Origin of the sequence: Roseateles asaccharophilus, from assembly GCF_031458115.1 — a bacterium.
Taxonomy (GTDB): Bacteria; Pseudomonadota; Gammaproteobacteria; order Burkholderiales; family Burkholderiaceae_C; genus Pelomonas; species Pelomonas asaccharophilus_A.
Map to the genome: position 1 here is coordinate 115343 of NZ_JAVDXV010000007.1, position 55981 is coordinate 171323.

Sequence of the window (55981 nt, forward strand, 5' to 3'; positions counted from 1 at the left end):
GACGACCGTAGGCGGGCACCGGCGGCACGAACACGCGGTAGCGGCGGCCGGAAAAGGCCCAGTCGATGGTCTTGGCGTAGAAGTCGTGCAGGCGATCCATGCCCCAGTCGGTCGCGCGGATCAGATGGCCGATGACGGGCCAATGCTTGATGCGCGCGTTCGGCGGGTCTTGCCAGACGGAGGACAGCATGGGGTCCAGCGTGAAGCTGACGAACAGGCTGACCAGCACGGCCACCGCCACGGTGATGCCGAAGGGGTAGAAGAACTTGCCGATGATGCCGCCCATGAAGGCGACGGGCACAAACACCGCGCAGATGGCGAAGGTCGTCGCCATGACGGCCAGGCCGATCTCGTTGGTGCCGTCGAACGACGCCTGGCGGTGGTCCTTGCCCATGCCCACATGGCGCACGATGTTCTCGCGCACGACGATGGCATCGTCGATCAGCAGGCCGATGCACAGGGAGAGCGCCATCATCGTCATGAAGTTCAGCGTGAAGCCGAAGGCATGCACGGCGATGAAGCTGGAGATGACGGCGATGGGCAGCGTCAGGCCCGTGATGATGGTCGAGCGCCAGCTGTGCAGGAACAGGAACACGATGGCCACGGTCAGCAGCGCGCCTTCGATCAGCGTGTGCTGCAGGCCGGTCAGCGAGCCTTTCACGAAGTCGCTGGCGGCATAGATCAGGCGCAGCTCGACGTCCTTGGGCAGCGTCTTGCGCAGTTCGTCCATCGTCTCCTTGATGGCGTCGCCGGTCTTGACGATGTTGGCGTCCTGCTGCTTGAAGACGTTGAAGCTCACGGCCGGCTGGCCGTTGATGCGGGCGATGCTGTCCTGCTCGCGCTCACGCTCGACCAGCGTGCCGACGTCGTTCAGCGTCAGCGCCAGGTTGCCGCGGCGGGCGATCACCATGTTGCCGAAGGCCTTGGGGTCCTTCACGCGGCCTTCCACGCGCAGGATGGCGTCGGAGGTCTGGTCGGACAGCAGGCCCACCGGCTGGTCGGCATTGGCATCGGCCAGCGCCTTGGCGATCTCGGCCGGCGTCACGCCGTAGGCGCGCAGCCGCATCGGGTCGAGGTCGATGCGCACCTCGCGGGTGGTCATGCCGCCAACATCCACCTTGGCCACGCCTTCCACGCGCCCCAGGCGCTTGGAGACGATGAGGTCGGCCATCATGGACAGCTCGCGCGAGCCGCGCGTGGCGCTCAGCAACGCCATGACGACGACCGGCTGGGCGTTGTCGTTCTGGAAGCGCTGCACCGTGGGCGGCTTGGCATCGCGCGGGAACATGGACTGCGCGGCAGCCACGCGGTCGCGCAGGTCCTGCATGGCGCGATTCATGTCGGCGTTCAGCGAGAACTCGACGCTGGCCTGCACGCGGCCTTCGAAACTGCGCGACTGGATGCGCTCGATGCCGGCAATGGTGTTCAGCGCCTCTTCCAGCGGCTTGGCGATCTCTCGCTCGACCGCCTCAGGCGACGCGCCGGGGTAGCGCACGTCCACCATCGCGCCGGGGAAGGAGATGTCGGGCATCTGCTCGACGCCCAGGCGCGAGTAGGCAAACAGGCCCAGCACGCACAGGGCCACCATCACCATGGTCGCGAAGACCGGGTTCTGGATGGAAACGCGGGTCATCCACATGACGCGGCCCTCACTGTTGCGCCGGCGCCGAGGCGGCGCTCGCGACCTTGGCCGACTTGGTCGCCACGATGGCGGCGGGGTCGCCTTCACGCAGGTTGTCGAAGCGCGCGGCCAGCACCTGGGCGCCGGGCTTGAGACCGGTCAGGATCTCGACGCGACCCTCACGGGCATCGCTGCGGCCGGTGGTGACGATACGGCGTGCCAGCGTGCCGTTCTCGATCATCCAGACCTGTTCCTGGCCCGAGTTGCGGCTGATGGCGGCAATGGGCACGGTCAGGCGCTGCGTGTCGTCGGCCAGCACCACCTTGGCGGCGGCGTACTGGCCGGCGCGGTACAACTCCTTGGGGTTGTCCAGCACCAGCGTCACGCCGATGGAGCGCGTGCCCGGCTCGGCGGCGGGCGCGATGCGTGCGATCTTGGCCTCCACCGGCTGCTCCACGCCCTCGACCTTGACCTGCACCGCCATGCCCGGCTGCAGGCGGCTGACCTCGTGCGTGCCCACCAGGCCGGCCAGTTCCAGCTTGGCCAGGTCCACGATGGTCAGGATCTGCTGCTCGGCGGCCAGCTTCTCGCCCGGCAGCGCGTGGCGCTTGGAGACGATGCCGTTGATGGGCGACACCAGCGCCGCCTGGCGCATGGTCACCTGGCTGGTGTCCAGCTGCGCCTTGGCGGCCTGCCAATTGGCGCGGGCGGATTCATAGGCGGCCTTGGAGTTGTCCAGCGCCGTCTGCGCGATGAAGTTCTTGGAGGCCAAGCCCTCGTTGGCCTTGTAGCTGCGCTCGGCCTGGTCCATCTGGGCCCGCATGGCCTCCACGCTGGCGCCGCGCTCGGCGATGCGGTAGCGCAGCTCCTCCAGGTCCACCTGGCCCAGCCCCTGGCCGGCCTTGACGCGGCTGCCCTCGCCCACAGCCAGGTTCAGCAGCGTGCCGTTGGACTTGGCCCGCACGACCACCGTGCCCGGCGCCACCAGGGGCCCGCTGAACTCGATCTGTGCCGGCATGGCGGTGACCACCGGCTTGACGACCTCGCTGGCCACGAACTCCAGCGTCGTCTTGGGCTTGGCCTCGCCGGGCTTTTTGGGCCCGTCACCCTTGCTGGCCATGACGGCCACACCGGCCCCACCCACTACCAGCACCACGGCGGCGATAGCCCCCAACTTGTACGACTTGCGCATGACTCCCCCAAACACTTCTAGACAGACCTTTGCAGTCTAGAAATGCAAGACGAGTGGCGCAGCGGACTTGTGACGAAACGCGGATTGCGGGGGCTGAGCTGCATCGGCGGCCGATCGGGCCCGCCGCCTCAGCGCGACGAACTGCAGATCAGGCGGGCCGGCTGGCCGCGATGGGGTCGACCGGCAGCACCACGTCGCCGCACTGGGCGCGGTGGCGCAGCGCATGGTCCATCAGCACCAGCGCCAGCATCGCCTCGGCGATGGGCGTGGCGCGAATGCCCACGCAGGGGTCGTGGCGACCAAAGGTTTCCACCGTGGTCGGGTTGCCTGCACGGTCGATGCTGGCCTTGGGGCTGCGGATGGAGCTGGTGGGCTTGATCGCGATGCTGGCCACGATGTCCTGGCCGGTGGAGATGCCGCCCAGCACGCCGCCCGAGTTGTTGCTGGCAAAGCCCTCGCGGCTCAGCTCGTCGCCATGCTGCGTGCCGCGCTGCGACACGACGCCGAAGCCCTCGCCGATCTCCACGCCCTTGACGGCGTTGATGCCCATCAGCGCGTAGGCGATGTCGGCGTCCAGCTTGTCGAACAGCGGCTCGCCCAGGCCCACCGGCACGCCGGTGGCTTCCACGCGGATGCGAGCGCCGACCGAGTCACCGGCCTTGCGCAAGGCGTCCATGTAGGCCTCCAGCTCCTCGATCTTGCTGGCATTGGCCGCGAAGAACGGGTTCTGGCCCACGTGCTGCCAGCCCTCGAACGGGATCTGGATGTCGCCCAGTTGCGTCATGCAGCCGCGGAACTCGGTGCCGAACTTCTCGCGCAGCCATTTGCGGGCCACGGCGCCGGCGCCCACCATGGGCGCGGTCAGCCGCGCCGACGAGCGGCCGCCGCCGCGCGGGTCGCGCACGCCGTACTTGCGCCAGTAGGTGTAGTCGGCGTGGCCGGGGCGGAAGGTGTCGAGGATGTTGCCGTAGTCCTTGCTGCGCTGATCGGTGTTCTCGATCAGCAGGCAGATGGGCGTGCCGGTGGTGACGCCCTCGTAGACGCCGGACAGGATCTTGACCGCATCGGGCTCGTTGCGCTGCGTGACGTGCCGGCTGGTGCCGGGGCGGCGCCGGTCCAGCTCGGGCTGGATGTCGGCCTCGCTGAGCGCAAGGCCGGGCGGGCAGCCGTCGATGACGCAGCCGATGGCCGGGCCATGGCTTTCGCCGAAGTTGGTGACGCGGAAGAGTTCGCCGAAGGTGCTGCCTGACATATGCCCGAAATTTTAGATGCCGCGCACAAGCAAAAGCGGCCTGAAAAGGCCGCCTTGTCGGGAACCGGAGGGTCGCTCAGAGTTTGGGCTCGACTTCCGCGGGGTTCTCCTCCACGGGCCAGTCGCGGATGTAGGCCTTCAGCATGCGGTTTTCGAAGTCTTGACTGTCCACCACGGCCTTGGCCACGTCGTACAGCGAGATCACGCCCATCAGCGTCTTGCCGTTCATGACCGGCATGTAGCGCGCGTGGCGGCCCAGCATCATGCGGCGCACCTCGTCGATCTCGGTCTCGGGCGTGCAGGTCAGCGGCGCGTCGTCCATGACCGTGCGCACGATGGTCGAGCCCACCGCGCCGCCGTTCTTCACGACGGCCTGGATGACCTCGCGGAAGGTCAGCATGCCCACCAGCTCGCCGTGGTCCATGACCACCAGCGAGCCGATGTCGCGCTCGGCCATCACGGCCAGCGAATCTTTCAGCGCCTCATCGGGCGTGACGGTGAAAAGGGTGCCGCCTTTGACACGCAGGATATCGACGACTTTCATAGGGGCCTCCGTGAGAGATACGCGGTCAACATAGCACAGTCTGCCCGCCCAACCACACCCAGACAAGCACCAGCCGACGCCTGCGTGACAGGGATAGCTCCCTTGCCGCAACAGGGGCGGAGCGCTTGAATCGCTGCATGAGCGACCAACGCTTCTCCCGCTTCGCGGACTTCTACCCCTTCTACCTGCGCGAGCACAGCGACCGCCGCAACCGGCGGCTGCACTTCATCGGCTCGACGCTGGTGCTGGTGTGCCTCTGGCAGCTGCTGGCCACCGGCCGACCGGTGTGGTTCCTGAACATGCTGCTGTGCGGCTACGGCTTCGCGTGGGTGGGGCATTTCTTCTTCGAGAAGAACCGGCCGGCCACGTTCAAGTACCCGTTCTACAGCCTGATGGGCGACTGGGTCATGTACGCCGATATCTGGCGTGGACGAGTCAAGCTCTAGCCCGAAGCTAGTTCCGCCAGGCCACGCCGATCTGCGCCGAGGCGCCGCCCGGCTTCTGCACCAGCGGGCTGTCCGCTGCCGGCCCCAGCAGGCGGCTGGCGCCGGCCGAGCCGAACACGAACCAGTGCTTGGCGAACATGTGCTTGAAGTTGATGCCGGCATGCACGTCGCGCAGCCCGGCGCCGGGCTCATAGGCCGGCTTGCCGCTGGCGGTCACGGCCGAAACGGGAACGCCGAAGTAGCTGCGCATATTGCGCGAATCGGCCGCCGACACGCCGATGCCGGTGGTCCACTCCGTTGAGTCGCTGCGGTAGAGGCGCCAGCCAGTGTCCACGCTGAGCGTCAGGCCGCCGCCGCGGCCCAGCACGTCCTGCGAGGCCGAGGCGCCGACGTTCCAGTCGCGCGTGAGGCTGTAGTTCGCGTAGACCCGCGCGCGCAGCGTGCGCCGTACATCCGGCAGGCCTTGCGTGGTGCTGGCATCGCCGCTGTCGCGGCCGCCGTCGATGCTGGCCGAGATGCCCAGCCGCCATTGGTCGGTCTCCACCAGCTGCGTGCTGGCGCCCGCGCCAGCGCCTTCGCGGCCAAAGCCCAGCAGCGCGCTGCCGCCGGCGGTCGTGATGCGGATGCGGCCGATCTTGGCGGCCCACACGGGCTTGAGTTTGGTGTCGCGCGTGCGGGCGCCTTCGTACTCGGGGCCGGTCGCCATCGCCACGCCCAGCAGATAGCGCGCGGGCGGGCTTTCGGCGCGCTCTTCGCGCGGCGGCGTTGACTGCGCCTGCACCGGCAGGACCGCCGCGGCAGCGATGGCAAGGACGACGGACCTGGCACTCATGCGGGCCAGACTACTCGCGGCGTCGCCCGCCGTGTGTCAGCCAACGCAGCGCAGATGTGTCAGTTCCGGTCCTTTGTCATGACCGAGATGACCTGTCGCGCCTCGGACGTGTCAGTCGCGTCGACCTTGGCGCCACGGGACAGCGACTGCGCATAGGTGTAGACCATCGCGCCGCGCGAGCGCACGCCCAGCTTGCAGTAGATGGTCTTCAGGTAGGAGCGCACCGTGAACTCGCTGATGTGCAACCTTGCGCTGACCTGCTTGGTCAGCAGGCCGTTGCAGATGAGCTGCACGATCTGCAGCTCGCGGTTGGTGAGCAGTGTGTGCAGCTCGGCAGCGGCGCGCGGCGACGGCGCAGCCACGCTGTCGGGCACCACCGCGTAGCGATGGCCGGCCCATTCGAAATGCACGATCTCGTCGGGCAAATAGCACTGCCGCAGCCGCGAGCTGCCTGGTGTGGCGGCGTGGTCCGGCAGGCGCTCATCCACGCAGACGATGCGCAGGCTGTGGCCACCCAGCTCCAGGCTCGCCGCGGCGGCTTCGGCATCGGGAATGTCGCGAGGCATGTTCATGTCAGACCTCGGCGCATCGCTGTCGTCGTGCATGCAAGCTGGCCATAACGCTTCTCCCTGAAGTGGACGAGGTCCCGCTCTCGGATTGCCAGGGCGCAGGCATTGTTGCCAAGACCGCCGCCGCCGGCACCGGGCAAGCTTGGGGTCTGGCGACGTGAATAAGTGCTGGACGCCGGCTACCGAGTGGCTGCGCATCATGCGTCCGCGGGCGTCTCTCGCGCGTCACCCCCATCGATGCCCTCAAACGAGGGCGTGCCGATGCGTTGGTGCGTCAGCGCTGCTCACTCCTCGCCACCCCGCATGCGGCCAGCACAAAACACGTTTTGTCGCGCCGCACGCCGCTGCCTAGAGTGACCTCACGGTAGCGATGCCGCCTTGGCTTGGAGGCCCCGAATGGATCAGAACCCCTTTGACAACGAGCTGATGGACGAGGCTGACGCCCTCGATGCCGCCGACGTGAGCGACGGCGCCGACGAGGGTTTCGACGAAGCCGACAGCAGCGACGGCATGGACCTGATGGAAGACCTCGGCGATGACGACGGGGGCGACCTCGGCGACGGTGCCGATGGCTTCGAGGCCGACGCCTACGATGGTGCGGACTTCGCCGACGACGGCGCCGAGGGCGGCGACGCGATGGCGCTGTGGGACGCGTTCGAGGACGAAGTCGCCGACGGCCTGGACGCCGCCGACGAGGACGAGTTCCTCGGCCGCATCCTCGGTGGCCTGGGTCGCGCCGGCGGCATGCTGCGGCGTGGCCTGGGCGGCGCGGCCGGCATGGCGGGCCGCGTGCGCGGCATCGCCCGCCAGGCCCAGCGCGTGGCCGGCGGCGTGGGCCGCGTGGCCGGCCAGGTGTCGCCCGCCGCGATGGCGGCGTCGCGGCTGGCGCAGATGCTGGGTGCCCGCGGCATTGCCGGCGGCCTGCGCAACGTGGCCGGTGGCGCGCGCCGCGTTCAAGGTTGGGCCGGCACCGCCGGGCGCCTGGCCGGCGGCGTGGCCAACACGGCCGGCAGCGCGCAAGGCGTGCTGGGCCAGTTGAGCCAGCTGATCGGCAGCGGCGGCGACGAGATGGACGATTTCGATGCGCTGGCCGATGCGTTCGAGGACGGCGTGGACGAGGCGCTGCCCGCCGTCGTGGCCCTTGCGGCCCGTGCCGCGGCGCGCGGCCTGGGCTTCCGCAACGTGAACCACCTGACGCAAGCCGGCCGTCGCGCCATCGTGCGCGGCACGGCGTCGGCCGCCCGCGAGCTGGTGCGCCAGCGCGGCCGCGGCGCCGTGCGCGCCCTGCCCCGGCTGGCCCAGTCGGCCGCCCGCGTGGCCACGCGCAGCACGCCCACGCCGCAGCGCGCGGCGCAGGCGGTGCGGCGCGCGCTGCCGGCCACCGCGCGCCGCGTGGCCCAGCAACCGCAGACGTTGCGCCGCCTGGTCCAGCCCAGCGCGGGCGGCAGTGCCGCCAGCCGCCCGCGGCCGGCCGCCGCACCGCTGGCGCGCGACAACCGCGTGGGCCGCGGCCAGCGCAGCAACCGCATCACCGGCACCCGCACTTTCAACATCGACGGCCCCGTCTCGCTGACGGTCACGCCGCGCTAACCGCCAGTTCAACGCAAGGAGATCACCATGGACCGATTCGAAGCCGACGTGATGGACGACCTGATGTCCGACGCCGCAGATGGCCCGGCACGCCAGATCAGTGCCTACGACGAGTTCGACGAATTCGACGAGGGCGATGAGTTCGACGGCGCCGACGAGGGCGACGACGAATTCCTTGGTCGCCTGCTGGGCGGCATCGGCCGCGTGGCCGGCGGCCTGATGGGCGGCGGTGGTGGCGAGGGCTTCGACGAGTTCGATGAGTTCGACGAAGGCGACGACTACGACGAGTTCGACGCCGCCGATGACGATGGTGACGACGCCTTCGAAGCGGCCGTGGCCGACGCGATGGACGCTGGCGACGGCGACGAGTTCTTCCGCCGCCTGGGCCGCATCGCCCGCGGCGTGGGCCGCGGCATCGGCCGCGTGGCGCGCACGGTGGCTCCCATCGCCAGCATGATTCCGCTGCCGCAGGCGCAGATGATCGGCCGCATCGCCAACGTGGCCGGCCGCCTGCTGGCCGACGGCGCCGACGAGTTCGAGGCCTTCGACGAACTGGTGGACGGGCTGGACGAGGACGGCATCGACGCCGCCGCCCCGGTGCTGGCCGGCATGGTCATCCGCCGTGCGCTGCCGGGCGTGGCGCGGGCCGCCGCCCCGGTGCGCCGCGCCGCGGTGCGTGCCGTCAGCCAGGCCGTGCGCGGTGCCGTGCGCCGCCAGGGCCCGCCGGCCGCGCGTGCGGTGGCGCGTGCCGTCACGGCCACGCGTCGCGTCGTGCAGCGCCGCCGGCTGCCGGCCCGCCAGGCGGTGCGCGCGGTGCAACGCGTCACGCGTCAGGTAGCCGCCCGCCCGCAGACCGTGCAACGCCTGTCGCGCCCGCTGGTGGCTCCGGCCCGCCGCGTGACGCCACCCGGCCGCGCCGCGCAGGTGGTGGCACGCGCCGTGGCGCCCATCGCCCGCCAGGTGGCGGTGACGACCGGCCGCATCACCCGCGTGGGCGGCGGCTGCCCGCATTGCGCCCGCGGCCGCCGCGTGCTGGCGCGTGGCCCGGTGGTCATCAACCTGCGCTGCCGCTGAGCGCAATCACCACACAGAACAAGAAGGGGCGGATCATGAGCGTGCGGCGCTTTCTGCAGGCCAAGATCACCGGGCTGTCGGCCCGGCTCTCGCGGCTCGCGCGCGTGGACAACGCCTTCGTGGGCCTGCGCCCGCAGGACATGCCCTACGCACCGTCCGCCGAGCATTTCCGCGTGGCCAACGCGCGGCTGGCGGCGGTGGAGCAGCGCATCCGCCAGCGCTTCGAGGACCTGCAGACCGATGTGAACCAACGCGCGCCGCAGCGCGTGCTGGTGGACATCGCGCTGGTGGAGCGCGAGCTGGACCGCGCGCGACGCCTGTTCGGCATGTTCTACGAGGTGTTCGCGCAGCGCGGCACGGCCTTCGGGCCGTCGCTGGCGGCGCACGACAACATCGCGGCCGACTGCTACCGCGCCATCCGCCAGACCGCGCCGCGGCTGTTTGATGCGCCGCTGCTGAAGCCGGTGTCGTACATGGAGCACGGCTACTCGCCGGCGACGATGCGGCGCGACGTGTCGCTGTCGCGGCTGCTGGGCGAGGCCAACCCCTTTCCGCTGATCCGCATCCCCTGGGACCGCGACCAGCCGTGGCAGAGCGTGTTCCTGCACGAGGTGGCGCACAACCTCCAGGCCGATGCCGGCATCTGGCAGGAGAACCGCCAGGCGGTGCTGCGCCGCGTGATGGGCCGCTCCGGCCCCATGCTGGCTTCGGTCTACGGGCGCTGGCACAAGGAGATCTTTGCGGATCTCGCCGCCATCCTGCTCGGCGGGCCGGCGGCGGCCTGGGGCATGGCCGATTTCCTGGCCCATCCGCAGCCGCGCACGATGACCTTCCGCCCCGGCGGCGCGCATCCAACGGCCTACCTGCGCGTCTACCTGCTGGCCGAGATGATGCGCCGCATGGGCTTCGGCGACGACGCGACCAAGCTGCTGCGCGTCTGGCAAGGCCTGTACCGTGCGCAGAACGGCCACCGCATCCCGGCCGGGCTGATGAGCAGCGCGCCGCGGCTCATCCCCGAGGTGGTGGACGAGATCGCCTTCCAGACCCGGCGCAACCTGGCCCAGCGCGCGCTGGCCGACGTGATCCGCTTCGACCGCGCCGACCAGGACGCCATCCAGGAAGGCGCGCGCCGGCTGCAGGCCGGCCAGGTGGCCGAGCTGCCGCCGCGCCACGTCGTCAGCGCGGCGCACTACGCGCTGGAGAGCGGCCGCATCGCGCCGGCGCGGCTGGCCCAGAACGTCATCGAACAACTGAGCGGCAACGGCAAGCGCCCCACGGCGCTGCGGCTGGCCGCCTGACCCCGACTTTCACAGCAAGGACAACCCATGGCCTCCTCCAACACCCTGTCCACCGCCACCGTGCACACCGGGCAAGACCGTCTGGTGCTGGACAACCTGATCCGCCGCGAACTGAAGGTGGGCGATCCCAGCGACCCGCAACAGGTGGCGCAGGCGCTGCTGCAGCGCTACAGCGCCGACCCGCGCGCCCAGGCCATAGGCCAGGAGTCGCGCGGCCTGCCCTTCCTGCAGGCGGCCAGCGCCGCGCCGCCGGTCGTGCAGATGCTGACCGCCGCCGGCGGCTCGGAATGGCAGCAGGCGCTGGACGACATCAACGTGGACCTGGAACACCTGTCGCGCAGCGCGCTGCTGAAGGACGTGGCGCCAGAGCTGCGCGGCTGGGGCCAGGCGATACGCGCGGCGCTCAGCGAGGGCTACAACGCGGCCCGTTTCGCGCTGGACCCGCGCAACCGCGACAAGGGCTTCGCGATGCGCCGCCAGCTCAACGACTACGCGCGGCTGGCCCGGCTCGTGGGCGCGCACACGCCCGCCATGCTGACCGACTATCGCAAGCTCGCGCAAAGCCTGGACGAGGCGGCCAACCTGCTGCTGGTCATCATGGGCGAGGCGCTGGCCAACGTGGGCTTCGGCGGCGGCCGCTACGTGCCGCAGGTGGCCTACTCCGACCTGCAGACGCGCCGCGATGCGGTCATCTACGCGCTGCGCAACCTGGTGGGCAGCACGCAGCAGGCCTATGGCCCCGAAGACTGGCCGCGCGGGCTGGATGCCTACCGCCAGCTCAACCAGCTGCTGGACTCGCAGGGTCAGAGCGACCTGCGCTCGCTGCTGGTGGAGACCGAGCTGGCGCGCACGATGGACGAGCTGGTGCAGCGCAGCGGCGACACCACGTCCGAGGGCCTGCGCGCAGTGGGCTCCACGGCCACGCTGGCGCTGGAGCGCTTCCGCCGCATGGTGGTGGTGGCGCGCCGCGGCGTCAGCCCCGAGTCGCCGGCGCTGTATGCCTTCCTGGAGGCGCTGCAGCTGTTCGCGTCGGCCTTCGACTCGGCCGGTGGCTTCCGGCTGATGAAGATCGCCCGGCCGCCCATCCTGTTCTACGGCCTGTACGGCAGCACGGGGCTGGACCCGGCCGACCGCCGGCTGGTGGATCTGGTGACCCAGCGCGGCCTGATCGCCGACGGCATCGACTGCTCGGCCGAGAGCTGCTGCCAGACGGACCGGCGCTGCCTGGTGCTGCTGGACAAGGTGCTGTACGACCTCGACCGCGCCATCGACCTGTACTCGCTGGGCTTCGTCAACTTCGGCGCCGCCGAGCGCCGGGCCTCGGCCTACGGCTTCATCATCGAGCAGGTGTTGAACGTCGAACTGGAGCCCAACGACGCCTCCTGCATCCCGGCCGACTCCGACCTGCGCCCCAACCTGGAACAGGTGCGCGACACGCTGTGGCCTGATGTGAGGACCGTCAACGACGAAGCCATGCGCAGCGCCGTCTTCCGCATCGGCGACGTGGTGGCCGACACGCAGCGCCAGCTCGCCGGCCTCAACGGGCTGAACGCGCAGGCCACGGCGGCGCGCCAGCAGTTGGTGCAGTCGCTGGGCGACCAGCTGGCGACCGTGCAACTGGCGCGCGTCAGCATCGACGACCTGACGCTGCTCTACCGCACGCTCAGTCAGGCCGACAGCTTCCTGCTCGGCCACAACCGCTCCGTCACGGGCGACGCGGAGCTGGACGCCTACCTGGGCGTTGTCGAACAGGAGCTGTGCCTGCAGCAGGCGATGGAGTCCAACTGGGACAACCTGGTGCACTCGCTGGTGGCCAACTGCTCGCAGATCGACCAGTCGCTGAGCCTGGTGCAGGCGCTGGTGCGCGAGGCCGTCATCCGTGTCAGCGGCCGCCCGTGCACGGAAGGCGACATCGACCTGCCGCCCACGCTGGAGACGACGTTCGACACCTTCGTCGAGCGCGTGGACCGGCTCGGCAACGGCCGCCCCAGCAACGCCCCGTTGCGCCGCCGCCGCTAGCCCCCTCCAGACCCATCACCGCCGCATGCGCAGGAGCTCGACATGAACAGACACTTTCCCGAGATCTACCGGATCGCCGCCCAGCCGCTCCACCTCAACCTCGGCGCCACGGCCGACACGGTGGACGAGATCGACAAGGCGGTGCGGCAGCTGGTGCAGGACGGCAAGGCCCTGACCGCGGTGCCGGCCACGCTGACCAGCGTGGAGCGGATCACGACGACCACCCAGCAAAGCGTGCTCGGTACGCAAGCGGATCTCAACAGGTTCGCCGGCGAGACCAAGGCTCAGCTGGGCCGGCTCGAAGTGCTGATCAAGGCCGGCCCGTCGTCGGTGGGCGGCCGGCTCAACGCCGACTCGGTCCCGCTGGTCCGCAAGCTGACGCAGGCCCAGGCCGTCGCGCTGGACGAGACGCCGGACGACAAGCACACCAGCCCCCCGCACAAGGGCCGGCTGAAGAACGACGTGGCGCTGGAGGAGCTGCTGGCCGCCTCGACGACCGCGCAGGCGGTGCTGGCCCAGAAGGCGCCGGAGCTGCACAAGCGCTTCATCGACGCCTTCGGCCCGTTCCGCGGCAACGACCTGGCCGAGCGCGGCCGGCGCTACGCCGAGATGGACCGACTGGCCCACGACATCGTGGACTTCCTGAAGTGATGACGGCCGGAGCAACACCATGAGCTTCCAGACCACCGAGACCATCCAGCGGCTGTGGGAGACCTTCCTGCGCGACCAGCTGGCGGCCATGCCCGCCGCCGAACGGCAGAAGTTCGAGCAGCCCTTCGAGCAGCGCTTCAGCGAACTGCTGAAGGGTGCCGCCAACGGCGCCGAGGGCCGCGACGGCTTCCTCGACCTCGTCGGCTTCGGCGAGAACGGGCCGCCGGACTTCGACAAGATCTCCTACCCGCACATCACGCCGGACTTCGACGACGCCGTCGTGCCCAGCCAGCTGCATGCGGCGGCCGAGCTGTACTACATCTACCAGCACGAACGCATGAAGATCTTCGAGGTGGTGGACACGCTGCTGCGGCTGTTCCGCCTGGGCAAGATGCGCATCCAGCGCGGCCCTGGCGCGCGTGGCCTCTACCTGCTGGAGAAGTGGCAGCCGCTGCGCTACAAGCGCGCCGACCGCATGGTGGCCTACCGCCGCGCGTTCAACTACGGCACGGCGCAGGCGCCGGCCGGCGCCGTCACCAACCGCAACTTCCACCGGCAGATGGTGGGCTTCATGGTGGCGCTGGGTCAGTACTTCCGCGACCTGCTGATCGGCGAGGTCATACGCGGCGGCCAGGTCATCGAGCAGCGGCCGTTCGGCAGCGTGGCCACCGTGCAGCGCATCGGCCTGGACCTGCGCTATGCGCTGGACCGCTCCACCTACGGCAACATCTTCTCGCTGGCCATGGAGACCGGCCACCACCTGAAGACCGTGCTGCAGTTGCTGGACGCGCCTGACATCAAGAAGGCCTTCGACGCCAACACCAAGTGGGACGTCGTCGAGATCGTGTCCAACCGCTACCTCGGCGGCGTGGCCGAGCCCAGCCAGCGCGCCAAGATGGCCGAGAGCGGCCGGCGCATCCTGCAGTTCGTCGCCGACAACGACTTCAAGACCGCCATCGACCCCATCCTGTTCCAGAGCGTCGTGCGGCCCATGGGTGCGCATGCCGAGGCTTGGGTGGCAGCGTACCGCATGACGCCTGAGGGCCGTGGCTTCCCGGGCGTGACGCCGGCCCTGCAGTCCGTGTTGGGCGTCCGTCAGGCGGCATGACATGAAGCCCCTCACCCAAGGAGTACCTTGGTCGGTCCCCCGAGGGGACGGCGATGCTTGCCGGATCGACCGGCAAGCACATCGCCAGTGCGGGCCGGCTTGGGAGTGGCCCGGCGCTCGGCCCGCAAAACGCAACACGTTGATGGACCACTGACATGGGTGCGAGCGATTTGCGCGTGACGGTCGACGGCGTCAAGCTGCGCTGCGTGCTGGACCCGGCGCTGGTGCTGGGCCAGGCCTGCGGGCTGAAGCTGGCGCTGGGCCTGACGCGCGTGTTCGAGACCTGGTTGCCGCGCTCGTTCTGGCAGGTGCTGGACGCCAGCGAGCTGCTGGCCGCCGAGTCGCAGTCGGGCCTGCACCCGTTGGCGCTGAACGACTGGACCGCGCTGCGCGACGGCACCGACGCGGGCTCGTGGACGCTGCGCTGGGTGGGCGACAACCTGGCCGAGTCGCAGCTGCGCGGCAGTGGCGGCGGCGACGAGTCGCTGGTGGAACGCTTCGAGTGGCATGCCGAGGCCTTGCAGGCGCATCAGGCCCAGCGAGCGGAGCACTGGTGCCGGGGCTTCGACCCGGTGGCCGGCGCGCACGATGCGCTGGCGCTGTCGGCCGCGCTGGACGGTGCGCTGATCCTGTGCCGCGCGCCGGACGAGCACTCACCGCCCGGCCCCATCCAGGCGCTGGGGCGGCTGGACTCGCCACCACGGCTGCTGGCCGAGAGCGATGGCGGCAGCCTGCTGGCGGCCGAACGGCTGTTCGTGCGCCAGGCCATTGCCGCGGCAGGCCTCGCGGCGCTGCTGCAGTCGGTGCAGCACGCCTGCGTGGTGCATGCGCTGACGCTGCCGCCCGACGCCGACGCGTCCAACGACGACAGCCAGGACCCGTGGCGATGCAGCCAGGCCTGGTGGTATCGGCTCTGACCGCAGAGGAAGCCATGTACGCAGAGCCAGCAGCTCAAACCACCGGCCCACGCTACAACCGCGACGAACTCGTCGCCGTGACGGTGCAAGGCCAGATCGCACATCCGGTCGCCCGCGCGATGCCCTACCGCGTAGGCCACGACGGTGTGCCGCGCGTGCTGCCGGGCACCGGCGGCATCGTGCTGAACCAGCGCATCGGCGACCTCTGCGTGGGCCTGGCGGGCGACCACATCGAGCCGGGCGTCTCGCTGCACAACAACAGCCGCGAGGTCATAGGCCCGCGCGACGGGCCCAACAACGCGCTCATCACCTACGCCTGCGTGGGCAACCGCGCGCTGGTGCTCAACGGCGCGGCGCGCGGGCGCCAGGGCTGGGTGACGGGCAAGCATGGCGGCGTCAACCATGTGATGGTGGACTTCCCGCCCGAGGTGCTGCGACGCCTGGCCATCGGCGACCGCATCGCGATCACGTCCATAGGCCAGGGGCTGCGGCTGCCGCAGCACCCGCGCATCGAGCTGATGAACTGCGCGCCCCTGCTGCTGGGGTGCTGGGGCTGGGTGGAGCGCGACGGGCAGCTGCATGTCCCGGTCACGCACCTGATCCCCGCGCGGTTGATGGGCTCGGGCCTCGGCAAGAACAACGCCTGGCGTGGCGACTACGACATCCAGCTGGCCGACCGCGCCGCGCGCGCGCGCTACCGGCTGGGCAGCCTGCGCTTCGGTGACTTTGTCGCCATCACCGATGCCGACACGCGCCATGGGCCCAGCCTGCGCGAGGGGCGCGTGACGATAGGCGTCATCGTGCATGGCGACAGCACGGTCAGCGGCCATGGGCCGGGCGTCACGCCGCTGCTGACCGGCCCGGCCGAGCTGCTGCGCCCGCGCCGCGAGGCCGATGCCAACCTGGCTGCCGCCTTGGGCGTGCGCCAGCCGGTGCCAGCGCGCGAGCGGCTGACGCTGGCGGAGCGGGACCGGCGCCAGCGCTGCCAGGCGCGGGAAGTGCCCCCCAAGCTGGCGTTCAGGACTTGAGCTGGGGCCCCAGATTGGCCAGCATGTCGTCGACCATCGCATCGAGGTCGTACTGCAGCTGCCAGCCCCAGTCGGCCTGCGCGGCCGAGTCGTCGATGCGCTGCGGCCAGCTGGCCGCGATGGCCTGACGGAAGTCGGGCACGCAGTCCATCGTGAAGCCGGGGATGCGGCGGCGGATGCTGGCGGCGATCTGCTCCGGCGTGAAGCTGACGCCGGCGAGGTTGTAGCTGCCGCGCTGCTTGACCCGGTCGGCCGGCGCATTCATCAGCTCGATGGTGGCGCGCAGCGCATCGGGCATGTACATCATGGGCAGCGCCTGGTTCTGCTCCAGGAAGCAGGTGTAGCGGCCTTCCTTCAGCGCCGAATGGAAGATCTCCACCGCGTAGTCGGTCGTGCCGCCGCCGGGCGGCGTCTTCCAGCTGATGAGGCCGGGGTAGCGCAGGCTGCGCACGTCCACGCCGTGCTTGGCGTGGTACCAATCGCACCAGCGTTCGCCGGCCAGCTTGCTGATACCGTAGACCGTCGTGGGGTCCATCACCGTCGTCTGCGGCGTGTCCACTGCCGGCGTGTTGGGGCCGAAGGCGGCGATGGAGCTGGGCCAGAAGACCTTGTCCAGCTTCTCGTGGCGGGCCAGCTCCAGCACGTTGAGCAGGCCTTTCATGTTCAGGTCCCAGGCCCACATCGGGTGCTTCTCGCCATTGGCCGACAGCGCGGCGGCGAGGTGGTAGATCTGCGTGATCTTGTGGCGCTTGACTATTGTCGTGAGCGCACCCGCGTCGGTCACGTCCAGCATCTCGTGCTTCAGCGTGGGCACGCGGCCCTGCGGGCTGAGGTCGCTGGTGATGACGGCCTCGTTGCCGTGCAGCTTGGCCAGTTCGGTGGCCAGCTCGGTGCCGATCTGGCCGTTGGCGCCGATGATGAGGATCTTCATTTGACGATCCCCAGCTCACGGCCGGCCTGCGCGAACGCGGCGACGGCCTTCTCCAGGTGCTCGCGCTCGTGCACGGCCGAGATCTGCACGCGGATGCGCGCCTGGCCCTTGGGCACGACGGGGAAGAAGAAGCCCACGGCGTAGATGCCCAGCTCCAGGATGCGCTTGGACAGCTCCTGCGCCTTCACCGCGTCGTAGACCATGATGGGCACGATGGGATGGGTGCCGGGCTTGATCTCGAAGCCGGCGGCCTGGATGGCCTCGCGGAAGTAGGCGGTGTTGGCTTCCAGCTTGTCGCGCAGCGCGGTCGAGCCTTCCAGCAGGTCCAGCACGGCCAGCGACGCGCCGGCGATGCTGGGCGCCAGCGTGTTGCTGAACAGATAGGGGCGCGAGCGTTGGCGCAGCAGCTCGACGACTTCCTTGCGTGCCGCGGTGAAACCGCCCGACGCGCCGCCCAGCGCCTTGCCGAAGGTGCCGGTGATGATGTCGATCTTGCCGTGCACGCCGCGGTACTCGGGGGTGCCGCGGCCGGTGGTGCCCATGAAGCCGCTGGCATGGCACTCGTCCACGCCCAGCAGCGCGTCATAGCGGTCACACAGCGCACGGATCTTGTCGAGCTGGGCAATGGTGCCGTCCATCGAGAACACACCGTCGGTGAAGACCAGCGTGTGGCGGGCGCCCTTCTCTTTCGCTTCCTTCAGGCAGCGCCCCAGGTCGTCGAGGTTGTTGTGCTCGTAGCGGTAGCGCTGCGCCTTGCACAGGCGGATGCCGTCGATGATGGACGCGTGGTTCAGCGCGTCGCTGATGATGGCGTCCTGCTCGCCCAGCAGCGGCTCGAACAGGCCGCCGTTGGCGTCGAACGCAGCGGCATAGAGGATGGCGTCCTCGCAGCCGACGAAGCGGGCGATGCGTTGCTCCAGTTCCTTGTGCAGGTCCTGCGTGCCGCAGATGAAGCGCACCGACGACAGGCCAAAGCCGTGCGTGCGCAGCGCTTCGTGCGCGGCCTCGATGACCTGCGGGTGCGACGACAGCCCCAGGTAGTTGTTCGCGCACAGGTTGATGACCTCGCGGCCCTCGGTGGTCTTCACGACGGCACCCTGGGGCGTCGTGATGATGCGCTCGGCCTTGTAGAGGCCGGCGACGCGGATGCCGTCCAGTTCGGTCTGCAGATGTTGATAGAAGGCTTGGCTCATGGCGCCGCTCCTGATGCACAATTCGGTAAATTGAACTTGTTCGATATATCGAACATTTGTGCAGTATCTGAAAAACCCAAGTTCAAGTCAACTCACGTCAAGCATGAACATGGACACCGAACCGCCCCGCGTCGGCGCTGCCCTGCAGGCGCTGCGCAGCAGCCGTGGCCTGTCGCTGGATGATCTCTCCAAGCGCGCCGGCGTGAGCAAGTCGATGTTGTCGCAGATCGAGCGCAACCAGGCCAACCCCACGGTCGCCGTGGTCTGGCGGCTGGCCAATGCGCTGGGCGTGGACATGGGCGAGCTGCTCGGCACCGAGCGCGTGGCCGCGCCGGCCATCGAGACCGTACCGGCCCATGCGACGCCGGGGCTGACCAGCCCCGACGGGCTTTGCAAGCTGCGCATCCTGGGTCCCATCGAACTGGCGGGTCAGTTCGAGTGGTACGAGCTGAGCGTGCAGCCCGGCGGCGTGCTGGACTCGCAGGCCCACGAACCCGGTTCCCGCGAGCACCTCAGCGTGCTGACCGGCAGCCTGGAGGTCACGGCGCAAGGCGTGACGAGCAAGCTCAAGGCCGGCGAGACGGCGCGCTATGCGGTGGATGGGCCCCACGCAATACGCAACTCGGCCAAGTCGGCGGCGACGGCGCTGCTGGTGGTGCTGCACCCGTAGACTTCCGCGGGTCCAACATGGGAGCCCGCCGATGATCCAACGTCGTTCCGCCCTGGCCGTGCTGGCCGCCCTGCCCTTGGCAGCCGGCGCTCAGGATTCCAAGCCCATCAAGCTGCTGGTGGGCTTCCCCGCTGGCGGCGGCACCGATGCCATCGCACGGCTGCTGGCCGAGGCGCTGCAGGCGTCGCTGGGCACGCCGGTCATCGTCGAGAACAAGCCCGGCGCCGGCGGGCAACTTGCGGCACAGGCACTGAAGGCCGCGCCGGCCGATGGCACGACCTTCTTTGTCAGCCACGACCACACCATCTCCATCCTGCCGCTGGTGCTGAAGAATCCGGGCTTCGACCCCGCCAAGGACTTCGTGCCGGTCGCGGGCTTCGCGACCTTTGCCAACGCCATCGCGCTGTCCGGCGGCACGCCCGCCAGCAGCCTGCCCGAGTACCTGGCCTGGGTGAAGAAGCAAGGCGGCCAGGGCAACGTGGGCATTCCGGCGCCGGCCTCGGTGCCGGAGTTCCTCGTCAAGCTGCTGGGCGAGAAGAACGGGCTCAACCTGCTCAGCGTGCCCTACCGCGGCAGCGCCCCGATGATCGCGGAGATGCTGGGCAACCAGATCAGCGCGGGCGTGGGCTCGGTGCCCGACCTCATCACGCATCACCAGCAGAAGAAGCTGAAGATCGTGGCGGTCATGGGCCTGCAGCGCCAGGCGGTGCTGCCGGACGTGCCGACCTTCGCCGAGCTGGGCATCACGGGTTTCGAGGACCTGCCCTACTACGGCCTGTTCGCGCCCGCCGGCACGGCGCCGGCCGTCGTCGAGCGCTTCTCCAATGCGTTGGCCGGCGTCATCGCGCAGCCTGGCGTGAAGGCGAAGCTGGCCGAGCTGGGTTTGTCGGTGGGCCACATGAGCCCCGCCCAGTTGGCCACGCGCGAGCGCGCCTATGCGGCGGCGTGGGCCAAGATCATCAGGACGGGCGGTTTCCAGCCTCAGTGACCAGCAACTGCTGGAGCGTCAGGCCCGCCCAATCACCCTGGCGCCACAGATTCGCCAGCAATCCCTGGCGCCCCGCAAGAAAGACAGAGATCAGCGGCTCTGCCGGCGTGGTCTCGGGTGCGCACAGCAGCACCAGGCGTTGGGCGCCGTCCTCTTCGAGCAGACCGATCCAATCCATCGCCTGCAATTGGTCCAGCACGGGGCTGAGCTGCAAGGGGTCAACGCGCAGCGCGCGCGCCAGCCGCAGATGCGACAGCCCACGCTGCCCACCGTCGCGCGCGCGTTGCAGTTCGCGCAGCGTTTCCAGCGCCAGCGCCATGGGCTGCCCCGGCGTGCCGGGCCGCAGATGCAGCCGCCCGGTCAGGCTGGGCGTGTTGGCCGCCAGGATGGCGCCCAGCAGCACGATCACCCAGCCCAGGTACACCCACACCAGGAACACCGGCACGGTGGCGAACGCGCCGTACAGCGTCGAGTAGGTCGGCACCTTCTTCACATACCAGGCCAACAGCGACTTCGCGAGCGCGAAACCTATGGACACAAACACGCCGCCCAGCAGCGCATGCCGCCAGCGCACGTGCGTGTTGGGCACGTAGTGGAACAGCCCGGCCATGGCGAGGCCCAGCAGCACGATGTCGGCACCGCCCAGCAGCGTGGAGACGCTGGCGGGCATCTTGCCGATGAAGCCCTGGCCAGCGCTGACGGCGTAGCTGGTCAGCGTGAGGCTGCCGCCCAGCAGCAGCGGGCCCAGCGTCAGCGCGGCCCAGTAGACCAGCACGCGCTGCGCCATGGGCCGCGGGCGCTGCACGCGCCAGATCGCATTCAGCGTGCGGTCGATGGTCAGCATCAGCGCCAGCGCGGTGATGCCCAGCACCACCAGGCCCACGACGCCCAACCGGTTGGCCTTGGCGGCGAACTGCGTCAGCGATGCCAGCACCGGCTTGGCGATGTTGGGCGGGATCAGGCTCTTCAGAAAGTACTGTTCCAGCGCGGCCTGGAAGCTGGAGAACATCGGGAAGGCCGTGAAGACGGCCAGCATCACCGTCAGCAGCGGGACGAGTGAAATGAGCGTCGTGAACGTGAGGCTGCCGGCCGTCAGGCCCAGCTTCTCTTCGCGGAAACGCTGGCGGAAGGTGTGCAGCGTCTGCAACCAGGGCCAGGCCAGCAGATCGTGGATGAAGTTCTGCGCGAACGCGATGGGGTTGCGCGCCAGCGGCGCGTCGGGGTTGTCGGCAGCAGGCGTGGGCGGGAGCGAAGACGGGGGTGTCGTGGACATGGCTTCTATGATGCCGCAGCTATGTCCCCTGCCCTCGAAAGAACCGAACCGACCGCGGCCGAGCGGCTGTCGCGCCAGCTGGCCTTTTTCAGCACGGCGCTGCTGTGCGTGCTGTGCGCGGCCTGGGAGCTGTGGCTGGCGCCCACCGGCCGCGGCACGTTGGCCATCAAGGCGCTGCCGCTGCTGTTGCCGCTGCCGGGGCTGTGGCGCTATCGCATGTACACCTACCGCGCGCTGGCCTTGTTCATCTGGCTTTATGTGCTGGAAGGCCTGGTGCGCTCCACCAGCGAGAGCGGCGCAGGCCAATGGCTGGCGCTGACCGAGGTGGTGCTCAGCGTCGTCATCTTCACCGCGTGTACCGCGCAGATCCGCCAGCGGCTGGCGGCGGCCAAGGTAGCGGAGTCGGCATGAGCGGCTTCCTCGGCGCCCTGCGTGAACGGCTGGGCGAGCCGGGGCTGCTGGTGGGCGGCGACCTGGCCGCCTACGAGAACGACTGGCGCAAGCGCTACGTGGGCCGCGCGTTGGCCGTCGCTCGGCCGGCGTCGACCGGCGAGGTCGCGACCGTCATGCGGCTGTGCCACGAGCACCGCGTGGCCGTCGTGCCCCAGGGCGGCAACACCGGGCTGGTGGGCGGCTCCACGCCGGACGACAGCGGCCGGCAGCTGGTGCTGAGCCTCACGCGCATGAAGCGCATCCGTGAGATTGACGTGGCCAACGCCAGCCTGACCGCCGAGGCCGGCTGCGTGCTGGCCGACGTGCAGGCCGCGGCGGCCGGCGCCGGGATGCTGTTCCCGCTGAGCCTGGCGGCCGAGGGTTCGTGCACGCTGGGCGGCAACCTGGCGACCAACGCCGGCGGCACGCAGGTGCTGCGCTACGGCAATGCGCGCGAGCTGTGCCTGGGGCTGGAGGTGGTCACCGCGACCGGCGAGGTCTGGCAAGGCCTGTCGGGACTGCGCAAGGACAACACCGGCTACGACCTGCGTGACCTGTTCATCGGCAGCGAGGGCACGCTGGGCATCATCACGGCGGCGACCATGAAGCTGTATCCGGTTCCGAAGGAAAAGCTGACCGCGCTGGCCGCGTGCGGCAAGCTGCACGACACGGTCGCGCTGCTGGGCCTGGCGCGCGAGCGCGCGGGCGATGCGCTGACCGGCTTCGAGGTGATGAACCGCGCGTCGCTGGCCTTGGTGGCCCGCGAGTTGCCGCAACTGGTGCAGCCGCTGGCGCCGGCCGAATGGACGGTGCTGCTGGAACTGTCCGACGCCGAAAGCGCGGAGCATGCGCGGGGCGTGTTCGAGGGGCTCCTCGAAGCCGCCTTCGAGCGCGGCGCCGTGACGGACGCGGCCATCGCGCAGAACCTGGAGCAGGCCAAGGCCTTCTGGCATCTGCGTGAGTCCATACCGCTGGCGCAGGCGCAGGCGGGCTTGAACATCAAGCACGACATCTCGCTACCGGTGTCCGCCATCCCCGGCTTCGTCGCCGAGATGGACACGGCGCTTTCAACGTACATGCCGGGTATCGAGGTCATCGATTTCGGCCATCTGGGCGACGGCAATCTGCACTACAACGTGCAGGCCCCGCGCGGCGTGGCGCCGGCGGAGTTCCTGGCCGCGCACGAGGCGGCCATCAACGAGCGCGTCTACGACGCCGTGCAGCGCCGCGGTGGCTCGATCTCAGCCGAGCACGGCATCGGCCGGCTCAAGCGCGAAGAGCTGCAGCAGCGCAAGGACCCGACGGCCCTGGCGCTGATGCGGTCCATCAAGCGGGCGCTGGACCCGCTCGACCTCCTCAACCCTGGGCGGCTGGTGTAACGCCGCCGCGGCGGCCGGTCGCGAACCGGCCCAACTTCACGAGCATGCGGAAGACGAAGCGAATCATCAGCAGCGTCAGCACGGCTTCGATCAACGTCAGCACAAAGGCGCCAACCGCCGTAAACCGCGGCACCCGGCGGTGGAACTTGGCCACAGCCTTGTCGCGTGCAATCTCGATGCTGTCGTAGAAGCTGGGCACCACCAGCAGCGTCAGGATGGTGGACGTGATCGTGCCGCCGATGATGGCCACGGCCATCGGGCGGTAGAACTCGCCACCCTCGCCAATGCCGATGGCCACCGGCAGCATGCCGGCGATCAGCGCCAGCGTCGTCATCAGGATGGGCCGGAAGCGCTTGCGGCCCGCGTGCATCAGCGCCTCTTCGCGCGGGATGCCGGCCTTCTCCTCCTGGCGCGTCGCATCCAGCAGCAGGATGGCGTTCTTGGCCACCAGGCCCATCAGCATGATGACGCCGATCAGGCTCATCAGGTTCAGCGTGCCGCGCGTGAGGATCAGCGCCACCACCACGCCGATCAGCGAGAGCGGCAGCGACAGCATCACGCCCAGCGGCGCCGTGAAGCTGTTGAACTGGATCACCAGCACGAAGTACATCAACGCAATGCCGGACAGCAGCGCGGTGACCATGGCCGTGAAGACGACTTCCTGGTCACGCGCCGAGCCGGCCAGCTCGATGCCATAGCCGGGCGGGAAGTTGATGGCCTTGGCCAGCTTGACGGCCTCGGCCGTGATCTCCCCGGCCGAGCGGCCCTGCGCGTTGGCGCTGACCGTGATGGTGCGCTTGCCGTCGCCGTGCTGGATCTGGCCCGGGCCCTTGCCCATCGTGATCGTCGCGATCTGATCCAGCGGCACCATGCGGTTGGTCCCGCTGACCGCGATGGGCAGGCGCTCGATGTTGGCGGCGTCCACCCGGTCGGCCGGGTGCAGGCGGATGGCCACGTCGCGGGCTTCGCCGGTCGGGTCGATCCAGTCGCCGGCCTCGACGCCGGCGAAGGCCACGCGCAGCGCCTGCGCCGCGTCGTTGACCGAGATGCCCATCTGGTTGGCCAGGCCACGGTCCAGTTCGATCTGCAGTTCGTTCTGCGGGTCCTGCTCTGAGTAGCCCACGTCGACCGCGCCGCGCACGCCGCGCAGCGTCTTCTGGAAGTCCAGCGTCAGCTCCTGCAGCTTGCGGCTGTCGGCGCCGTAGAAGCGGATCTGCACCGGCTTCTGCGCGCCGTTGTTCAGATCGTCCAGCACGACGTATTCGGCGCCCACCAGCTGGCCGACCTTCTGGCGCAGCTCCGTCGCCACATCGTCAGCAGAACGCTTGCGCTCGGTGCTCTTGCCGATGTCGATGTAGATGCGGCCACCGGTCGCGTTCGGGTAGGCCATCGTGGCCTTGGTCTCCGGCAGCGCACGCGCCAGCGCGGCGGCGGCGTCGAGCTTGAGCTTGGAGTAGTCCAGGCTGCTGGACGCCGGGCTGCGCACGTCGATGACGAGGAAGCCCGCATCGGCCTTGGGCAGGAAGCTGGAGCCGCCGAACTTGCCCTGCAGCATGATGGCGCCGACGAAGCTCAGCACCGCGAACGCGGCCATCCAGCGGCGGTGGTGCAGTGCCCACGCGATGACGTGGCCATAGCTGTCGGCGACGCCGTCGAACCAGTGGTTGAAGCGCTGCAGCAGCTTGCCAATGCCCTTCTTGGGCTGCTCGTGGTAGCCCGGCGGGTCACCCCAGTAGGCCGACAGCATGGGGTCCAGCGTGAAGCTGATCAGCAGCGAAACGATGACCGAGGCCACCACGGTCAGCGCGAACGGCTTGAACCACTGGCCCGGGCCCTGGCCCATGAAGGCGACGGGCACGAACACCGCCACGATGGCGAAGGTGGTGGCCGCCACGGCCAGACCAATCTCGGCCGTGCCCTCGCGCGCCGCGGTCACACGGTCGCTGCCGCGCTCCATATGCCGCACGATGTTCTCTCGAACCACGATGGCGTCGTCGATCAGCACGCCGATGGCCAGGCTCAGGCCCAGCAGGCTCATGAAGTTGAGCGAGAAGTCCATCAGCCACACGGCGATGAACGCCGCCAGCACGGAGGTGGGCAGCGACAGCGCCGTGATCAGCGTGGAACGCCAGCTGTTCAGGAACACGTAGACGACCAGGATGGTCAGGCCGGCGCCGAACACCAGCGCGTGGGTCACGTTGTGCAGGCTGTTCTCGGCGTCTTCCCCGCCGTCCTGCGTGATGTCCATCGTCGTGCCGGCCGGCAGTTCCTTGCGGATCTCCTCCACCAGCTTGCGTGCCGCGACGGCCACGCTGACGGTGGACGCATCGCGCGAACGCGTGACCGAGATGCCCACGTTGGGGCGCCCATTGCGCAGCGAGTAGCCGGTCATCTCGGCAAAGCCGTCCTTGACCTCGGCCACCTGGCCCAGGCGGATGACCTGGCCGGCGTTGCGCTTGATGATCATCTGCTCGAACTCGGCCGGGCTCTCCAGCCGGCCCAGCAGGCGGATGCTCTGGTCTTCCAGCGTGCCCCGCACCTTGCCGACGGGGGCCGTCGTGTTCTGCGCACGCACGGCGTTCAGCACCTCGGTGACGGACACGCCGAACTCGCGCAGCTTCTCGGCGCGCAGCAGGATGGACAGCTCGCGCTTGAGCGCGCCGTTCACGTTGACGACCGACACGCCCGCGATGGCGCGGAAGCGCTCGGCGAGCTGGTCTTCCGCCAGGCGGCTGAGCTGCGCATGCGTCAGCGAGGTGCTCGACAGCGCCAGCTGCAGGATGGGCTGAGCCCCCGGATCGGCGCGCGTGATGATGGGCTCGCGCATCTCGATGGGCAGCTTGTAGCGCACCGAGTTGATCGCGTTGCGCACCTCGTCGGCGGCCTCGATCATGTTCTTCGAGAAGTCGAAGACCAGCACGATGGTGGCGCCGCCTTCGCGCGACGTGGAGTTGGAACGGTCCACGCCCGAGATGCTCTGCAGCGCCTTCTCGATGCGGTTGACGATCTCGCGCTCCGACGTTTCCGGTGACGCGCCGGGATACGTGACGTTGATGACGAGCACGGGCGGCTCGACGTCGGGGAACTGGTTGACGCGCAGCTTGGACAGCGCCAGCAGGCCCATCAGCATCATGCCGATGACGAGCACCACCGTCGCGACGGGACGGTTGATGCTGAAGTTGGACAGGAACATGGGCGGACCTCCTGTTTACTTGCTGGCAGCGGGGGCGGCAGCCACGGCGGAAGCGGCGCCGGCACCGGGCTTCACCCGCTGCACGGTGGCGCCGTCGACCAGGCTGCCGGTGGGCGCGCGCAGCACCTCGTCACCCAGCGCGAGGCCCGAGGTGACCACCACTTCGCCGCGCCGGTCGTCGCGTTCGCCCAGCGTGACGGCCACCTTCTTCAGCTGGCTGCCCGCCACCTTCCAGGCAAAGGCGCTGTCGCCCTGGCGCTGGATGGAGCCCTCGGCCAGCACCAGCGCGCGGCGGTCGGCGCTCTCGACGCGGCCTTCCGCGTAGAGGCCGGCGACCTGCGGCGCCTTGGCCTTGTCGTCGAACTCGGCGATCAGCTCGACCTGGCGTGTCGTCGCATTGGCGGCGGCGTCGATGCGCGCCAGCTTGCCGCGGAACTCGGCGTCGCCGAAGCCGTTGATGCGGAAGGCCACCGGCTGGCCAAGCTTCAGCTCGCCCAGGCGGTCGGCCGAGACCTGGCCTTCGAAGCGCATGGACGACGGGTCGATGACCTTGACCAGTTCGCGCCCGACCTGCACGGTGTCGCCGACGGAAATCTTGCGCTCGCTGACGACGCCGTCGAACGGCGCGCGAACCTCGGTGCGCGACACCTGCTGGCGGGCCGTGACGAGGCGCGCCTTGGCCGCTGCCAGCTCGCTCTGCGCGGCGTTGCGGCGCACCTCGGCGTCTTCCAGGCCTTGCATGGAGATCATGCCCTGCTGGTTCAGCGTGCGCTGGCGGACCAGCACGCGCTCGGTCTGCTCGAAGCTCTGCTGCGACGCGCGCAGCGCCTCCTCGGCGGAGGTCAGGCTGTCGCGGATGGCCGTGGCGTCCAGGCGGATGATGAGATCGCCGGCGCGCACGCGTTCGCCGTTGTCCTTGGCCACCTGCAACACGACGGCCGCCACCTCGGCGCGCAGGTCCGCGCGGCGCGCGGGCTGGATGGCGCCGCTGATGACGGGAGCCCCGATAAGGCCGCTCTGCCCCACCTGACGCAGATCCTCTGGCGCCAGCAGCAACGGCGCTGCGGGCTTGGCCGCGGCGGCCTTGGCCTCGTCGGGCTTGCCGCCCTTGCCGCAGGCGGTGAGGGTCAGGGCCAGGGTCAGAGCGGTCAGGATCGGCGTTGCACGCGTCATGGAGCAGCTTTCTTCAGAATTCGGATTTCGGACGGCGAACAAAAAACGCCCGAGCTTAAACGTCTGGCAACATTTCGCCAGAGGTCATGCACCGGGGGCGGCAATCATTCAGGTTACGGGAAGCGTCCCCCCGTCCTGTCAGCAGACAGGCGAGGACGTCAGGCGCGACGCCAGTCCAGTGTCCACGCACCCTGGCGCCAGCGCTGCAGCCACAGCAGGCCGATCAGGGTCTTGGCGTCGGTCAACTCGCCGGCGGCCGCCATGCGATCCAGCTCGTCGACCGTGTGCGTGACGAGTTCGAGAAACTCGCCGTCATCCAGCTTCTGCGCGCCCTGGCTCAGGCCGCGCGCGAAGTAGATGTGGATGCCTTCGTCCGAGTAGGCGATGGCGTTGTTCAGCACCCCGGCATAGGCCCATTCGGCGGCGCTATAGCCGGTCTCTTCCAGCAGCTCGCGGCGGCCGCATTCGAACGGGTCTTCGCCCGCATCCAGCTTGCCGGCCGGGAACTCCAGCATGACGCGACCCATCGGGTAGCGGTACTGGCGCTCCATCAGCAGCCGGCCGTCGTCCAGCAGCGGGATGACCATGACGGCGCCCGGATGGCGGATGTATTCCCGCGTGGCGGTGCCGCCGTCGGGCAGCGCCACGCGGTCGCGGCGCACGTCCAGGAAATGGCCCTGGAAGACCTGCGCGCCGTCGAGCAGGCGCTCGACCAGGTGATCGTCAGCCTCGGCCACGGCGCAGATACCTCCAGACGAAGCCGGGGAAGCCCAGCGTGATGAACAGGCACACGCCGGCGGCGTAGAACTCCCAGCCCTGGCTGTGACGCTGGCCGATGCGGGCTTCGAGCAATGCGCCCAACCCGTAGGTCAGCACGGCCATCAGCGTCAACTCCAGCAGCCGCCAGCCAGCACCCTTGGGCGCGCGGCGCGGGCCCACGAGCAGCAAGCGCTCGTTGAAGTAAGGCAGGTTGGCCGCGACGATGGCCACGGCCAGGACCAGCCAGACGGCGACGGACTGGTCCACGGGCAGGCGTCCGTTAGTTGCTGAGAGCCTTCAGGATGGCCGTCTTGCACAGCTCCAGCAGGCCGCTGGGCAGCAGACCGAAGACCAGCACGGCCGCGCCGTTCAGCGACATCACGAAGCGCACGTCGCCCGGCGCAGCCAGCGGCGCGGTGTCGGTCGGCGCATCGAAGAACATGACCTTGACGACGCGCAGGTAGTAGAACGCGCCCACCAGCGACACGACCACGGCGAAGATCGCCAGGCCCAGGTAGAAGCTCACGCCAGTGGCCACCATGGCCTGCAGCACGGCCAGCTTGGCGTAGAAGCCCACGGTGGGCGGCACTCCGGCCAGCGAGAACATGAACATCGTCATGACCAGCGCGAACCAGGGGCTGCGCTTGGCCAGGCCGGCAAGGTCCTTGATCTCCTCGGCCTCATGGCCCTGGCGCGACAGCAGGATGACCATGCCGAAGGTGCCCAGCGTCGTCAGCACATAGGTGACGGCATAGAACATCGCGGCGCTGTAGGCGTTGGACGCCCACTCGGTGCTGCCGTTGACGACGCCGGATGCCATGCCCAGCAGCATGAAGCCCATGTTGGCGATGGTCGAGTAGGCCAGCATGCGCTTCAGGTTGGTCTGCGCGATGGCGGCCAGGTTGCCGATCAGCAGCGACACGATGGACAGCACCACCAGCATCTGCTGCCAGTCCACCGCCAGGCCCAGCATGCCTTCGACCAGCAGGCGCACCGTGATCGCGAACGCGGCCAGCTTGGGCGCGCCGCCGATCAGCAGCGTGACGGCGGTCGGCGCGCCCTGGTAGACGTCCGGCACCCACATGTGGAAGGGTGCGGCGCCCAGCTTGAACGCGAGGCCGGCGACGACGAAGACGACGCCGAACACCAGCACGGCCTTGTTCGGGATGCCCTTGGCGATGACGTCGAAGACTTCGGGGATGGTCAGCGAGCCGGTGGCGCCGTACATCATGGACAGGCCGTACAGCAGGAAGCCGCTGGCCAGTGCGCCCAGCACAAAGTACTTCATCGCGGCTTCGGTCGACACGGCGTGGTCGCGGCGCAGCGCGACGAGCGCGTACAGCGACAGGCTCATCAGCTCGAGACCGAGGTAGATGACCAGGAAGTTGTTGGCCGACAGCATCACGTTGATGCCCAGCAGCGACAGCAGGCTCAGCGTGAACAGCTCGCCCTTGAGCATGTCGCGCGACGCGGCATAGGGGCGCGCGTAGACCAGCGTGATCATCGTCGCGACGCACGCGAAACCGGCCAGCAGGTGGCCCATCGGGTCGGACACCACCATGCCTTGCATGGCGTAGCTGGTTTGGCCGTCGTCGCGGCCGTAGTAATAGAAGTGCATCACACCGACGACCAGCAACGTCAGCTGCGTCAGCCAGTAGGTGGGGCGGCGCTGCTCGTCGGTGACCCACAGGTCCACCAGCGCCACGATGCAGCTGGCAGCCAGCAGCAGGATCTCGGGATAGATCGCGAGCCAGTTCATGTCATTCATTGTTCTTGCCTCGTGCTCGGATCAGGCCGGGATCTTGCTCACTTGGACGTGCTTCAGCAGCCCGTCGACCGAGTGGTGCATCACGTCCGTGAACGGCTTGGGATGCAGGCCCATGTACAGCGTCGCGACGGCCAGGACGGCCAGCATCAGGAACTCGCGGCCGTTGATATCGGTCAGTGCGCGCACGTCGTCGTTGGCGATGTCGCCGAAGTAGACGCGCTTGACCATCCACAGCGTGTAGGCCGCGCCGAAGATCAGCGCCGTGGCGGCCACGCCGCCCAGCCAGAAGTTGAACTTCACCGTGCCCAGGATGACCATCCACTCGCCGACGAAGCCGGCGGTGGCGGGCAGGCCGCAGTTGGCCATGCCGAAGAACACCGCGAAGGCCGCGAACTTGGGCATGGTGTTGACCACGCCGCCGTACGACGCGATCTCACGCGAGTGCACGCGGTCGTACAGCACGCCGATGCACAGGAACATGGCGCCCGACACGAAGCCGTGGGCAATCATCTGCACCAGGCCGCCGGACACGCCCAGCTCGTTGAAGATGAAGAAGCCCAGCGTCACGAAGCCCATGTGCGCGATGGACGAGTAGGCCACCAGCTTCTTCATGTCCTTCTGCACCAGCGCGACCAGGCCGATGTAGACGACGGCGATCAGCGACATCGCGATGATCAGCCAGGCCCATTCACGCGCGGCATCGGGAGCGATGGGCATGGAAAAACGCAGGAAGCCGTAGCAGCCCAGCTTCAGCATGATGGCCGCCAGCACGACGGAGCCGCCGGTGGGCGCCTCGACGTGGGCATCGGGCAGCCAGGTGTGCACCGGCCACATCGGCACCTTGACCGAAAACGCCGCCAGGAAGGCGAAGAACAGCCAGGTCTGCGCGCCACCTGGCAGCGGCAGCTTGTGCCAGGTCTGGATGTCGAAGCTGCCGCCGGACTTCACGTACAGGTACAGCAGCGCGATCAGCATCAGCAGCGAGCCGGCCAGCGTGTACAGGAAGAACTTGAAGGCCGCGTAAACGCGGTTCGGGCCGCCCCAGACGCCGATGATGATGTACATCGGGATCAGCGTGGCCTCGAAGAACACGTAGAACAGCATGCCGTCCAGCGCGCTGAACACGCCGATCATCAGGCCCGACAGGATCAGGAACGCGCCCATGTACTGGTTCACGCGCGTCTCGATGACCTCCCAGGCGGAGATGACGACGATGACGGTGATGAAGGCCGTCAGCGGCACGAACCACATCGAGATGCCGTCCACGCCCAGGTGGTAGCGGATGTTGAAACGCTCGATCCAGGCCAGGTTCTCGACGAACTGCATCGCAGCCGTCGAGGTGTCGAAGCCGGTGATCAGCGGCAGCGTGACGAGCAAGCTCGCCACGGCCGCCACCAGCGCCATCCAACGCGACGCGTTGGCGTGTTCGTCACGGCCAACCGCCAGCAGCAGCGCGCCGCAGACGATGGGCAGAAAAATCGCAAGACTCAGCAACATTCTTGTTCTCCGCCTCGCATCAGGACCCGAGCAGGGCCTTGAACTGGGGCTCGATATAGGGCCAGAGCTGCCAGGTCATCAGACCCATCACGCCAAGGATCATGACCAGGGCGTACCAGTACAGGAAACCGCTCTGCACGCGACGCACCACGCCGGCGATGCCGCCAATGGTCTTGGCCGAGCCGTTGATGATGACGCCGTCGATGAGCGCGCCATCGCCACCCTTCCACAGACCGTAGCCGAGCGCACGGGCCAGACGGGCCAGCACGTTCTCGTTGAACCAGTCCATGAAGTACTTGTTCTCCATGACGATGATGACCGGGCGCAGCACCTTGGCGAAGGTCGCCGGGATGCTCGGGGCAACCATGTAGAACACGTAGGCAGTGACGACACCGGCCAGCGCCAGCCAGAACGGCAGCGTCTGCAGGCCGTGCAGCGCCATCGCGGCGGCACCGTGGAAGTGGTGCGCGATCTCGGCCATGGCCGGGTGGGCCGCGGCGTTGACGGTGATGGCGTCCTTCAGGAAGTCGCCATACAGCATGGGCTGGATGGTCATGAAGCCGATCAGCACCGACGGGATGGCCAGCAGCACCAGCGGCACCCAGACGACGGCGGGCGACTCGTGCGGCGTGTGCGCATGACCGTGGTCGTCGCCATGGTCGTCATGATGATCGTGCTCGCCCGGGAAGGGCTTGTGATGGAAGTGCTCCTTGCCATGGAAGACGAGGAAGTACATCCGGAACGAGTAGAACGCCGTCACGAACACGCCGATCAGCACGGCGACGTAGGTGATGCCCGATGCCGGCAGGTTGCTGGCGTGCACGGCTTCGATGATGGAGTCCTTCGAGTAGAAGCCCGAGAACAGCGGCGTGCCGATCAGCGCCAGCGAACCCAGCAGCGACGTGATCCACGTGATGGGCATGTACTTGCGCAGGCCGCCCATGTTGCGGATGTCCTGGTCGTGGTGCATGCCGATGATGACGGAGCCCGCGCCGAGGAACAGCAGCGCCTTGAAGAACGCGTGCGTCATCAGGTGGAACACGGCCACCGAGTAGGCCGACGCGCCCAGCGCCACGGTCATGTAGCCCAGCTGCGACAGCGTGGAGTACGCGACGACGCGCTTGATGTCGTTCTGGATGATGCCCAGGAAGCCCATGAACAGCGCCGTGATCGCGCCGATCACCATGACGAAGTTCAGCGCCGTGTCGCTCAGCTCGAACAGCGGCGAGAAGCGGGCCACCATGAAGATGCCGGCCGTCACCATCGTCGCCGCGTGGATCAGCGCGGAGATGGGCGTCGGGCCCTCCATGGAGTCGGGCAGCCAGACGTGCAGAGGGAACTGCGCCGACTTGCCCATCGCGCCGATGAACAGGCAGATGCAGGCCACGCTGAGCAGCGCCCAGTCGGTGCCGGGGAAGACCATCTTGGACAGCAGGTCCGCCTTGGCGAAGGTCTCGGCGTAGTTCAGCGAACCGCCGAAGGCCAGCAGCAGGCCGATGCCCAGGATGAAGCCGAAGTCGCCGACCCGGTTGACCAGGAAGGCCTTCATGTTGGCGAAGATCGCCGTCGGCTTCTTGTACCAGAAGCCGATCAGCAGGTACGACACCAGACCCACCGCTTCCCAGCCGAAGAACAGCTGCAGCATGTTGTTGCTCATGACCAGCATCAGCATGCTGAACGTGAACAGCGAGATGTAGCTGAAGAAGCGCTGGTAGCCGTCGTCCTCTTCCATGTAGCCGATGGTGTAGATGTGCACCATCAGCGACACGAAGGTCACGACGCACATCATCATGGCCGTCAGGCCGTCGACCAGGAAGCCGACCTCCATCTTCAGCGGGCCCAGCACCATCCACTCGTAGATGGTGGCGTTGAAGCGCGCGCCGTCGACGGCGACGCTGTAGAGCGTCTGCGCGGACAGGATGAAGGCGATCAGCACGCCCAGGATGGTGATGACGTGCGAGCCACGGCGGCCCACCATCTTGCCGAAGAAGCCGGCGACGATGGCACCCACCAGCGGCGCCAGCGGCACCGCCAGCAGCGTGTTTTGGGAGAGAGTTGCAGACATCTTGTTCTTATCCCTTCAGCGCGTCGAGTTCCTCGACGTTGATGCTGGCCCGGTTGCGGAACAGCACGACCAGGATGGCCAGGCCGATCGCCGACTCGGCCGCCGCGACGGTCAGGATGAAGAACACGAAGACCTGGCCCGCCATGTCGCCCAGGTAGTGCGAGAAGGCGACGAAGTTCAGGTTGACCGCCAGCAGCATCAGCTCGATGGCCATCAGCAGCACGATCAGGTTCTTGCGGTTCAGGAAGATGCCGATCACCGACAGCGCGAACAGCATCGCGCCCAGCGTCAGGAAATGGCCCAGGGTCAGTCCAGCGGCGCCGATCATGCCTGGCCTCCTTCTTTGGGTGTGGCTTCAGCGGCCGGGGCGGCCACGGTGGGCGCCATCTTGACGATCTTCAGGCGCTCGGCCTTGGTGACCTTGACCTGCTCGGAAGGATCCATGGCGCGCGAGTCCTTGCGGCGGCGCAGCGTCAGCGCGATGGCGGCGATGATGGCCACCAGCAGCAGCACGGCGGCGATCTGCAGCGGGTACAGGTAGGCCGTATAGATCTCGATGCCCAGCAGCTTGGTGTTGCCCATCTGCAGTTGCTCGGGCGTGGCCACCGGCGCGTCGGCCAGCTTGAAGCCGCCCATCAGCACGATGCCCATCTCGAAGGCGATCAGCGCGCCGACGATGGCCGCCAGCGGCAGGTGCTTCCAGAAGCCCTCGCGCATGCTGTCCGTGTTCAGGTCCAGCATCATGACGACGAACAGGAACAGCACCATGACGGCGCCGATGTAGACGAGCACCAGCGCGATGGCCAGGAACTCGGCCTTCAGCAGCATCCAGATGCAGGATGCCGTGAAGAACGACAGGATCAGGAACAGCGCCGCATGCACGGTGCTGCGCGCCGTGATGACACGGAACGAACTCACCAGCAGGATGCCGGAGAAGACGTAGAAGAGGATGGTCGTGATGTCCATATGTACTCGGGCAAACACTTCTGACTTTGAATCCGGGGCGTCCGCCGGGCCGCCCCAAGGACGAACCGGGCAGATGTGGACGGCGGCGTTTGCCGGCGTTCATCTGCGTCCCCTCGGGGGACCGGCCGGGTACTCCCGGACGAGGGGTCAGCGATATTTGGCGTCGGCCTCCTTTTGCGCAGCAATTTGCGGCTCGTACTTGTCACCGACCGCCAGCAGCATGTCCTTGGTGAAGTAGAGGTCGCCGCGCTTCTCGCCGTGGTATTCGAAGATGCTCGTTTCGACGATGGAGTCCACCGGGCAGCTTTCTTCGCAGAAGCCGCAGAAGATGCACTTGGTCAGGTCGATGTCGTAGCGCGTCGTGCGGCGGCTGCCGTCGGCGCGCACGTCGCTCTCGATGGTGATGGCCATCGCGGGGCAGACGGCCTCGCAGAGCTTGCAGGCGATGCAGCGCTCTTCACCGTTCTCGTAGCGGCGCAGCGCATGCAGGCCGCGGAAGCGCGGCGACAAGGGCGTCTTCTCTTCCGGGAACTGGACGGTGATGTTGCGCGACAGGAAATGCCGGCCCGTCAGCTTCATTCCCTTGAGCAGTTCCCAGAGGAAGAAGGTCTTCGCGAAATTCGTGATTGCAGTCATGGTCGCCGCCTCACTTCCAGATGTTGAACGGGGTCTGCATCCAGGCACCGACAACGACCAGCCAGATCAGCGTGATGGGAATGAAGATCTTCCAGCCCAGACGCATGATCTGGTCGTAGCGGAAGCGCGGGAACGTGGCACGCACCCACAGGAACATCGTGACGACGAAGAAGGTCTTGGCGAACAGCCAGAACCAGTTCCAGAACGCCATCGTGTGCTGGATGAAGCCCGGCGTGTCCATGCCGAACAGGCTCCAGGAGATCGGTGCGCTCCAGCCACCCAGGAACATGACGACGGCCAGCGCCGACACCAGGATCATGTTGGCGTACTCGGCCAGGAAGAACATCGCGAACGACATGCCCGAGTACTCGATCATGTGGCCGGCGACGATTTCCGATTCGCCTTCGACGACGTCGAACGGGTGGCGGTTGGTTTCGGCCAGGCCCGAGATGAAGTAGACGATGAAGATGGGGAACAGCGGCAGCCAGTTCCAGGACAGCAGGTTGAGGCCCATGTCCGCAAACATGCCCTTCTCCTGCACCTGCACGACCGTCGTCATGTTCAGGCTGCCGGTCACCATCAGCACGACGACCAGCGCGAAGCCCATCGCGATCTCGTACGAGACCATCTGGGCCGACGCGCGCAGCGCGCCCAGGAAGGCGTACTTCGAGTTGGATGCCCAGCCGGCGATGATGACGCCGTAGACCTCCAGCGACGTGATCGCCATCAGGAACAGCAGGCCGGCATTGACGTTGGCGACTGCGGCGTCGGGGCCGAAGGGCACGACGGCCCAGGCGGCCAGCGCCGGCATGATGGTCATCACGGGGCCGAGGAAGAACAGGCCCTTGCTCGCGGCGGTGGGCTTGATGATCTCCTTGAAGATCAGCTTCACCGCGTCGGCGATGGGGGTGAGCAGGCCGTAGGGGCCTACGCGGTTCGGGCCCGGGCGGATCTGCGACCAGCCGATGGCCTTGCGCTCCCACAGCGTCAGGTAGGCCACGCAGATCATCAGCGGTGCGACGACCGCGATGATCTTCATGAGGCTCCAGACCACGGGCCAGAGCGCGCCCAGCAGCGAGGCGCCGCCTTGGTAGAGGGTGTCGATCATTCCGTTCTGCTCCCTCAGACCTTGGCGATGCTCAGCGTGCCGAAGGCAGCGCCAAGGGTGGCGGTTTGTGCGAGGCCGGCCGGCACGCGGGCCAGACCTTCAGGCAGGCCGGCTTCCAGGCGGGCGGGCAGTTGGGCGGCACCGCCGTCTTGCACGATGCGGACCTGGTCGCCATCGGCCAGGCCGAGCTGCTGCCACAGGCCAGTCGGCAGACCGACTGTTGCCGCATCGCGGCCGTCGGTGGTCAGCTGCAGCGACGTGGAGTTGCGCACCAGCGCGTCGGTCGCGTAGATCGGCAGGTTGGCGAAGCGCTCGACGCCCTCGCCCTTGGCCAGAACTTGCGGCGTGGCGGAGGTGGCGTTGCTCAGGCGGGCGCTGATGTCGCCACCCAAAGCCTGCTCACGCACCTGCTCGGAGCTGTCCTGGTTGAAGCCTTCGAGGCCGAGCAGGTTGCCCAGCACGCGCAGCACCTTCCAGCCCGGACGCGTCTCGGCCAGCGGGCGCACGACACCCACGAAGCTCTGCAGACGGCCCTCGGCGTTGACGAAGGAGCCCGAGGTCTCGGTGAACGGCGCGATGGGCAGCAGCACATCGGCGTATTCCAGGCCGGTCTTGAACGGGCTCAGCACGACGACCATCTCGGCCGCGTCCAGCGCCTTGGCGGCGGCGGCGGCGTTGGCGGAGTCCAGCACCGGGTCGGTGTTCAGCAGCAACGCAGCCTTCAGCGACGTGCCCGTCAGCATCTGGCCGGCATTCAGGCCGCCGGCTTGCGGTTGGGCCTTCACGAGCTGGGCGCCCACGGAATTGGCATCGGCGGTCAGGTAGCCGACGCTGGCGCCAGTCTTGTCACCGATCCACTGCGCCAGCGCCAGCAGGCTGGCGGCCTGCGGGTGTTCGGCGGCGGCGTTGCCCAGCAGCACGGCCTTGGCGCTGCCCGACAGCAGGCTGGCGGCGACGGCCTTGGCTTGTTCCGTTGCGGTACCAGCCAGCGGTGCGCCTTCGCCGATGGCGGCGGCCACGTCGGCCAGGGCTTGCACCCAGCCCGACGGCGCGACGGCGGTCGATGCGGCCAGCGGCATCAGCCAGTCATCGCTGCTGACGCCAATCCGCGAGATCGCGGCACCGCGACGCGCGGCGTGGCGCAGGCGGGCGGCGAACAGCGGATGGTCCTTGCGCAGGTTGGAGCCGATCACCAGCGCGCGGTCCAGCTCGGACAGCTTGGCGATGGGCGTGCCCAGCCAGCGGGCCTGGCCGGCGGCTGCGGCATTGCCGAAATCGCTGTGGCGCAGGCGGTGGTCGATGTTGTCGCTGCCCAGGCCACGAACGATCTGCGCCAGCAGGTGCAGTTCTTCCACGGTGCTGTGAGCGGAACCCAGTGCGCCGATGGACTTCGCACCGTGGTCGGCCTTGATGACCTTCAGACCGTTGGCGACGTATTCCAGCGCCGTCGTCCAGTCGACCTGCTTCCAGGCACCGCCCTGCTTGATCATGGGCGCGTTCAGGCGAGCGTCGCTGTTCAGCGATTCGTAGCTGAAGCGGTCGCGGTCGGCGATCCAGCACTCGTTGACATCTTCGTTCTCCAGCGGAACGACGCGCAGCACCTGGTGGTTCTTGACCTGGACAACCAGGTTGGCACCGGTCGAATCGTGCGGGCTGACGCTCTTGCGGCGCGACAGTTCCCACGTGCGGGCGCTGTAGCGGAAAGGCTTGCTGGTCAACGCACCGACCGGGCAGATGTCGATCATGTTGCCCGACAGCTCCGAATCGACCGTGCGGCCGACGAAGGTCTGGATCTCGCTGTGCTCGCCGCGGTGGGCCATGCCCAGTTCCATCTGGCCAGCGATTTCCTGGCCGAAGCGTACGCAGCGGGTGCAGTGGATGCAGCGGCTCATCTCCTCCATGGAGATCAGCGGGCCCACGTTCTTGTGGAAGACGACGCGCTTCTCTTCGGAGTAGCGGCTCTTGCTGCCACCGTAGCCCACGGCCAGGTCCTGTAGCTGGCACTCGCCGCCCTGGTCGCAGATCGGGCAGTCCAGCGGATGGTTGATCAGCAGGAATTCCATGACGCCCTGCTGCGCCTTGATCGCCTTGTCGCTCTTGGTGCGGACGATCATGCCCTGCGTGACCGGGGTCGCGCAGGCGGGCATGGGCTTGGGTGCCTTCTCCACGTCCACCAGGCACATGCGGCAATTGGCCGCGATGCTCAGCTTCTTGTGATAGCAGAAGTGCGGGATGTAGGTGCCGGCCTTCTCGGCTGCATGCATGACCATGCTGCCTTCCTGGACCGAGACCTTCTGACCGTCGAGTTCGATTTCAACCATGATGGTGTTTCCCTAGGCAGCTCAGGTCGGAGCCACCAGGGGCTTCTTGTGTTCAATCAGGTGCAAGAACTCGTGCTTGAAGTTCTTGATCATGGCGCGCACAGGCATCGCGGCGGCGTCGCCCAGCGCGCAGATCGTGCGGCCCTGGATGTTGTCGGCCACGGAGTTCAGCAGGTCGATGTCCTCTGCCCTGCCCTCGCCGTGGTAGATGCGCTCCAGCACGCGGTGCATCCAGCCCGTGCCTTCGCGGCAAGGCGTGCACTGGCCGCAGGACTCGTGGGCGTAGAAGTACGACAGGCGCAGCAGGCTCTGCACGGCGCAGCGCGTGTCGTCCATGACGATGACGGCGCCCGAGCCCAACATGGAGCCGGCCTTGGCGATGGAGTCATAGTCCATCGTGCACTGCATCATCACCTCGGCGGTCAGCACCGGTGCGGACGAGCCACCCGGGATGACGGCCTTCAGCTTGCGGCCCTTGCGCACGCCACCGGCCATCTCCAGCAGCACCGAGAACGGCGTGCCCAGCGGGATCTCGTAGTTGCCCGGGCGCTCGACGTCACCCGACACCGAGAACAGCTTGGTGCCGCCGTTGTTGGGCTTGCCGATCTCCAGGTAGGCCTGGCCGCCGTTGCGGATGATCCAGGGCACCGCCGCGAAGGTCTCGGTGTTGTTGATCGTCGTGGGGCGACCGTACAGGCCGAAGCTGGCCGGGAACGGCGGCTTGAAGCGCGGCTGGCCCTTCTTGCCTTCCAACGACTCCAGCAGCGCGGTTTCCTCGCCGCAGATGTAGGCACCGAAGCCATGGTGGGCGTGCAGCTGGAAGCTGTAGTCCGAACCCATGATCTTGTCGCCGAGGTAGCCGGCCGCGCGGGCTTCTTCCAGGGCCGCCTCGAAGCGCTCGTAGACCTCGAAGATCTCGCCGTGGATGTAGTTGTAGCCCACGGTGATGCCCATCGCGTAGGCCGCGATGGCCATGCCCTCGATGACCTGATGCGGGTTGAACATCAGCAGGTCGCGGTCCTTGCACGTGCCCGGCTCGCCTTCGTCGCTGTTGCAGACGAGGTACTTCTGGCCCGGGAACTGGCGGGGCATGAAGCTCCACTTCAGACCGGTCGGGAAGCCGGCGCCGCCGCGGCCGCGCAGGGCCGAGGTCTTCACTTCGGCGATGACCTGGTCCTGGGTCAGGCCTTCACCACCGTCCTTGCCGAGAATCTTGCGCAGGGCCGCGTAGCCGCCACGGGCTTCGTAGTCCTTGATCGACCAGTTCTTGCCGTTCAGGTCCGCGTAGATCTGGGGCGTGATGTGGCGGCCGTGGAAGCAGGTCTCGTTGCCGGTGCTTTGGAATTTGGAGAGGTCCAGCATCGTTGTCCTCACGCCTTCGCGGCTTCAGCGCGCAGCACATCGACGAGTTCGTCGAGGCGGTCGTTGGTCATGAAGCTGCACATCTGGCGGTCGTTGACCAGCATCACCGGCGAGTCGGCGCAGGCGCCCAGGCACTCGCTCTTCTGCACGGTGAACAGGCCGTCGGCCGTCGTGCCGCCCTGCTCGATGCCGAGCTTGCTGCACAGATGGTCCAGCGCGTTCTGTCCGTCGCGCAGTTGGCAAGGCAGGTTGGCGCAGACGTTCAGCTTGAACTTGCCCACCGGCTTCTGGTTGTACATGTTGTAGAAGGTCGTCACTTCGTACACGGCGATGGGCGCCATGCCGAGGTGAGCGGCGATCGCGTCTTCCGCGGCGCGGGGCACGTAGCCCTCTTCCTGCTGCACGATGGCCAGGCAGGCCATGACGGCGGACTGACGCAGGTCGTAGGGGTACTTGGCAACCTCGCGGTCGAAGCGCGCGCGGGTGGCGTCGGAGAGTTGGTAGCTGCTCATCGGTCGATCTCACCGAAAACAATGTCCATCGTGCCGATGATGGCCACGGCGTCCGCGATCATGTGGCCCTTGCCCATCTCGTCGAGCGCCGCGAGGTGCGGGAAGCCCGGCGCGCGGATCTTCAGGCGGTAGGGCTTGTTGGCACCGTCGCTGACGATGTAGATGCCGAACTCGCCCTTGGGGTGTTCGACGGCCGCGTAGGCTTCGCCTGCCGGCACATGGAAGCCTTCGGTGAAGAGCTTGAAGTGGTGGATCAGCTCTTCCATGCTGGACTTCATGTCCACGCGCGACGGCGGTGCGACCTTGTGGTTGTCGGTGATGACCGGGCCGGGGTTGGCACGTAGCCACTTCACGCACTGCTCGACGATGCGGCAGGACTGGCGCATTTCCTCGACACGAACGACGTAGCGGTCGTAGGTGTCGCCGTTGGTGCCGACCGGGATGTCGAAATCCATCTTGTCGTACACGTCGTACGGCTGCTTCTTGCGCAGGTCCCAGGCGATGCCCGAGCCGCGCAGCATCGCACCGGTGAAGCCCATGTTGAGCGCGCGCTCGGGCGACACGACGCCGATGCCGACCGTGCGCTGCTTCCAGATGCGGTTGTCCGTCAGCAGCGTCTCGTAGTCGTCGACGTTCTTCGGGAAGCGCTTGCAGAAGTCCTCAATGAAGTCCAGCAGCGAGCCCGAACGGTTTTCGTTCAGCTGCGCGATGGCCTTGGCATTGCGGATCTTGCTGACCTGGTATTGCGGCATGCTGTCCGGCAGGTCGCGGTAGACGCCACCCGGACGGAAGTAGGCCGCGTGCATGCGCGCACCCGACACCGCCTCGTACATGTCGAAGATGTCCTCACGCTCGCGGAAGCAGTAGATGAGGATGTTCATCGCACCGCAGTCCAGGCCGTGGCAGCCCAGCCAGAGCAGGTGGTTCAGGATGCGGGTCAGCTCGCCGAACATCACGCGGATGTACTGCGCGCGCTCCGGCACCTGGATGCCCAGCATCTTCTCGATGGCCAGACAGTAGGCGTGCTCGTTGGACATCATCGACACGTAGTCGAGGCGGTCCATGTAGGGCAGCGACTGGATGAAGGTCTTGCTCTCGGCGAGCTTCTCGGTCGCGCGGTGCAGCAGGCCGATGTGCGGGTCGGCGCGCTGGATGACTTCGCCGTCCAGCTCCAGCACCAGACGCAGCACGCCGTGGGCGGCCGGATGCTGGGGACCGAAGTTCAGCGTGTAGTTCTTGATTTCTGCCATTACAGACCGCCGTACTTGTCTTCGCGGATGATGCGCGGCGTGATCTCGCGCGGCTCGATGGTCACCGGCTGGTAGATGACGCGCTTCTGCTCGGGGTCGTAACGCATCTCGACGTGGCCCGACACCGGGAAGTCCTTGCGCATCGGGTGACCGATGAAGCCGTAGTCCGTCAGGATGCGGCGCAGGTCGTTGTGGCCGTCGAAGATGACGCCGTACATGTCGAAGGCTTCGCGCTCGAACCAGTTGGCCGAGTTCCACACCGGCGTGATCGAGGCCACGACGGGGAAGTCGTCATCGGTCGCGAAGACCTTCAGGCGCAGGCGGAAGTTGTGCGTGACGGAAAGCAGGTGGCTGACGACCGCATAACGCAGGCCTTCGTAGCCGCCATTGCCGTAATCGCTGTAGTCGACGCCGCAGAGGTCGATCAACTGCTCGAGCTTGAGATCGGCGTGGTCGCGCAGCGTGGTCGCGACGTCGAGGTAGTCGGCGGCGCGCACGGTCAGCGTCAGTTCGCCGAGAGCGTTCTTCAACTCGACGACACGCTCGCCGAGGATGGCACCAATCGTCTGGGCCAGGGTTTCGAGGTTGTGGCTCATCCTGCAGCTCAGCGGGCGATGGTGTTTTCGCGGCGGATCTTGGCCTGCAATTGCAGGATGCCGTACAGCAGGGCCTCGGCCGTCGGCGGGCAGCCGGGCACATAGACATCCACCGGCACGATGCGGTCGCAGCCGCGAACGACGGAGTAGCTGTAGTGGTAGTAGCCGCCGCCGTTGGCGCAGGAGCCCATCGAGAGCACCCAGCGCGGCTCGGCCATCTGGTCGTAGACCTTGCGCAACGCCGGCGCCATCTTGTTGCACAGCGTGCCGGCCACGATCATCAGATCGGACTGGCGCGGGCTCGGACGGAACAGCATGCCGAAGCGGTCGATGTCGTAGCGGGCGGCGCCCGCGTGCATCATCTCCACGGCGCAGCAGGCCAGGCCGAACGTCATCGGCCACAGCGAGCCCGTCTTGGACCAGTTGATGAGCTTGTCGACCGAGGTGGTGACAAAGCCCTCTTTCAAGACGCCTTCAATACCCATTTGGAATTCCCAGCTTGTGTCGGCGAGCGCTTATTCCCAATCCAGGGCGCCTTTTTTCCATTCGTAGGCAAAGCCCACGACCAGAATGCCGAGGAAGATCATCATCGCCCAGAAGCCGGCCGCGCCGATTTCCTTGAGCGCAACAGCCCAGGGAAACAGGAAGGCAATTTCCAGGTCGAAAAGAATGAACAGGATGGCGACGAGGTAGTAGCGCACATCGAATTTCATGCGCGCGTCTTCAAAGGCCTCGAAGCCGCATTCGTAGGGGGAGTTCTTGGCCTGATCCGGCCGATTGGGGCCCAGCAGGGCGCCGAGCACCTGGGGTGCGATCCCGACCACTGCGCCGACCAAGATGAAGAGGATGACGGGCAGGTATTGGTCGAGATTCATGAAGCTTTCCCCGGTCGGCTACAACAATTGTCAACGGTGACCGCAATGCAGGCACCCAAAGCAAACGGGCGCGCCACCAGCGAATCCAAAGATGTCGCTTGCGGATCGCGCCCGCCCTGAACCTTGCCGCACCACCCTTACGGACGGCTAACGGCGACAGGCCGCTTTGACTGATTCCCTGCGCTTGGCGCAGGAACCGCCTATGTTCTGGTGCCGTCGGCGAGACTCGAACTCGCACAGCTTTCGCCACTACCCCCTCAAGATAGCGTGTCTACCAATTTCACCACGACGGCAGGTATCCATTTATTGCCCGGCAACTAGGAGGGTTTGCTTGCCAGACAGCCTCGCATTCTAAACCGAAAAGTAGGGACTCCCCGGTGAAGAGACGAGGGTTTTACTCGGGCATCAGTTGGCCGCAGCCGACGCGGCAGCGGATGCCGGCGCTGCTGGCGCAACGATCGCGCCAGGAATGGCCGCAGCGCCGGAGGCCGCAGGCGCGACAGCAGCCGGAGCACGCTCCAGCGCCGTGTCGGAACCGCTGGACGTGTTGACACCGCCATTGGACAGGAAGGCCAGGCCCAGCGTGCAACCGAAGAACAGCGTGGCCGCAATGGCCGTGCTGCGCGACAGGAAGTTGGCGCTGCCGGTGGCGCCGAACAAGCTTCCCGAAGCACCGCTGCCGAAGGAGGCGCCCATGTCGGCGCCCTTGCCCTGCTGCACCAGCACCAAACCGATGATCGCAATGGCGGACAACAACTGAACCACCAGTACCAAATTCGCAAAGAACTGCATTCCCATCACTCCATCAAAACAAGATGGCACCCAACCCCAGGGTGGGCGCCGAAAAACTCAATGCGCTGCCGCGAGGCAGATAGCGGCAAAGTCGGCCACCTTCAGCGAGGCGCCACCGATCAGACCGCCGTCGATGTCGGGCTGGCCGAACAGCTGGGGCGCGTTGTCCGCCTTGACGCTGCCACCGTAGAGGATGCGCATCGCGGCAGCACGGTCCGTGGCAGCCTGCAACTGCGCGCGCAGCACGGCATGCACCGCCTGGGCCTGCTCGGGCGTCGCGGTCAGGCCGGTGCCGATGGCCCAGACAGGCTCGTAGGCGACGACCATCTCGCCAGTGCAATGACCCAGCGTGTGAATGACAGCGGCGAGCTGGCGCTTGACGACGGCTTCGGTCTGGCCTGCCTCGCGCTCGGCGCGGGTCTCGCCAACGCAGACGATGGGCGTCACGCCATGGGCCAGCGCGGCCTTGGCCTTGTCGGCGACGAGCTGGTCGCTCTCCGCGTGGTAGGCGCGGCGCTCCGAATGGCCGACGATGGCGTAGCGGCAACCTACGTCGTGCAGCATGGCCGACGAGATCTCACCGGTGTAGGCACCCTGCTCGTGCGACGAACAATCCTGTGCGCCGTAGGCGATGGCCGTACCGGTCAGCGCGAGGGCCGTCTCGGCGATGTAGACGGCGGGCACGCAGACGGCCACGTCGGCGTTCCAGGGGCCGGCTTCCTTGAGTCCGGCGAGCAACTGTGCATTTGCAGCTCGGCTGCCATGCATCTTCCAGTTGCCCACGACGAGTTTCTTTCTCATCTCTTGTTCTCCGTCACCAGGTCAGCACGATCTTGCCGATGTGCTGGTTGGATTCCATCAGCGCATGCGCCTCAGCCGCTTTCGCAGCGGGAAGCTCGCGGTAGATGACCGGCTTGATCTGGCCGGCTTCGATCAACGGCCAGACCTTGTCGCGCAGCGAGCGCGCCAGGCCAGCCTTGAATGCAGCCGAACGCGGGCGCAGCGTCGAGCCAGTGATCGTCAGGCGCTTGCGCAGCACGAGGCCGGCATCGACCTCCGACTTCACACCGCCTTGCACCGCGATCAATGCAAGGCGACCGTCCTCAGCCAGCGCTTGCACGCCACGGGCTATGTAGTCGCCAGCCACCATGTCCAGGATCACGTCGACACCGCGGCCATCCGTGGCCGACTTGGCTTGCGCAACGAAATCTTGCTCACGGTAGTTGATCGCCACGTCGGCACCCAGTGCCTTGCAGGCTTCGGCCTTGTCGGCGCCACCCACCGTCACCAGCACGCGGGCGCCCAGCGCCTTGGCCATCTGGATGGCCGTCACGCCGATGCCGCTGGACCCGCCATGGATCAGCAGCGTCTCGCCAGCCTGCAGGCCCACGCGATCGAACACATTGGCCCACACGGTGAAGCAGGTTTCTGGCAGCGTGGCCGCCTGCGTCAGCGTCCAGCCTGCAGGCACCGGCAGACATTGGCCCACCGGCACTGCGCACAGTTCGGCATAACCGCCGCCATTGACCAGCGCGCAGACCTTGTCGCCAATCTTGAAGCCATGCTCGGCCAGGGCTTGGTCATCACCGGCGACGATCTCGCCAGCGACTTCCAACCCCGGCAGCTCACTCGCGCCCGGTGGTGGCGGGTAGGCGCCCTTGCGCTGCAGCACGTCCGGGCGGTTGATGCCCGACGCTGCGACGCGGATCAGGCACTCACCCAGGCCCGCGACTGGATCCGGCCGTTCGGCCAGCTCCAGCACCTCGGGCCCGCCGGGGCGGGTGATCGCGATGGCTTTCATCGCCGCTTGGATTACTCCGCTGCGGGCGTGGCGTCGGCGGCCGGCGCCGGAGCGGCTTCGCGCTCGGGCTTGTCCAGCAACACCTTCATGGACAGCTTGATGCGGCCCTTCTCGTCGGTCTCGAGCACCTTGACCTTGACCACTTGGCCTTCCTGCAGGAAGTCGGTGACCTTCTCAACGCGCTGGTGGGCGATCTGGCTGATGTGCAGCAGGCCGTCCTTACCGGGCAGCAGGTTCACGAGGGCGCCGAAGTCCAGGATCTTGACGATCGGGCCTTCGTAGATCTTGCCCACTTCGACTTCAGCCGTGATCTCGGCGATGCGCTTCTTGGCCATCTCGGCCTTCTCGGCGTCCGTCGAGGCGATGGTGATGGTGCCGTCTTCGCCGATGTCGATGGTCGTGCCGGTTTCTTCGGTCAGCGCGCGGATGGTGGCGCCGCCCTTGCCGATGACGTCACGGATCTTCTCCGGGTTGATCTTCATTGTGTACAGGCGCGGGGCGAACTGCGACACCTCGGTGTTCGCGCTGCCCATGGCTTCGACCATCTTGCCCAGGATGTGCAGGCGGGCTTCCTTGGCTTGCGCCAGCGCGACCTGCATGATTTCCTTGGTGATGCCCTGGATCTTGATGTCCATCTGCAGGGCCGTGATGCCGGTCGTCGTGCCGGCCACCTTGAAGTCCATGTCACCCAGGTGATCTTCGTCACCCAGGATGTCGGTCAGCACGGCGAAGCGGTTGGCGTCCTTGATCAGGCCCATGGCGATGCCGGCCACGTGGGCCTTCATCGGCACGCCGGCGTCCATCAGCGCCAGGCAGCCGCCGCAGACCGAAGCCATCGACGACGAGCCGTTGGACTCGGTGATTTCGGAGACGACGCGCAGCGAGTACGGGAAGTCTTCCTTGCTCGGCAGCGCGGCGATCAGCGCGCGCTTGGCCAGGCGGCCGTGGCCGATTTCGCGACGCTTGGGGCTACCCACACGACCCGTCTCGCCGGTGGCGAAGGGGGGCATGTTGTAGTGCATCATGAAGCGGTCTTCGAACTCGCCGTCCAGCGCGTCGATGCGCTGTGCGTCGCGGTCCGTGCCCAGCGTGGCAACCACGAGAGCCTGCGTCTCGCCGCGCGTGAACAGCGCCGAGCCGTGGGTGCGCGGCAGGATGCCGTTGCTGATCTCGATGGGGCGCACGGTGCGGGTGTCGCGGCCGTCGATACGCGGCTCGCCGGCCAGGATCTGGCTGCGGACGATGCGGGCTTCGATCTCGAACAGCAGGCCTTCGACTTCGACCTTGTCGAACGACACGCCTTCGGCGGTCAGTGCAGCGAAGACGTTCGAAGCGGCGGCACGGCAGGCTTGCGTGCGGGCTTGCTTGGAGCGGATCTGGTAAGCCTCGCGCAGCGGGCCTTCGGCCAGGCCGTTGACCTTGGCGATGAAGGCTTCGTCCTTGGCGGGGGCGACCCAGTTCCACGACGGCTTGCCGGCTTCCTTGACCAGCTCGTTGATGGCGGCGATGGCCACGTTGCCTTGCTCATGGCCGAACACCACGGCGCCCAGCATGACTTCTTCCGACAGGCCGGAGGCTTCGGACTCGACCATCAGCACGGCGGCTTGCGTGCCGGCGACGACCAGATCCATCTGGCTGTTGGCCAGTTCGGACTTGCTGGGGTTCAGCGTGTACTCGCCGTTGACGTAGCCCACGCGGGCGGCGCCGATCGGGCCGTTGAACGGGATGCCGGACACGGCCAGCGCGGCGGACGTGCCGATCATGGCGGCGATGTCGGCCTGCACTTCGGGGTTCAGGCTGACGACGTGGACGACGACCTGGACTTCATTGAAGAAGCCTTCGGGGAACAGCGGGCGGATCGGGCGGTCGATCAGGCGGCTGGTCAGCGTCTCGTGCTCGCTCGGGCGGCCTTCACGCTTGAAGAAGCTGCCGGGGATCTTGCCGGCAGCGTAGGTCTTCTCGAGGTAGTCGACGGTCAGCGGGAAAAAGTCCTGGCCGGCCTTGGCTTCGGTCTTGGCGACCACGGTGGCCAGCACGACGGTGCCTTCGATGTTGACGAGTACGGCGCCGGTGGACTGGCGGGCGATCTCGCCCGTTTCCAGCACGACTTGGTGGCGGCCCCATTGGAAGGTCTTCGTGACCTTGTTGAACATGGACATGCTCATTGCTCCTGGTTGTGTTGAGTGCAAGTCATCAGACCTGGGCACTCGGTAAAACCGGCAACGATGCTGGGTTTGGTCCAGATGCCATTCCAGGGCGACTCAGGGCGATGAGCCGTCTTGGAATGATCCGCGACCACGTCAGCTTGGTTTCCGGCAGATGGACAAAGAGCCTGTACTGGGCTTGAGGACCAGACAGGCTCCTTGACGGATTCGCTAGATTACTTGCGCAGGCCCAGCTTCTGGATCAGCGCGACGTAACGGGCGGAGTCAACGCGCTTCAGGTAGGCCAGCAGGCTCTTGCGCGTGTTGACCATTTTCAGCAGACCGCGGCGGCCGTGGTGGTCCTTGGCGTGGGTCTTGAAGTGGGGGGTCAGGTCGTTGATGCGGGCGGTCAGCAGAGCGACCTGGACTTCCGGGCTACCGGTGTCGTTGGCGCTGCGTGCGTTGGCCTTGACGATCTCGGCCTTCTTTTCGGCGATGGACATTTGTTTTCCAAAAGGGTTTCGGAAGTCCGGCCGGGCGAGGCACAACACATGGCGCTGCCGCAGACGGTTTCCGGGGTTGACTTGCGGACACGGGGGAAACCGCCCCGAGCCGTGCTGATGTTCTGCACACCTTGCGGCGCGCAAAACCTGCGGATTCTAGCTCAAAGCGGCAGGAGCCTCAAACCGCGCGGCCCAAGCGAGCGGAAGTAAGGCCTGCCACCGAGGGTTTCAAGGGCCAAAACCGTCCTGACCTGCAAATGCGTGACTTCTCTGCCGCAACGCGAAAAGGCCTCTTGAAGCGCTTTTCGGCCGCCCTATCTCGGGTTCATCGGGTGCTGCTCCCGACTGGTTCAGCAGCGCAAACCAACGGAGTTGATCCCCCATGTTCTACCTGACCCACCCCCGCCAAGTCGTCCGCGCCCTGCGCCAGTTCGATGCCGACACCACCCGCACGCCGGCCCTGGACGTCAGCGAAGATGACAAGGCCTACAACGTGACGGTGGACATGCCCGGCGTCGCCAAGGAGGCCGTCAAGGTCCGCGTCGAAGGCCGCCGTGTGCACATCGAAACCGTCAGCTCGGAAGCCGCCGCACCGACCGATGGTTCCCGCGTGCTGTACCGCGAGCGCCGCGCCGCCAGCTATGCCCGCAGCTTCTCGCTGCCGGTCGAGATCGACCAGGGTCAATCGCAGGCGCGCTTCGAGAACGGCGTGCTGACGCTGACGCTGGTCAAGCGCGTTGCCGAGAACGGCGGCGAGCTGGCAATCCTCTAAGCCGCCGAAAGATCCCAGCGGGCGCGGACTTCGAAGCCGCCGTCCTGCCTCGGACTGGCCATGCCGCGCTGCACCCGCAGCGCGGCGGCCATCGCGATCATGGCGCCGTTGTCGGTACACAAGGACAGCTCCGGGTAGTGCACGCGCACACCCCGCTTCGCGCAGGCGGCGTTCAACTGCTCGCGCAACTTGGCATTTGCGCCAACGCCGCCGGCGACGACAAGGCGTTTCAGGCCTGTCTCCTTCAGCGCCAGCAGCGACTTCTTCACCAGCACATCAACGATGGCTTGCTGCGTAGACGCGGCCAGGTCAGCCTTGGTCTGCTCGCAAGGCGAGTCGCCAATCTTCTTCACCTGCGTCAGCACGGCCGTCTTCAGGCCGGCAAAGCTGAAATCCGGCTTGCCGCTGTGCAGCAGCGGGCGCGGCAGTTCGAACGCTTCCGGATTGCCAAACTCCGCCATGCGGGCCAGGTGCGGACCGCCCGGGTAAGGCAGGCCTAGCAGCTTGGCGCTCTTGTCGAAGGCTTCGCCAGCCGCGTCGTCGATGGTCTCGCCGAGGATCTCATACGAACCTACGTCGTCCACCCGCATCAGCTGCGTGTGGCCACCGCTGACAAGCAGCGCGACAAACGGGAACTCCGGCGGGTCGGCCGACAGGAACGGCGACAGCAGATGCCCTTCCAGGTGATGGATGGGCAACGCCGGCACGCCCAGCGCGGCGGCCAGCGACACGGCCACACCGGCGCCGACCAGCAACGCGCCCGCGAGGCCAGGGCCTTGGGTGTAGGCGATCAACTCCACGTCATGCAGCGCCAGCCCGGCCTGCGACAACACCTCGCGCGTCAGCGGCAGCACGCGGCGCACATGGTCGCGCGACGCCAACTCGGGCACCACACCGCCATAGGCCTGGTGCATCGAAATCTGGCTGTGCAGCGCCTGCGCCACCAATCGCGGCGGCGCATCGCCGGCCACTTCGACAAGCGCGACCCCGGTCTCGTCGCAGGACGACTCAAAACCGAGGATGCGCTGGACGGAGCTCACTTGCCTTCCTTGGCGTGGTTGATCGAGTACTTGGGGATCTCGACCGTCACGTCCTGCTGGCGCAGCAAGGCCTGACAGGACAGACGCGAGTCGGGCTCCAGACCCCAGGCGCGGTCCAGCATGTCTTCCTCGTCTTCTTCCATCTCGGAAAGCGAACGGCCGCCTTCACGCACGATGACGTGGCAGGTCGTGCAGGCACAGACCTGGTCGCAGGCGTGCTCGATGTCGACGTGGTTGGCCAGCAGCGCTTCGCAGATCGACGTGCCGGGTTCAGCACTGATCGTCTTGCCCTCGGGGCAGTACTCGGCGTGCGGAAGGATCTTGATGACGGGCATGGTGAATCTCAGAGCTGGCTGACATCGCGGCCGGTCAGGGCGCGGGCGATGGAGCGGTTCATGCGTTCGGCGGCAAAGCCTTCGGTCGCTTCGGCGAGGGCCTTCACGGCGGCGTCGATGGCATCGGCATCGTCGGTCATGGCCGCCAATGCGGACAGGCGGGCTTCCAGCGCCTCGCGCTCGGCTTCGGGCAGCAGGTCGCCGTCGGCGGCCAGCGCGCTGCGCGTGGCCAGCACCATGCGCTCGGCCTCGACACGCGCCTCGCGCAGCTTGCGGGCGGCCATGTCCGCATCGGCGCTGGAGAAGCCATCCTTCAGCATGCGGGCGATCTCTTCGTCGGCCAGGCCATAGCTGGGCTTGACGGTGATGGCCGCCTGCACACCCGAGGTCAGCTCTTCGGCGGACACGCTGAGCAGCCCGTCCGCATCGACCTGGAAGCTGACGCGGATGCGCGCTGCACCGGCCGCCATCGGCGGGATGCCGCGCAACTCGAAGCGGGCCAGCGAACGGCACTCGCTGACCAGCTCGCGCTCGCCCTGGACGATGTGCACGGCCAGCGCCGTCTGACCATCCTTGAAGGTCGTGAAGTCCTGCGCCTTGGCGACGGGGATGGTCGAGTTGCGCTCGATGACGCGCTCGACCAGGCCGCCCATGGTTTCCAGACCGAGGGACAGCGGGATGACGTCCAGCAACAGGATCTCGCCATCGGCCGCATTGCCGGCGAGCTGGTTGGCCTGCACGGCGGCACCCAGGGCGACGACCTCGTCGGGGTTCAGGTTGGTCAACACCTCGCGACCGAACAGTTCGCTGACGGCACGGCGCACGACCGGCATGCGCGTGGACCCGCCGACCATGACCGTACCCTGCACATCGGCTGCCTTGACCTTGGCATCACGCAGCACGCGCTTCACCGACGACAGCGTCTTGGCGATCAGCGGCTGGGCCAGCTCTTCGAACTGGGCGCGCGTGATGGTCACGCGCAGTTCGCCGGCATCCAGCGCGGCGACCAGCTCAGTGGCGTCGGCGTCGGACAGCGCCTCCTTGGCAGCTCGTGCAGCGATCAGCACTGCGCGCTTGTCGTGAGCGGACGCGACGGCACGATCACCCAGCGCCCAGTCGGCCAGCACGCGGTCGAAATCGTCCCCACCCAGCGCGGCATCTCCGCCGGTCGCCACGACCTCGAACACGCCGCGCGCCAGACGCAGCAGCGAGATGTCGAAGGTGCCGCCGCCCAGATCGTAGACCGCGTAGAGGCCTTCGGCGGCGTTGTCCAGGCCGTAGGCGATGGCTGCAGCCGTGGGTTCGTTGATGAGGCGCAGCACCTTGAGGCCGGCCAGTTCGGCGGCATCCTTGGTCGCCTGGCGCTGGGCGTCGTCGAAATAGGCCGGCACGGTGATGACGGCGCCGAACAAGTCGTCCAGGAAGCTGTCTTCGGCGCGGAAGCGCAGCGTCGCCAAGATCTCGGCCGAGACCTCGACGGGGCTCTTCACGCCGTCGCGCGTCGCGATGGCCAGCATGCCGGGGCGGTCCTCGAACTGGTAAGGCAGATGCTCGCGATTCGCGATGTCGGCGAAGGCCCGGCCCATAAAGCGCTTGACCGAGACGATGGTGTTCTCGGGGTCCTCGGCCTGCGCGGCCAGCGCGTCGGCACCGATCTGGCGCCGGCCTTCGGGCAGGTAGCGCACGGCGGACGGCAGGATGACGCGGCCTTGCTCGTCGGGCAGACATTCGGCCACACCGTGGCGCACGGAAGCAACGAGGGAGTGCGTCGTGCCGAGGTCGATACCGACGGCAATGCGACGCTGGTGCGGGTCGGGCGACGCGCCGGGTTCGGAAATTTGAAGCAGGGCCATGGTGTTCAGGCGTCCAGCGCGGCAAGGCGCTGGTCGATGTCGGCGCGGAAACGCTGGATGAACATCAGCGCCCTCACCTGCGCGGCGGCTGCCGGCGCGTCGTTGTTGTCGTCGAGCAAGCGCTGGGCTTGCGCCAGCGCCGCGGCTTCGGCCCGAGCCGCATCATCGTCGAGCGCTTCCAGCGCGGACTCGCTGCTCGCGTCGTCCAGCGACTCGCGCCATTCCATCTGCTGCATCAGGAAAGCCGCGGGCATCGCCGTGTTGGTTTCGGCACCCACCGGCGCACCACGCAGTTCACACAGGTACGCGGCGCGCTTCAAGGGATCCTTCAACCGTTGATAGCCTTCATTCACGCGCATGGCCCACTGCATCGCTACGCGCTGGGCCGCAGCGCCCTCAGCAGCGAAGCGATCCGGGTGCACCTCGGCCTGCAATGCCTTCCAGCGCGTCGCAATGGCAGCACCGTCCTGGGCCTGCGTTTCAGGCAGGCCGAAGAGCTGGAAGTCGTTGTCGGTCAGGCGCATGGCGAGGTTGAAAAAGCAAAAGGCGCGGTTCACACCGCGCCTGTTGTCGAGTCAGCGAATCTCAGACACGGAAGGACTCGCCGCAGCCGCACTTGTCTTTCTCGCGCGGATTGCGGAACTTGAAGCCTTCGTTCAGCCCTTCGCGCACGAAGTCCAGCTCGGTGCCGTCGAGGTAGGGGAGGCTCTTGGGATCGATGAGGATCTTGACCTCATGGCCTTCGAAGACCACGTCCTCGGGCGCCACGTCGTCCGCGTACTCCAGCTTGTAGGCCAGGCCCGAGCAGCCCGTCGTCTTCACGCCCAGGCGCACACCCACGCCCTTGCCGCGCTTGGCGATGTAGCGCTTCACGTGGCGGGCGGCAGCTTCGGTCAGCGTGACGGACATGGCTCAGGCGGTCTGCGCGTGCTTGGCGCGGTAGTCGTCCACCGCGGCCTTGATGGCGTCTTCGGCCAGGATGGAGCAGTGGATCTTGACGGGCGGCAGTGCCAGTTCTTCGGCGATCTGCGTGTTCTTGATCGTCAGCGCTTCGTCCAGGCTCTTGCCCTTCACCCACTCGGTCACGAGCGAGCTGGAGGCGATGGCCGAGCCGCAGCCGTAGGTCTTGAACTTGGCGTCCTCGATGAGGCCTGTCGCCGGGTTCACCTTGATCTGCAGCTTCATCACGTCGCCGCAAGCCGGGGCGCCGACCATGCCGGTGCCGACATCGTCGTCGCCGTTGTCGAACTTGCCGACGTTGCGGGGGTTTTCGTAGTGGTCTACGACCTTGTCGCTGTATGCCATGAAAGTTCTCCTTGCTAGGGCGCTCAGTGAGCCGCCCACTTGATCGTGCTGAGGTCGATGCCGTCCTTGAACATGTCCCACAGGGGCGACAGTTCGCGCAGCTTGGCGACCCGGTCGGTCAGCACGCTGATGGCGTAGTCGATCTCTTCCTCGGTCGTGAAACGGCCGATGGTCATGCGCAGCGAGCTGTGCGCGAGTTCGTCCGAACGACCCAGCGCGCGCAGCACGTAGCTGGGCTCCAGGCTGGCCGACGTGCAGGCCGAGCCCGACGACACCGCCAGGCCCTTCACGCCCATGATGAGCGACTCGCCCTCAACGTAGTTGAACGAGATGTTCAGGTTGTGCGGGACGCGCTGTTCCAGGTCGCCGTTGATGAAGGTCTGCTCGATGCCCGACAGGCCTTTGATGAGGCGGTTGTGCAGCGCACGGATGCGCTCGTTCTCGGCGCCCATCTCCTCGCGGGCGATGCGGAAGGCCTCGCCCATGCCGACGATCTGGTGCACCGGCAGCGTGCCGGAGCGCATGCCGCGCTCGTGGCCGCCGCCATGCATCTGCGCTTCCAGACGCACGCGCGGCTTGCGGCGCACGTACAGCGCACCGATGCCCTTGGGGCCGTAGCTCTTGTGCGACGCCAGGCTCATCAGGTCGATGGGCAGCTTGGCCAAATCGATCTCGACCTTGCCGGTGGCCTGGGCCGCATCGACGTGGAAGATGATGCCGCGCTCGCGGCAGATGGTGCCCAGCGCGACGACGTCCTGGATGACGCCGATCTCGTTGTTCACGTACATGACCGAGGCCAGGATGGTGTCCGGGCGCAGCGCGGCCTTGAAGGCCTCCAGGTCGACGAGGCCGTTTTCCAGCACGTCGAGATAGGTCACGTCGAAACCCTGGCGCTCCAGCTCACGCATGGTGTCGAGCACGGCCTTGTGCTCGGTCTTCACCGTGATCAGGTGCTTGCCGCGGGTCTTGTAGAACTGCGCCGCGCCCTTCAGTGCCAGGTTGTTGGACTCGGTCGCACCGGAGGTCCACACGATCTCGCGCGGGTCGGCACCAATGAGTTGAGCCACCTGCTCACGGGCACGCTCCACCGCCTCTTCCGCTTCCCAGCCCCAGGCGTGGCTGCGCGATGCCGGGTTGCCGAAGTGCTCGCGCAACCAGGGAATCATCGCGTCCACCACGCGGGGGTCGCACGGCGTCGTCGCGCCGTAGTCGAGGTAGATCGGGAAGTGCGGGGTCATGTCCATGGAACGACTACTTTTCTTGGTTCTTCTTACTTGCTGAACGCGCCGCCCAGCGCAAACACCGAGTTCGGCGCCGTCACGCGGATGGGCTTGAGTACCGGCTGGCTGGAGATGGCACGCTTGATGGGCGCCGCCTCGACCTCGAAACCCTTGGCCAGCTGCTCGTCGGCCAGCTTGCGCAGCGAGACGCTGTCGAGGTACTCGATCATCTTGGCGTTCAGGTTGGTCCAGAGTTCATGGGTGATGCAGCGGCCGCTGTCCTCGCCCATGCAGTTTTCCTTGCCGCCGCAGCCGGTGGCGTCCAGCGCCTCGTCCACGGCGACGATGATGTCGGCGACGGTGATGTCCTCGGCCTTGCGGCCCAGGGAGTAGCCGCCGCCCGGGCCGCGGGTGGATTCCACCAGTTCATGGCGGCGCAGCTTGCCGAACAGCTGCTCCAGGTAGGACAGCGAAATCTGCTGGCGTTGGCTGATCGCCGCCAGGGCCACGGGGCCGGTATTCTCGCGCAGCGCCAAGTCCAACATCGCGGTGACTGCAAACCGGCCTTTGGTGGTGAGACGCATACGAAACTCCTTTGCGAGATGCCTGAACCCGATTTGTCCAGGCCGTTTGATTCGGGGTTAACCCGGGATGGCAAGGACAATAGCCGAGCGAATCATTTCCGATGATTTTACTCGACTAATCGAGCCCATCCCAGGGTTACTGCCTAGCCCCTAGGTTTCGGCAGGTTTTTTTGCTGCGACGCAGCAGCGTCAGCGAGGCACTGCGCCCTTGCGGGCGGCGTCCAGCGGCACGATGTTGTCGTGCACGCGGGCGCCGAAGGCCTGCTCGCGCAGCTGGGCCAGCTGGTCGCGCAGCCGCGCGGCCTTCTCGAACTCCAGGTTGCGGGCGTGCTCCAGCATCTGCTTTTCCAGCTGGGCAATACGTTTGGCCAGATCCTTCTCGGACAAGTCCTCGACCTTGGCGGCGGCCAGCAATTTCGCCTCGTCACGGCCCGCCTCTTCCGAGTAGACGCCATCGATCAGGTCCTTGATGCGCTTTTGCACGCTGCGCGGCGTGATGCCGTTGGCCTCGTTGAAGGCGATCTGCTTGGCGCGGCGGCGCTCG

At 67.4% G+C, this 55981-nt stretch carries 55 protein-coding genes and 1 tRNA gene (2 of these 56 cut by a window edge); 14 read left to right on the forward strand and 42 right to left on the reverse strand.

All coding sequences use genetic code 11. The features are described 5' to 3' along the window. The 4 genes from J2X21_RS17640 to J2X21_RS17655 form a co-directional block, all read right to left on the reverse strand. Positions 1–1639, reverse strand: the 5' portion of a protein-coding gene (locus J2X21_RS17640; protein ID WP_310330773.1) for an efflux RND transporter permease subunit. 1607 nt of this gene lie to the left of the window's left edge; only the first 1639 of its 3246 coding nucleotides appear in the window; it begins with the start codon at positions 1637–1639; the stop codon falls past the left edge of the window. A 10-nt stretch (positions 1640–1649) separates the two neighbouring features. Further along, the gene (locus J2X21_RS17645; protein WP_310330774.1) at positions 1650–2813 is read right to left on the reverse strand and encodes an efflux RND transporter periplasmic adaptor subunit; all 1164 of its coding nucleotides are present in this window, start codon (positions 2811–2813) and stop codon (positions 1650–1652) included. Between the two features lie 148 nt (positions 2814–2961). Then, positions 2962–4065 carry a chorismate synthase gene (gene aroC, locus J2X21_RS17650; RefSeq protein ID WP_310330775.1) on the reverse strand — a complete coding sequence of 368 codons (1104 nt, stop codon included), beginning with the start codon at positions 4063–4065 and terminating at the stop codon, positions 2962–2964. A gap of 76 nt (positions 4066–4141) precedes the next feature. Continuing rightward, entirely contained in the window at positions 4142–4609 is a 468-nt protein-coding gene (locus J2X21_RS17655; protein ID WP_310330776.1) for a CBS domain-containing protein, read from the reverse strand. Positions 4610–4746: 137 nt separating this feature from the next. Here J2X21_RS17655 and J2X21_RS17660 point away from each other — a divergent pair, with 137 nt between their 5' ends. Continuing rightward, on the forward strand, positions 4747–5055 hold the full coding sequence (locus J2X21_RS17660) for an Mpo1-like protein (protein ID WP_310330777.1): 309 nt from the start codon (positions 4747–4749) through the stop codon (positions 5053–5055). A gap of 7 nt (positions 5056–5062) precedes the next feature. Here J2X21_RS17660 and J2X21_RS17665 read toward each other — a convergent pair whose 3' ends face one another. Continuing rightward, positions 5063–5887, reverse strand: coding sequence for a MipA/OmpV family protein (locus J2X21_RS17665; protein WP_310330778.1), 825 nt, complete (start codon positions 5885–5887; stop codon positions 5063–5065). A gap of 59 nt (positions 5888–5946) precedes the next feature. Next, positions 5947–6459: a helix-turn-helix transcriptional regulator gene (locus J2X21_RS17670; RefSeq protein WP_310330780.1), complete on the reverse strand. Its 513-nt coding sequence runs from the start codon at positions 6457–6459 to the stop codon at positions 5947–5949. A 393-nt stretch (positions 6460–6852) separates the two neighbouring features. On the opposite strand from J2X21_RS17670, the gene J2X21_RS17675 reads away from it, so the two are divergent. The 8 genes from J2X21_RS17675 (at position 6853) to J2X21_RS17710 (ending at position 16141) form a co-directional block, all read left to right on the forward strand. Next, the gene (locus J2X21_RS17675) at positions 6853–8046 is read left to right on the forward strand and encodes a hypothetical protein (RefSeq protein ID WP_310330781.1); all 1194 of its coding nucleotides are present in this window, start codon (positions 6853–6855) and stop codon (positions 8044–8046) included. Positions 8047–8073: 27 nt separating this feature from the next. Further along, positions 8074–9120, forward strand: coding sequence for a hypothetical protein (locus tag J2X21_RS17680; RefSeq protein ID WP_310330783.1), 1047 nt, complete (start codon positions 8074–8076; stop codon positions 9118–9120). A 35-nt stretch (positions 9121–9155) separates the two neighbouring features. After that, positions 9156–10418: a hypothetical protein gene (locus J2X21_RS17685; RefSeq protein WP_310330785.1), complete on the forward strand. Its 1263-nt coding sequence runs from the start codon at positions 9156–9158 to the stop codon at positions 10416–10418. Positions 10419–10445: 27 nt separating this feature from the next. Continuing rightward, positions 10446–12437, forward strand: coding sequence for a hypothetical protein (locus tag J2X21_RS17690; RefSeq protein WP_310330787.1), 1992 nt, complete (start codon positions 10446–10448; stop codon positions 12435–12437). 42 nt (positions 12438–12479) lie between these two features. Next, on the forward strand, positions 12480–13088 hold the full coding sequence (locus J2X21_RS17695) for a hypothetical protein (RefSeq protein WP_310330789.1): 609 nt from the start codon (positions 12480–12482) through the stop codon (positions 13086–13088). 19 nt (positions 13089–13107) lie between these two features. Further along, positions 13108–14196 carry a hypothetical protein gene (locus J2X21_RS17700; RefSeq protein ID WP_310330791.1) on the forward strand — a complete coding sequence of 363 codons (1089 nt, stop codon included), beginning with the start codon at positions 13108–13110 and terminating at the stop codon, positions 14194–14196. A 155-nt stretch (positions 14197–14351) separates the two neighbouring features. After that, a complete protein-coding gene (locus J2X21_RS17705; RefSeq protein WP_310330794.1) occupies positions 14352–15113 on the forward strand; it encodes a hypothetical protein in 762 nt (253 codons plus the stop codon). 14 nt (positions 15114–15127) lie between these two features. Then, complete coding sequence (locus tag J2X21_RS17710; RefSeq protein WP_310330796.1) at positions 15128–16141, forward strand: DUF4438 domain-containing protein; 1014 nt, start codon at positions 15128–15130, stop codon at positions 16139–16141. Here J2X21_RS17710 and J2X21_RS17715 read toward each other — a convergent pair. Together J2X21_RS17715 and kbl are read right to left on the reverse strand one after the other, a co-directional pair. Next, positions 16131–17072: an NAD-dependent epimerase/dehydratase family protein gene (locus tag J2X21_RS17715; protein WP_310330797.1), complete on the reverse strand. Its 942-nt coding sequence runs from the start codon at positions 17070–17072 to the stop codon at positions 16131–16133. The genes J2X21_RS17710 and J2X21_RS17715 overlap by 11 nt on opposite strands. Next, the gene (gene kbl, locus J2X21_RS17720) at positions 17069–18265 is read right to left on the reverse strand and encodes a glycine C-acetyltransferase (RefSeq protein WP_310330798.1); all 1197 of its coding nucleotides are present in this window, start codon (positions 18263–18265) and stop codon (positions 17069–17071) included. Before kbl ends, J2X21_RS17715 begins: the two co-directional genes overlap by 4 nt. A gap of 109 nt (positions 18266–18374) precedes the next feature. On the opposite strand from kbl, the gene J2X21_RS17725 reads away from it, so the two are divergent. Together J2X21_RS17725 and J2X21_RS17730 are read left to right on the forward strand one after the other, a co-directional pair. Next, positions 18375–18935 carry a helix-turn-helix domain-containing protein gene (locus J2X21_RS17725; RefSeq protein ID WP_310330800.1) on the forward strand — a complete coding sequence of 187 codons (561 nt, stop codon included), beginning with the start codon at positions 18375–18377 and terminating at the stop codon, positions 18933–18935. A 31-nt stretch (positions 18936–18966) separates the two neighbouring features. Further along, entirely contained in the window at positions 18967–19923 is a 957-nt protein-coding gene (locus J2X21_RS17730; protein ID WP_310330801.1) for a Bug family tripartite tricarboxylate transporter substrate binding protein, read from the forward strand. On the opposite strand, the gene J2X21_RS17735 is transcribed toward J2X21_RS17730, so the two are convergent. Then, complete coding sequence (locus tag J2X21_RS17735; RefSeq protein ID WP_310330803.1) at positions 19895–21196, reverse strand: YihY family inner membrane protein; 1302 nt, start codon at positions 21194–21196, stop codon at positions 19895–19897. The two genes, J2X21_RS17730 and J2X21_RS17735, sit on opposite strands and share 29 nt — an antisense overlap. A gap of 21 nt (positions 21197–21217) precedes the next feature. On the opposite strand from J2X21_RS17735, the gene J2X21_RS17740 reads away from it, so the two are divergent. Beyond that, a complete protein-coding gene (locus tag J2X21_RS17740; RefSeq protein ID WP_310330804.1) occupies positions 21218–21607 on the forward strand; it encodes a DUF2069 domain-containing protein in 390 nt (129 codons plus the stop codon). Continuing rightward, the gene (locus tag J2X21_RS17745) at positions 21604–23007 is read left to right on the forward strand and encodes an FAD-binding oxidoreductase (RefSeq protein WP_310330806.1); all 1404 of its coding nucleotides are present in this window, start codon (positions 21604–21606) and stop codon (positions 23005–23007) included. Before J2X21_RS17740 ends, J2X21_RS17745 begins: the two co-directional genes overlap by 4 nt. Here J2X21_RS17745 and J2X21_RS17750 read toward each other — a convergent pair. The 24 genes from J2X21_RS17750 to rpsO all read right to left on the reverse strand — a co-directional run bounded on the left by J2X21_RS17750 (position 22985) and on the right by rpsO (position 48328). After that, positions 22985–26200 (reverse strand): efflux RND transporter permease subunit, encoded by a 3216-nt coding sequence (locus J2X21_RS17750; protein WP_310330808.1) that lies wholly within the window; start codon positions 26198–26200, stop codon positions 22985–22987. The genes J2X21_RS17745 and J2X21_RS17750 overlap by 23 nt on opposite strands. A 15-nt stretch (positions 26201–26215) precedes the next feature. Next, positions 26216–27373: an efflux RND transporter periplasmic adaptor subunit gene (locus J2X21_RS17755; protein WP_310330811.1), complete on the reverse strand. Its 1158-nt coding sequence runs from the start codon at positions 27371–27373 to the stop codon at positions 26216–26218. 158 nt (positions 27374–27531) lie between these two features. Further along, entirely contained in the window at positions 27532–28110 is a 579-nt protein-coding gene (locus J2X21_RS17760; protein WP_310330813.1) for an NUDIX hydrolase, read from the reverse strand. Beyond that, positions 28097–28399: a DUF2818 family protein gene (locus J2X21_RS17765; RefSeq protein ID WP_310330815.1), complete on the reverse strand. Its 303-nt coding sequence runs from the start codon at positions 28397–28399 to the stop codon at positions 28097–28099. The genes J2X21_RS17760 and J2X21_RS17765 overlap by 14 nt, the downstream gene beginning before the upstream one ends. Positions 28400–28412: 13 nt before the next feature. Next, positions 28413–29900 carry an NADH-quinone oxidoreductase subunit NuoN gene (nuoN, locus tag J2X21_RS17770; RefSeq protein WP_310330817.1) on the reverse strand — a complete coding sequence of 496 codons (1488 nt, stop codon included), beginning with the start codon at positions 29898–29900 and terminating at the stop codon, positions 28413–28415. 21 nt (positions 29901–29921) lie between these two features. Further along, positions 29922–31397 carry an NADH-quinone oxidoreductase subunit M gene (locus J2X21_RS17775; RefSeq protein WP_310330819.1) on the reverse strand — a complete coding sequence of 492 codons (1476 nt, stop codon included), beginning with the start codon at positions 31395–31397 and terminating at the stop codon, positions 29922–29924. Positions 31398–31416: 19 nt separating this feature from the next. Beyond that, a complete protein-coding gene (gene nuoL / locus J2X21_RS17780) occupies positions 31417–33462 on the reverse strand; it encodes an NADH-quinone oxidoreductase subunit L (protein WP_310330820.1) in 2046 nt (681 codons plus the stop codon). A 7-nt stretch (positions 33463–33469) separates the two neighbouring features. Further along, positions 33470–33790: an NADH-quinone oxidoreductase subunit NuoK gene (gene nuoK / locus J2X21_RS17785; RefSeq protein WP_310330822.1), complete on the reverse strand. Its 321-nt coding sequence runs from the start codon at positions 33788–33790 to the stop codon at positions 33470–33472. Beyond that, a complete protein-coding gene (locus J2X21_RS17790; RefSeq protein ID WP_310330824.1) occupies positions 33787–34428 on the reverse strand; it encodes an NADH-quinone oxidoreductase subunit J in 642 nt (213 codons plus the stop codon). The genes nuoK and J2X21_RS17790 overlap by 4 nt, the downstream gene beginning before the upstream one ends. A 147-nt stretch (positions 34429–34575) precedes the next feature. Next, the gene (gene nuoI / locus J2X21_RS17795) at positions 34576–35064 is read right to left on the reverse strand and encodes an NADH-quinone oxidoreductase subunit NuoI (RefSeq protein WP_056876568.1); all 489 of its coding nucleotides are present in this window, start codon (positions 35062–35064) and stop codon (positions 34576–34578) included. 10 nt (positions 35065–35074) lie between these two features. Next, positions 35075–36172 carry an NADH-quinone oxidoreductase subunit NuoH gene (gene nuoH / locus J2X21_RS17800; RefSeq protein ID WP_310330826.1) on the reverse strand — a complete coding sequence of 366 codons (1098 nt, stop codon included), beginning with the start codon at positions 36170–36172 and terminating at the stop codon, positions 35075–35077. 14 nt (positions 36173–36186) lie between these two features. Next, positions 36187–38493, reverse strand: coding sequence for an NADH-quinone oxidoreductase subunit NuoG (gene nuoG / locus J2X21_RS17805; RefSeq protein ID WP_310330828.1), 2307 nt, complete (start codon positions 38491–38493; stop codon positions 36187–36189). Between the two features lie 21 nt (positions 38494–38514). Then, on the reverse strand, positions 38515–39855 hold the full coding sequence (nuoF, locus tag J2X21_RS17810) for an NADH-quinone oxidoreductase subunit NuoF (RefSeq protein WP_310330830.1): 1341 nt from the start codon (positions 39853–39855) through the stop codon (positions 38515–38517). A gap of 8 nt (positions 39856–39863) precedes the next feature. Further along, positions 39864–40367: an NADH-quinone oxidoreductase subunit NuoE family protein gene (locus tag J2X21_RS17815; RefSeq protein ID WP_310330831.1), complete on the reverse strand. Its 504-nt coding sequence runs from the start codon at positions 40365–40367 to the stop codon at positions 39864–39866. Further along, on the reverse strand, positions 40364–41617 hold the full coding sequence (locus J2X21_RS17820) for an NADH-quinone oxidoreductase subunit D (protein ID WP_310330833.1): 1254 nt from the start codon (positions 41615–41617) through the stop codon (positions 40364–40366). Before J2X21_RS17820 ends, J2X21_RS17815 begins: the two co-directional genes overlap by 4 nt. Then, entirely contained in the window at positions 41617–42213 is a 597-nt protein-coding gene (locus J2X21_RS17825; protein ID WP_310330835.1) for an NADH-quinone oxidoreductase subunit C, read from the reverse strand. Before J2X21_RS17825 ends, J2X21_RS17820 begins: the two co-directional genes overlap by 1 nt. An 8-nt stretch (positions 42214–42221) precedes the next feature. Continuing rightward, positions 42222–42698: a NuoB/complex I 20 kDa subunit family protein gene (locus J2X21_RS17830; RefSeq protein WP_046113908.1), complete on the reverse strand. Its 477-nt coding sequence runs from the start codon at positions 42696–42698 to the stop codon at positions 42222–42224. Between the two features lie 30 nt (positions 42699–42728). Then, entirely contained in the window at positions 42729–43088 is a 360-nt protein-coding gene (locus J2X21_RS17835) for an NADH-quinone oxidoreductase subunit A (RefSeq protein WP_310330836.1), read from the reverse strand. A 208-nt stretch (positions 43089–43296) separates the two neighbouring features. Then, positions 43297–43381: transfer RNA gene (locus tag J2X21_RS17840), tRNA-Leu, on the reverse strand. 112 nt (positions 43382–43493) lie between these two features. Next, positions 43494–43880 (reverse strand): preprotein translocase subunit SecG, encoded by a 387-nt coding sequence (gene secG, locus J2X21_RS17845; RefSeq protein WP_310330838.1) that lies wholly within the window; start codon positions 43878–43880, stop codon positions 43494–43496. Positions 43881–43937: 57 nt separating this feature from the next. After that, positions 43938–44681, reverse strand: a complete 744-nt coding sequence (gene tpiA / locus J2X21_RS17850) for a triose-phosphate isomerase (protein ID WP_310330840.1) — start codon at positions 44679–44681, stop codon at positions 43938–43940. A gap of 13 nt (positions 44682–44694) precedes the next feature. Further along, complete coding sequence (locus tag J2X21_RS17855) at positions 44695–45681, reverse strand: NAD(P)H-quinone oxidoreductase (protein WP_310330842.1); 987 nt, start codon at positions 45679–45681, stop codon at positions 44695–44697. Positions 45682–45692: 11 nt separating this feature from the next. Next, entirely contained in the window at positions 45693–47840 is a 2148-nt protein-coding gene (gene pnp, locus J2X21_RS17860) for a polyribonucleotide nucleotidyltransferase (RefSeq protein ID WP_310330844.1), read from the reverse strand. A gap of 221 nt (positions 47841–48061) precedes the next feature. After that, positions 48062–48328, reverse strand: coding sequence for a 30S ribosomal protein S15 (gene rpsO, locus J2X21_RS17865; RefSeq protein WP_268165882.1), 267 nt, complete (start codon positions 48326–48328; stop codon positions 48062–48064). Positions 48329–48710: 382 nt separating this feature from the next. On the opposite strand from rpsO, the gene J2X21_RS17870 reads away from it, so the two are divergent. After that, positions 48711–49100 (forward strand): Hsp20/alpha crystallin family protein, encoded by a 390-nt coding sequence (locus J2X21_RS17870; RefSeq protein ID WP_310330846.1) that lies wholly within the window; start codon positions 48711–48713, stop codon positions 49098–49100. Here J2X21_RS17870 and tsaD read toward each other — a convergent pair. From tsaD to uvrB, 9 genes are all read right to left on the reverse strand, one after another. Further along, positions 49097–50140 (reverse strand): tRNA (adenosine(37)-N6)-threonylcarbamoyltransferase complex transferase subunit TsaD, encoded by a 1044-nt coding sequence (tsaD, locus tag J2X21_RS17875; RefSeq protein WP_310330848.1) that lies wholly within the window; start codon positions 50138–50140, stop codon positions 49097–49099. The two genes, J2X21_RS17870 and tsaD, sit on opposite strands and share 4 nt — an antisense overlap. Then, positions 50137–50475, reverse strand: coding sequence for an ISC system 2Fe-2S type ferredoxin (gene fdx, locus J2X21_RS17880; RefSeq protein ID WP_310330849.1), 339 nt, complete (start codon positions 50473–50475; stop codon positions 50137–50139). The genes tsaD and fdx overlap by 4 nt, the downstream gene beginning before the upstream one ends. A gap of 8 nt (positions 50476–50483) precedes the next feature. Next, on the reverse strand, positions 50484–52328 hold the full coding sequence (gene hscA / locus J2X21_RS17885; protein WP_310330850.1) for a Fe-S protein assembly chaperone HscA: 1845 nt from the start codon (positions 52326–52328) through the stop codon (positions 50484–50486). Positions 52329–52333: 5 nt separating this feature from the next. Next, positions 52334–52852, reverse strand: coding sequence for a Fe-S protein assembly co-chaperone HscB (gene hscB, locus J2X21_RS17890; RefSeq protein ID WP_310330851.1), 519 nt, complete (start codon positions 52850–52852; stop codon positions 52334–52336). A gap of 61 nt (positions 52853–52913) precedes the next feature. After that, positions 52914–53237 carry an iron-sulfur cluster assembly protein IscA gene (iscA, locus tag J2X21_RS17895; protein ID WP_057299626.1) on the reverse strand — a complete coding sequence of 108 codons (324 nt, stop codon included), beginning with the start codon at positions 53235–53237 and terminating at the stop codon, positions 52914–52916. A 3-nt stretch (positions 53238–53240) separates the two neighbouring features. After that, on the reverse strand, positions 53241–53633 hold the full coding sequence (iscU, locus tag J2X21_RS17900; protein ID WP_310330852.1) for a Fe-S cluster assembly scaffold IscU: 393 nt from the start codon (positions 53631–53633) through the stop codon (positions 53241–53243). 23 nt (positions 53634–53656) lie between these two features. Next, entirely contained in the window at positions 53657–54877 is a 1221-nt protein-coding gene (locus J2X21_RS17905; RefSeq protein WP_310330854.1) for an IscS subfamily cysteine desulfurase, read from the reverse strand. A 26-nt stretch (positions 54878–54903) separates the two neighbouring features. After that, on the reverse strand, positions 54904–55437 hold the full coding sequence (gene iscR / locus J2X21_RS17910) for a Fe-S cluster assembly transcriptional regulator IscR (protein ID WP_310330857.1): 534 nt from the start codon (positions 55435–55437) through the stop codon (positions 54904–54906). Between the two features lie 189 nt (positions 55438–55626). Continuing rightward, positions 55627–55981: the 3' portion of an excinuclease ABC subunit UvrB gene (uvrB, locus tag J2X21_RS17915; RefSeq protein ID WP_310330859.1), read on the reverse strand. It continues 1775 nt past the right edge of the window; the window shows 355 of its 2130 coding nt (coding positions 1776–2130); its start codon lies off the right edge, out of view; its stop codon occupies positions 55627–55629.

Bases quoted from the DNA above. Each gene is read 5' to 3' on its own strand.
- J2X21_RS17755 (WP_310330811.1), bottom strand. From the start codon at position 27,373: ATGACGCGTGCAACGCCGATCCTGACCGCTCTGACCCTGGCCCTGACC.
- J2X21_RS17655 (WP_310330776.1), bottom strand. From the start codon at position 4,609: ATGAAAGTCGTCGATATCCTGCGTGTCAAAGGCGGCACCCTTTTCACC.
- fdx (WP_310330849.1), bottom strand. From the start codon at position 50,475: ATGCCCGTCATCAAGATCCTTCCGCACGCCGAGTACTGCCCCGAGGGC.
- J2X21_RS17870 (WP_310330846.1), top strand. From the start codon at position 48,711: ATGTTCTACCTGACCCACCCCCGCCAAGTCGTCCGCGCCCTGCGCCAG.
- aroC (WP_310330775.1), bottom strand. From the start codon at position 4,065: ATGTCAGGCAGCACCTTCGGCGAACTCTTCCGCGTCACCAACTTCGGC.
- kbl (WP_310330798.1), bottom strand. From the start codon at position 18,265: ATGAGCCAAGCCTTCTATCAACATCTGCAGACCGAACTGGACGGCATC.
- J2X21_RS17645 (WP_310330774.1), bottom strand. From the start codon at position 2,813: ATGCGCAAGTCGTACAAGTTGGGGGCTATCGCCGCCGTGGTGCTGGTA.
- nuoN (WP_310330817.1), bottom strand. From the start codon at position 29,900: ATGAATGACATGAACTGGCTCGCGATCTATCCCGAGATCCTGCTGCTG.
- J2X21_RS17830 (WP_046113908.1), bottom strand. From the start codon at position 42,698: ATGGGTATTGAAGGCGTCTTGAAAGAGGGCTTTGTCACCACCTCGGTC.
- tpiA (WP_310330840.1), bottom strand. From the start codon at position 44,681: ATGAGAAAGAAACTCGTCGTGGGCAACTGGAAGATGCATGGCAGCCGA.
- J2X21_RS17905 (WP_310330854.1), bottom strand. From the start codon at position 54,877: ATGGACATGACCCCGCACTTCCCGATCTACCTCGACTACGGCGCGACG.
- J2X21_RS17675 (WP_310330781.1), top strand. From the start codon at position 6,853: ATGGATCAGAACCCCTTTGACAACGAGCTGATGGACGAGGCTGACGCC.
- hscB (WP_310330851.1), bottom strand. From the start codon at position 52,852: ATGCGCCTGACCGACAACGACTTCCAGCTCTTCGGCCTGCCTGAAACG.
- J2X21_RS17715 (WP_310330797.1), bottom strand. From the start codon at position 17,072: ATGAAGATCCTCATCATCGGCGCCAACGGCCAGATCGGCACCGAGCTG.
- J2X21_RS17740 (WP_310330804.1), top strand. From the start codon at position 21,218: ATGTCCCCTGCCCTCGAAAGAACCGAACCGACCGCGGCCGAGCGGCTG.
- J2X21_RS17735 (WP_310330803.1), bottom strand. From the start codon at position 21,196: ATGTCCACGACACCCCCGTCTTCGCTCCCGCCCACGCCTGCTGCCGAC.
- nuoH (WP_310330826.1), bottom strand. From the start codon at position 36,172: ATGATCGACACCCTCTACCAAGGCGGCGCCTCGCTGCTGGGCGCGCTC.
- iscA (WP_057299626.1), bottom strand. From the start codon at position 53,237: ATGTCCGTCACGCTGACCGAAGCTGCCGCCCGCCACGTGAAGCGCTAC.
- nuoF (WP_310330830.1), bottom strand. From the start codon at position 39,855: ATGCTGGACCTCTCCAAATTCCAAAGCACCGGCAACGAGACCTGCTTC.
- J2X21_RS17695 (WP_310330789.1), top strand. From the start codon at position 12,480: ATGAACAGACACTTTCCCGAGATCTACCGGATCGCCGCCCAGCCGCTC.
- rpsO (WP_268165882.1), bottom strand. From the start codon at position 48,328: ATGTCCATCGCCGAAAAGAAGGCCGAGATCGTCAAGGCCAACGCACGC.
- J2X21_RS17775 (WP_310330819.1), bottom strand. From the start codon at position 31,397: ATGTTGCTGAGTCTTGCGATTTTTCTGCCCATCGTCTGCGGCGCGCTG.
- J2X21_RS17790 (WP_310330824.1), bottom strand. From the start codon at position 34,428: ATGGACATCACGACCATCCTCTTCTACGTCTTCTCCGGCATCCTGCTG.
- nuoK (WP_310330822.1), bottom strand. From the start codon at position 33,790: ATGATCGGCGCCGCTGGACTGACCCTGGGCCATTTCCTGACGCTGGGC.
- J2X21_RS17705 (WP_310330794.1), top strand. From the start codon at position 14,352: ATGGGTGCGAGCGATTTGCGCGTGACGGTCGACGGCGTCAAGCTGCGC.
- J2X21_RS17835 (WP_310330836.1), bottom strand. From the start codon at position 43,088: ATGAATCTCGACCAATACCTGCCCGTCATCCTCTTCATCTTGGTCGGC.
- J2X21_RS17685 (WP_310330785.1), top strand. From the start codon at position 9,156: ATGAGCGTGCGGCGCTTTCTGCAGGCCAAGATCACCGGGCTGTCGGCC.
- nuoI (WP_056876568.1), bottom strand. From the start codon at position 35,064: ATGACTGCAATCACGAATTTCGCGAAGACCTTCTTCCTCTGGGAACTG.
- J2X21_RS17665 (WP_310330778.1), bottom strand. From the start codon at position 5,887: ATGAGTGCCAGGTCCGTCGTCCTTGCCATCGCTGCCGCGGCGGTCCTG.
- J2X21_RS17825 (WP_310330835.1), bottom strand. From the start codon at position 42,213: ATGAGCCACAACCTCGAAACCCTGGCCCAGACGATTGGTGCCATCCTC.
- nuoG (WP_310330828.1), bottom strand. From the start codon at position 38,493: ATGGTTGAAATCGAACTCGACGGTCAGAAGGTCTCGGTCCAGGAAGGC.
- iscR (WP_310330857.1), bottom strand. From the start codon at position 55,437: ATGCGTCTCACCACCAAAGGCCGGTTTGCAGTCACCGCGATGTTGGAC.
- nuoL (WP_310330820.1), bottom strand. From the start codon at position 33,462: ATGTCTGCAACTCTCTCCCAAAACACGCTGCTGGCGGTGCCGCTGGCG.
- J2X21_RS17700 (WP_310330791.1), top strand. From the start codon at position 13,108: ATGAGCTTCCAGACCACCGAGACCATCCAGCGGCTGTGGGAGACCTTC.
- J2X21_RS17855 (WP_310330842.1), bottom strand. From the start codon at position 45,681: ATGAAAGCCATCGCGATCACCCGCCCCGGCGGGCCCGAGGTGCTGGAG.
- J2X21_RS17690 (WP_310330787.1), top strand. From the start codon at position 10,446: ATGGCCTCCTCCAACACCCTGTCCACCGCCACCGTGCACACCGGGCAA.
- J2X21_RS17745 (WP_310330806.1), top strand. From the start codon at position 21,604: ATGAGCGGCTTCCTCGGCGCCCTGCGTGAACGGCTGGGCGAGCCGGGG.
- J2X21_RS17725 (WP_310330800.1), top strand. From the start codon at position 18,375: ATGGACACCGAACCGCCCCGCGTCGGCGCTGCCCTGCAGGCGCTGCGC.
- J2X21_RS17680 (WP_310330783.1), top strand. From the start codon at position 8,074: ATGGACCGATTCGAAGCCGACGTGATGGACGACCTGATGTCCGACGCC.
- J2X21_RS17815 (WP_310330831.1), bottom strand. From the start codon at position 40,367: ATGAGCAGCTACCAACTCTCCGACGCCACCCGCGCGCGCTTCGACCGC.
- J2X21_RS17710 (WP_310330796.1), top strand. From the start codon at position 15,128: ATGTACGCAGAGCCAGCAGCTCAAACCACCGGCCCACGCTACAACCGC.
- iscU (WP_310330852.1), bottom strand. From the start codon at position 53,633: ATGGCATACAGCGACAAGGTCGTAGACCACTACGAAAACCCCCGCAAC.
- J2X21_RS17750 (WP_310330808.1), bottom strand. From the start codon at position 26,200: ATGTTCCTGTCCAACTTCAGCATCAACCGTCCCGTCGCGACGGTGGTG.
- J2X21_RS17660 (WP_310330777.1), top strand. From the start codon at position 4,747: ATGAGCGACCAACGCTTCTCCCGCTTCGCGGACTTCTACCCCTTCTAC.
- J2X21_RS17670 (WP_310330780.1), bottom strand. From the start codon at position 6,459: ATGAACATGCCTCGCGACATTCCCGATGCCGAAGCCGCCGCGGCGAGC.
- J2X21_RS17730 (WP_310330801.1), top strand. From the start codon at position 18,967: ATGATCCAACGTCGTTCCGCCCTGGCCGTGCTGGCCGCCCTGCCCTTG.
- secG (WP_310330838.1), bottom strand. From the start codon at position 43,880: ATGCAGTTCTTTGCGAATTTGGTACTGGTGGTTCAGTTGTTGTCCGCC.
- hscA (WP_310330850.1), bottom strand. From the start codon at position 52,328: ATGGCCCTGCTTCAAATTTCCGAACCCGGCGCGTCGCCCGACCCGCAC.
- J2X21_RS17820 (WP_310330833.1), bottom strand. From the start codon at position 41,617: ATGGCAGAAATCAAGAACTACACGCTGAACTTCGGTCCCCAGCATCCG.
- pnp (WP_310330844.1), bottom strand. From the start codon at position 47,840: ATGTCCATGTTCAACAAGGTCACGAAGACCTTCCAATGGGGCCGCCAC.